Origin of the sequence: Maribacter algarum (ex Zhang et al. 2020) (assembly GCF_005885635.1) — a bacterium.
Lineage (GTDB): Bacteria > Bacteroidota > Bacteroidia > Flavobacteriales > Flavobacteriaceae > Maribacter_C > Maribacter_C algarum.
This window is the reverse complement of sequence record NZ_VATY01000001.1, coordinates 1-57,671: the sequence shown is the minus strand read 5'-3', so window position 1 is coordinate 57,671 and position 57,671 is coordinate 1. Positions and strand designations below refer to the sequence as shown.

Here is a 57,671-nt window from a genome sequence, read left to right as displayed (position 1 = left end):
TAATCCACAATGATTTCAAGTATGACAATGTCGTTTTCAAAGATGCTACATGGAAGGAAATTGCAGCCATACTAGATTGGGAAATGTGTACCCTAGGTGACCCTCTAATGGATTTGGGAACATCTTTAGGCTATTGGACGGTTGCAGCAGATCCAGATTTTATGAAGCAAGGTTTGCCATCGCCAACTGTTATGCCGGGAAATCCTTCTCGAACGGACGTGGTTCAGCAATACGCCCTTAAAAGTGGGCGCAATATTGACAACTTGGTTTTTTATTACGCCTACGGATTGTTCAAAATCGCCGTGATTGCCCAGCAGATTTATTACCGATACAAACACGGTCATACCAGCGACCCAAAATTCGCTTACTTGAATAAAGCCGCCGAACTATGTTGTAACACGGCATGGATGGCGATTCAGAAAAACAAGATTGATAATTTAATGTAGTGTATGGAAATGAAAACGTACGTAGGAATTAATAGCGAACAATTAAAGGCCTTTACTCAATTGCCAAAAGACACGCCCGTGATGATGTTGAATTTATTGAAGTTTAAGGCACATGTTCCCGAAACGGGATTGACCGGAGCGGAAACATATAAAAACTATATGATAGCCGGGACTCCCTTTTTCGAAAGAACAAACGCTGAGGTACTGTATTTTGGAAAACCCCAAACCATGCTTATCGGCCCCGAGGATGAAACCCTGTGGGATAAAATCATAATGGTTAAATACAATACCATTGCTGATTTTCTAGGGATGGTACAAGCAGAAGGGTACCCATTAGATTTAAGAGCACAAGCCTTAGAAGATTCAAGACTGATACATTGCGGGTAAAGGTACGAGGTAGAAGGTAAGAAGTATGCTGTTACAATACTGTCACTTCGAGCGGAGTCGAGAATCCAGGAACACTACGGATAATATAAAATACTATAGTCAATGAACCTAAAAGAAAAAGTAGTCATCATAACAGGAGCGGGCAGCGGAATTGGTGCAGCCTCAGCTAAGCTTTTTGGAACGCACGGAGCAACAGTAGTTACATCGGACATCAATTTAGAAAACGCCCAAAAAGTAGCCGAAGAAATCAAAGCAGCGGGCGGTTCGGCATCGGCCATTAAAACCAATGTCACAAAGTTTGAAGAGGTCGAAAGTTTAATCGCTGAAACTGTCAAAGTACATGAAAGACTTGATGTAATCGTAAATAATGCGGGAATTGGTGGAGCAAATCAAAAGAAAACAGCAGAGCACACACACGAAGATTGGCATAATGTAATTGCCGTAAATCAAACCGGCGTTTTCTATTGTATGCAAGTTGCCTTGCAACAAATGATGAAGCAAGGGCATGGAAATATTGTAAACATAGCCTCTTTGGCAGGATTGAAGGCATCAGGGAATAACCTGTCCTATAGCGCTAGTAAATTTGCCGTAGTGGGAATGACAAAATCTGCAGCGCTGGAATACGGACATAAAAATATTCGAATCAATGCCGTTTGTCCGGGATATACTCATTCAGCACTTTTAGACCAATTGCTTTCAACGAGAGATGATATGGGGGATATCTTAAAGAGACATATTCCAATGAGAAGATTCGGCGAAGCAAATGAGATTGCGGAAGGCGTATGTTGGTTAGCTTCCGATAATTCAAAATTTATAACCGGACAAACACTTACCTTAGACGGAGGTACTTCCTTATAGCATATGAACACATTAGAAGTTACTTACAAAGAGGAATATGCCATTGTTCAAATGAACCGTGGCAAGGTCAATGCCATCAATTTTGAGATGGTGCAAGACCTAAGGGATATATTTGGCAAATTGGAAGCGAATCCCGAAGTAAAAGGAGTTATTCTGACGGGGCAACCCCATTACTTTTCTGCGGGGCTCGATTTGATAGAATTGTTTCAATACGACCGACCACAAATAAAGGATTTCTTTGTGTCTTTCGGGGCCTTATATTTGGAATTGGTACAATTCAAAAAGCCTTTTATTTCGGCAATTACGGGGCATTCCCCAGCAGGCGGATGTGTTTTGGCGGTAACCAGTGATAATCGCTATATGGCGGAAGGTGATAAATATGTGATTGGATTAAATGAAGTTGCCGTGAACATCCAAATCAGTCAAAACCTGACAGAGGTCTACGCCTTTTGGATGGGTGATGGATTAGCAAGCAGATATATTATGGAGGGAAAACTTCTTTCCGGAAAAGAAGCTTTGGACGCTGGCTTGGTGGATGAATTGGTCCCTTTGGAAAATGTTTTGGAACGAGCTGAAAAACAGATGCAACACTATATGAAAGCGGACCAGCAAATTTTAGTAAATACTAAAGCAAAGATTAGAAAGCATCTTTTAGACAAACTGGATTTGCAAGCGGAAAATTCTTTGGCTGAAGCGAATGAACTTTGGTGGAAACCAGAGATACGGGCCAAGATGGGAGCTTATGTGGAGAGTTTTTCGAGTAAGAAGAAATAACCCCTCTGTCACATCGAGTGGAGTCGAGATGCATTTCATCTTGAAACTCGTTCTCGACTCCGCTCGAACTGACAGCTAGTCAGAAGTAAAAATAGAACGATAATTAAACAGATTCCCGCCTTCGTGGGGATGACAATAAAAGATAATTATTCATGAACAAACAACTATTATTTGTAAAACGACCAAAAGGCGAAGCCGATGCTTCTACTTGGTCATTAGAGACGAATCCTATTCCTGAGATCAGTGAAGGGGAAATTCTGGTAAAACAACATTATGTATCCCTAGACCCTGCCATGCGGGGTTGGATGAATGAGGGGAAATCTTATATCGCCCCAATGGAAATCGGTTCGGTAATGCGCGCGGGTTCGGTAGGTGAGGTAATTGCCTCAAAAAATGAAAGATTTAAAGTCGGGGAATATGTTTCCGGTCATGGTGGAGTACAGCAATATGCCGCGACCGATGGGAAAGGTTTTTATCAGGTGGACCCAAAATTAGCGCCACTACCAACCTATATTGGAGCATTGGGCATGCCCGGAATGACTGCTTTCTTTGGAATCCAAGAAGTCGGAAAAATCAAGGAAGGTGATGTTGTGGTGGTATCTGGAGCGGCAGGTGCCGTTGGTAGTATCGTTGGGCAAATAGCCAAAATAAAGGGTTGCCATGTAGTCGGAATCGCCGGAGGCGCTGAAAAGTGCACATATGTGGTAGATGAGCTCGGTTTTGATGCTTGCATTGATTATAAAAATGAGGATGTCAAAGCACGATTAAAAGAAACTTGTCCCAAAGGTTTGGATGTGTATTTCGATAATGTAGGGGGTGAGATTTTAGATATTGTACTTGGACGATTGCGCATGCGTGCACGAATTGTTATTTGTGGTGCGATTTCCCAGTACAACAATAAAGAAGCGGTTAAGGGACCAAGCAATTACCTTTCCCTACTAGTAAATCGGGCGAGTATGACCGGAATGGTTGTTTTCGATTGGGCAGATAGATATCAAGAAGGTGCCTTGCAAATGGGGCAATGGATGGCCCAAGGTAAATTGAAAACAAGAGAAGATGTTTACGAGGGAATCGAGAATTTTCCGGAAACCTATAATCGACTGTTTTCGGGAGAAAAGAACGGGAAATTGGTGCTGAAAGTGATAGAGAAATAGAGAAGCATGAAGCTCGAAGTGCTTTGTTTTTCTAGTAGTACTGTCACTTCGAGCGGAGTCGAGAACTTAGGAACACATTTGTTGAATTTTTGAGAATCTCAAAATAATAGAAATAGATAAAAGCCTAAAGAAAGAATGTCTATTTACCAAAAAATCGGTGAGGTCGGTTCAAAGTTCATTGGAAAGCCAACACTTTTTAAATACGGATTCAATCTATCCCCCATGTATCGTAGAAGTACGGGAAGGATAATTGCAGTTTCCGAAGATTTATTACAGGTGCGTATCAAGCTTCCTTTGAGTTATAAAAATCGGAACTACGTAAATTCTATTTTCGGTGGAAGCATGTTTTCTGCGGTAGACCCAATACCCATGGTGCAACTCATGAATCTTTTGGATTCAAATTATGTGGTTTGGGATAAATCCGCAGAAATATATTTTAAACGTCCTGCGAAAGAACACCTATTTGCAGATTTTAGTTATACTGAAAATGAGATAGTAGATATCAAACAGAAAGTAGCTCAAGACCAAGAAACGGAAATAATAAAGACGACACAACTTACGAACAAAGACGGATCTGTAGTATTTTGTGAGGTGAAGAAATTGATTTATATAGCTGACAAGTCCTATTTTAAGAATAAGCGAAAAGTTAAAAAATGAAAGCAATACGATGTAAAGCCTATGGTCCACCAGCATCCCTGGTATTTGAAGAAGTGGAGAATTTAACACCTAAGGCAAAAGAAGTTCTTGTAGAAGTAAAAGCATGCGGACTCAACTTTCCAGATACCCTGATAATTCAAGGTTTGTATCAGTTTAAACCTGATTTACCCTTTACTCCTGGAAGTGATGTAGCTGGTATTGTAAAGGAACTAGGAGAGGGCGTCTCCCATTTGAAAGTAGGGCAAGAAGTTTTTGGCTTTGTACCGCATGGAGCGTTGGCTGAAGAAGTTTTGGTGCCATCGAATGCATGTTTTCCAAAACCCCCTCAAATGGATTTCCCAACAGCCGCATCTTTTCTAATGGCTTATGGAACTTCGTATCACGCTTTGAAAGATAGAGGTCGATTGGCTGAAGGAGAAACGCTTTTGGTTTTAGGCGCTTCTGGTGGCGTAGGACTAGCAGCTGTAGAATTAGGAAAGCTGATGGGCGCCAAAGTAATTGCCGCCGCATCGACTGATGACAAGTTAGCATTATGTAAGGAGTACGGAGCAGATGAAACAATCAACTATGCCACTCAAGATTTAAAAAGTACGATAAAGGAATTGACCGAAGGAAAAGGTGTCGATGTTGTTTACGACCCTGTTGGAGGAGCCTATTCCGATGCAGCTTTAAGAGGTGTAGCTAGAAATGGTCGATTTTTAGTGGTTGGGTTTGCGGCCGGGGATATTCCTAAAATTCCTTTGAATCTTCCACTTTTGAAAGAAGCATCTATAGTAGGTGTTTTTTGGGGTGCTTTTGCGATGAAAAATCCCAAAGCGAATATGGAGAATACCATGACGCTCATGAAATGGCATGCAGAAGGAAAATTAAAGCCGCACATTCACGCGATTTATGATTTAGCAGACACCTCAAAAGCGTTGGAAGAAATGACCAATAGAAAAGTAAAAGGGAAATTGATAGTAAAGGTATAATGAAAAAGGTACGAGATGCAGTTTTAGTAACTGCTGTAACATCGAGCGGAATCGAGATGCTTTCTTGCTAAAAAGGCCGTTCTCGACTCCGCTCGAACTGACAGTACGCAAAATGAAAAATATAGTAATATAGATTCCCAACTACCCGGGAATAAAAATAAAGTAATATGCGTTTAGAAAACAAAATAGCAGTAGTAACAGGAGGTTCCAGAGGAATAGGTCAAGCGGTGTCTGAATTATTTGCCAAAGAAGGAGCCACGGTAATTATAGTAGATCTGTTACCTCAAGGACAAGATGTCGCGGATGGAATCAATTCGAGTGGAGGAAAAGCAGAATTTCATTCGGTTTCTGTAACGGATAAATCGGCTATCGAAAATCTCTTCGCTGAAATAAATGAGAAACATGGAAAACTCGATATCCTAATTAATAATGCAGGAATTACCAGGGATAGGACCCTCGAAAAAATGAGCGAAGATGAATGGGATGCTGTTATCGATGTGAACCTGAAGGGAGTGTTTTTATGCACCCAAGCTGCTGCTCCCTATATGAAGGCGAACAAATACGGTCGAATCGTAAGTGCTGCTTCTAATGTAGGTTTACGTGGTAATTTTGGACAAACGAATTATGCTGCTACCAAAGCAGGAGTAATCGCCATGTCCAAAACATGGACTATGGAACTAGGCAAACATGGTATTACCGCAAATGCGATAGCTCCGGGCTTTACTATGACTGATATGGTGGATAAGATTCCTAAGGAACATTTTGCAGCTATAGAAGCAAGTATCCCTCTAAGAACGGTAGCACAGCCTATTGACATCGCTTATGGTTATTTATATCTAGCTTCGGATGAAGCAAGATTCGTTTCAGGAATATGTTTAACGATTGACGGAGGAACTTCAAGATAAAATTATGGCAAAGCTAACACTAAAAAATTTTGACGCCTTTCGCGAACTGGAAGGGAAACAGCTTCCCAGCGGTGATTGGATGACCGTTACCCAAGAAATGATAAACGATTTTGCAAAAGCCACTGGCGACTTTCAATGGATACATGTAGATATTGAAAAGGCGACAAAATACTCTCCGTTTAAAAAACCTGTGGCCCATGGTTTTATGTCTGTATCCTTGCTTTCAAAAATGTTGGAAGAACTAATTCAAGTGAAATCTGCTCAAATGGGCGTGAATTATGGTTTGAACAAGGTTCGTTTTCCGAGTCCGGTTGTGGTTGACAGTCGCCTTCGACTAGTTGGAGGAATCTCAAAAATAGAAGATTATGGAGATACAGGATTAAAAATCACATGGAACTGTACCGTTGAAATCGAAGGTTCCGAAAAACCAGCTTGTGCAGCTGAGTTTTTAAGTCTAATGTTCGAATGAGTCCGTTTAGTTGTTTTATGCCCACGATTAATTGTTGAAGTAATTATTTTAAGGTTTTCCTTAACTTAGATACAGGATTAGATTCGAACAAATGATATTAGCGTCAAAAAGAATTACTAGTGGTAGCAATCAGTATTTATTGCTAATAGGTATAGTCCTTCTGTCCGTAGTTGTTACTAGGGATATCATACATTCTTCAATCAAGGACTATAGTTTTTATCTTTCTGAATCACTACTTTTCAGTACATTCTGGTTACTATTTATTCCATTGACAGTAGTCTGTAAAAGAGAAGCTAAAAAGAGGTTTAATATAACACTACCGGTCATTTTAAGTATACTGCAGCTTACTGCTTTTTCTCTTTTTGTTTTTTCCGTATCAACACTCTTTTTTGAGGATTCCTTTGAGTTTTATCGAACGCTTATAAATACTACTTCCAAATATGGCCTCGTTTGCGTCTTGTTTTATGGTTTCTGCAATTTTCTTTTCGTAAATGATAAATCCATTTTGGAGAAAGGTACATACCAAAAAACCAAGCGTAAAATTAAAGTCAACAAGAAGGGCAAAGCAATTCTGTTGGATTGTGATGAAATTATTTATGTAAAATCCGATAAGCCGTATATAGCACTAATAACCAAGGATAGAACGTATTTGCATAAATGCTCGCTTAAGACCTTCTTAAGGGAATATGCTACCAAGAATTTTTTGCAAGTTCATAAGAGTGTCATTGTGAATACAGAGGACGTAGTATCCTATACTTCACGAAAAAATGGAGACTACGACCTTTATTTGACAAACGAACATTTGGTAAGAGTCAGCAGGAATTACAGCCGAAATTTCAAATCCTTTTTCGAAAACATCAGGTTAGAATAAAATCTACTCAGCTTAGCATACTTTATTTGATGATTTGGTATTGCTGGAATAGTTTGGTTCAAAACTATTTCGAACATGAAAATCATTTCAATATTATTTCTGGTAGCCTTTTTTGTTTCAAGTTGCTCTGGGCAAGTTCGTGAAAGGGGCAAGACTAAAAAAATAGTAGGCGGACCCTGTGAGGATTGCGAGGCGGCCTTAGATTATCAGAAATTGGACCTACAACTTAGTACTATCGATACTGTGGAAGGTTATCAGTCTTTCGAAAAGAAAATCGAAATAACGGGAACGGTATTCAAGTCAGATGGCAAAACTCCAGCTAAAAATGTCATACTTTATTTCTACCAGACGAATAGGAATGGTATTTATGAACCGAGCGAGAATCCCGTAGGATGGGAGCGAAGACATGGTAAATATAGGGGTTGGGTTAAAACCGAATCGGATGGTAAGTTTTCATATTATAGTTTCAGACCTGCTGCATACCCTGATGGAAGAGACCCCCAACATATTCATTTGTACATAGTAGAACCATACAAGAAGCCATACTATTTGGATAATTATCTTTTCGACGACGACCCGATGTTGATACAAAAAGAAAGAGATGGATTGCAAAATCGGGGCGGTTCGGGTATTGTGGTATTAAAAGTAGGCCATGGTATTTTGACCGCCAAAAGGGACATCATTCTAGGGTTGAACATTCCTAATTATGAATAATTTCTTTACATATATCACCCTTTCGATTCTTTTCTGTTCCTGTATGGGTAAGCATGGTTCAAATGCCCAAAAGGTGAAAATTACCGATGCAGAAAGACAAACGGTTAATCAACTAGGTGACACGGTTCAAATTGACCTTGAAAAATCAAAGGTTCATTGGAAAGGAACCAAAATGCGAGGAGCGACTAAGCATGAAGGAGAAGTCGAACTAAAAAGCGGTTACTTTATTTCCAACAGAGGGGAACTAATGGGAGGAAGTTTTATCGTAGATATGCTTACCATAGGAGTGACCGACATTCCAAAGAGTGATTCAATTCCCATCAGAAATATCAATGAACATCTCAAAAGTGCTGACTTCTTTGAAGTTGAAAAGTTTCCTGTTTCGGAATTTCATATCACGAGGGTAAGACCCGTAGCAGGAGACAGTTTAGCCATTTCAGGTAATTTAGTTATTAAGAATAGTACCAAGCATATTGTTTTTGGGGCAAGGTATAGCGACCATTTATTTTCGTCGACATTTACAATTGACCGCTTTAATTGGAATATTGGCGATTATGGAAGTTGGGTGGAAAAAAAATTCTAGATAAAAACATTGAGATGAGAATAGTCCTTAAAATAAGATAGCTCTTTTTAAGATTGGGAATAGGAGTAGACAGTTAAGGCTTTAATTTCACCATTGCGTTGCGCTTTAATATACTAGGTTTCCTTTAAGAAACCTCTGGTATTTTTTGTACATTAAAAGCCGAATCAAAATACCATACCAATGACTAGACTTTTTGACCTGCTGTATTACCAACTCGAAAACCATCCTTTAGAAAAATCCCTTAGTAGTCGAGATGCATCTGGCAATTGGCAAAATTATAGTTCAAAGCAAGTTTTAGATGCTGCTGAGCAGGCCGCTTCAGGTCTAATCGGATTAGGTTTGCAACCCGGTGATAAGGTCGCTATGGTCATTTACAAAAATAGACCTGAGTGGGTCATTATGGATTTTGCCATTCAAATGGCTGGTCTCATAAGCATTCCTTTATATGCTACCATCAGTATTGGTGAATACGAGTATATCTTGAATGAAGCTGAGGTAAAGGCAGCTTTCTGCGGAGGAGGGGATTTATATAAAAAACTTAGTGGAGCGCAACCCAATGTATCTGGTTTAAAACATATTTACAGTTTTGATAAACATGATGATAGACCCTTTTGGAAGGATATCTTCAGTACGGACCATAAAGAACAAGTTGAACAAGTAAAAAAGAGAATTAAGGGTGAAGATTTATTGACCATTATATATACCTCTGGTACCACCGGAAACCCTAAAGGTGTCATGCTCACTCATGACAATGTTATGCATGTGGTTAAGAAAACATCTATTTTAATGGCGGCGGATACTGGGGATAATGTGCTCAGTTTTCTACCACTATGCCACATATTTGAACGAGCTGTTTCCATGGTATATTATTACAAAGGATGTGGAACTTATTTTGCAGGGACAGATAATCTCAGTGGTCCTGATGGGGATTTGGCGGCCGTAAAGCCAACTACGTTTAGTACGGTGCCGCGACTTCTTGAAAAAATATACGAGGCTATTTATAACAAAGGCTTGACTTTAGATGGAGCAAAAAGAAAACTCTTTGTCTGGGCCTTGAACCTTACGGATGACTACGAAATCAATCAAAAACTATCTTTTGGAAAAAAACTAAAATGGAAGATTGCAGATAAGTTGATTTTCAGTAAGTGGCGAGAAGCCCTGGGAGGTCAAGTAAAAGGCGTTGTAACGGGATCGGCTCCTTGTCCGGTGAAAGTCATGCGCGTTTTCTGCGCGGCTGGTATTCCCATACGTGAGGGTTACGGACTTACGGAAACCTCACCTACCTTGACCGTAAATACGATGGATTCGGATGGTGTTATGTTAGGGACCGTGGGACCAGCCATCGAAGGTGTTGAAATTTTAATCGACCAAGAAGGTGGAGATTATAAGGAAGACGAAGGCGAGGTTTTGGCTCATGGCCCCAATGTGATGCTTGGTTATTATAAGAAGCCCGAAATAAATGCACAGGTGTTTACCGAAATAGAAGGGAAGAAATGGTTCAGGACCGGAGATATTGGCAAGTTAGTTAGTGGACCCAATGGGAGGGAGTTTTTAAAGATAACGGATAGAAAAAAAGAACTATTGAAAACTTCTGGGGGCAAGTATGTTGCACCTGCACCCATCGAAAACAGAATTAAAGAAGAGTTCTTGGTTGAGCAAATGATGGTCATTGGCGATAAGCAAAAGTTTGTGTCGGCTTTGATTGTTCCAGCGGAAGAAGCGTTGAAGAGCTATTGTGCAAAAAAAGAAATCCCTTGGACTAGTTTAAAAGAAATCATTACGCATAAAAAAGTACTTAAACGGTATCAAAAAATTATCAATAAGTACAATCCGGAATTCAGTCATGTGGAACAAATCAAAAAATTCCGATTATTGGCCCAAGAATGGCTACCCGTTCATGAAGATGGAGCCGAATCAGAATTGACTCCGAAACTATCCTTAAAAAGAAGGGTAATCCGTGAGAAGTTCAAAAAAGAAATTGAAAGTATTTATATAGATTGATTGCTAAATCATATTGAATCAGTCCTTTTCATTGTAAGCTTGTACTGGGTGTTCAGTGTGCTACTACCCAAAAATATTTATTGAAACATGATTATGTATGTTAACGAACTAACTAATATAAACTACCTATGCACTTTTAACAGGTGCTTTTAATTTAAATGAACAAAGCAGAAAAAATTCTTAAGAACTTAGATTTAATAGAATATTTGGTTGAAAATTTCAAAACGTATTACACAAAAGATATTAGTGTAGAAAAAATAATAACGTTTTTATATCAATTTAAAGGAGCAGAAGAAGTCGGATTTGTTTTAAAATTATTGTCTACAATAAGATTTTTGTCTCAAGAAAAAATACTTCATCTATTGCTTACTATTGTTTCTGAATGTAAGGAAGAGATTGACAATAAAAACTCAAAATTTCTTATTTCATCTTTGGGTCAGGGCCAAGATAGTGCCTCAATATTTACATATGATCTTGGAAAGGAACTATTTGATAGTGAACAAGATAGTTTGGACTCCTTATGCACTGTGACAAATTTGGGGATTTATTTACAACAAAAAAAACCATCATTTCTAATTTTTTTTGATGATAATATTACATCTGGAATTCAGTTAAAGCAATTTTTTACTGAATTATTAGAGGAAACAGATAAACCTGAAATTATTAGGTTTCCCTTATCGGAAGTTCAGATTGACCAACTTAAAAAATGTAAAATATTCTTATGTTTTGCTATACAACTTGCTCAAGAATGTGAAGATATTATTTGTGAAATCGAAAATAAATATCAATTGAATATTGAATTAAAGGCAGGTGTCAAAGATTTTACGAATTATCTGGATTATAGCTCTCCAATTGTGACCTCCATAGAGGAGTCAAAAAAAATAAAAAAAATGGTATCGCGTATCTCCAGAAGCTTGTATATGGATAAAAAATGGGGAAAACACAAGGTTTATGAAAGGTTGTATGGTTTTGGGAATTTGGGCAAATTAACCGTTTTTGAGCATAATATCCCCAAATCATTAATACCAATATTTTGGAAAACTGGGATTTACAAAGATAAAAGATGGCTTCCTTTGTTTCCTGAAAGGAGTGAGTATAAAAAATTGGATGATTTTCATTTTGATCAAATTAGAAAAAGTATAGATTCTCTGAAAAAAGAATTGATTGATAATAATCCAAGCCTAAGCAGGAAGGAAGAACTAATAAAAGAAAAAATAGATGATACGGATTTTTGGTCAATTCAAGAGAGTGGTAATTCTATTATATTAAAATCCAACAACTTATGTTGTGCTATTTTACAAATGAGACCTTTGACAGAAATCGAAAGGTCCAGCTCAAACGAGTACCAGATTACTTCTATTTCTGACCTGAAAAAGGGTGTTTATAACTTTAAGAAAAATGTAAATTCGAAGTTTCAAAGTATTTTGGATTTGGAAAGAAGAAATAGATTCTCTCAATATATGTATTTCCTAAAAGGAGAAGGAATAGTTTCACATAGCATAAGTTCTAAGTTTATTGATGATTCTGATTTGAGAGGAGATTATACACTATTTATTTTTTACACCGTTAATGAGCGTGATGAAATGACACCATTGTATAGCGCGCGTTCTTTTGCTGATGAAATTGATATATCAAACGAAATTTCTGTGACTGAAAGAATAAAAAAACCTGAGTCTTTTGAAGAAAGTCTACTCACTAAACAAATGCAGAACGTTTCTAATTTAAAAGATGGGTTAGATATGGAAAATACGTTTGTAATGGACCGTCTTGCGGGTAGAAGCTCATACGGCTTTAACTACATAAAATACCTTATTTTTAGGTTGGTCTATTCTTATAACCTAAAAAGTGGTCGAACGACTATTGTGGGGCTAGCTCGAAAAAGCCCATATGAAAGATTGTTATGTCAATATTTGAATCTTGGGTTTGTTTTAAAAGGTTTAACTTATTACAATATTGGAACTACCGAAAAAATACCGCATTGGGTAATTTACTCAGACTTAAATAGTATCGGAGAACGAAGTCGTCAACAACGAAGTAACAATATTGTAATAGAGCCAAGGAGAATAAGATAATGATCTTTAAAAATCAAGAGTAATTATCTGCATATTATTTAAATTCTATCTTAGTTTTAAACCCGCTTCTGCCATGGTAATTAAAAGTGCCATTTTAATGGCCTTTGTACCATCAGTATTCATCCACCATTCCCCCAAGGAATGAGCACCACCGCCTTTTCCACCACGACCTAAAGTTACTGCGGGAATTCCTAGGGCAATAGGAATGTTTCCGTTCGTCGAACCTCTTGTCAATCTAGGTTGCTCATCAAAAAAGGTAGTAGCAGCGATAGCACGTTGTACTAAGGTAGTGCTTATGGGCAATTCTCCCGAAGGACGGTCGCCTATTTTTATGAGTTCGAGTTCAATTTTATCATTGATTCCGGTTTTGTTGTATTCAGCTACTGCAGCATTCATAGAAGCCTTAAAAATACTATCAATCATTACTAGCCTCGAAGCATCCACCGAACGCATATCAACTTCCATCCACGATTCAAAGGGAATCGAATTAACAGAAGTTCCACCGCCTATTCTACCAATATTAAAGCTTGTTTTGGGTCCTTCATCCGTATACTTTTTAGCTTCCTTTGTGAAGTGGGTAATCGCGTACCCTAAAGCATGATGTGGATTGGCTAATCCGAATGCGCCCCAAGAGTGCCCTCCTTTTCCTTTGAAGACTGCTTTATAACGGGTAGAACCCAATCCGGCGTTATTTACCCTTCCTGCCGAACCACCATCGATGGCCACCCAAGAATCTATTTTTGGGGCTCCTTCACGAAAAAAATGTTTTACGCCGCGTAAATCTCCCAAGCCTTCTTCCCCGACCGAACCGACAAACCAGATGTCAGCTTTTGGTTTGATTTCAGCCTGTTTCATGGCCTTTGCGATAGCCAAAAGCATTGCCAACCCCCTTGTGTCATCTCCAATTCCTGGCGCGTACAACGTATCTCCTTTTTGTTGTACTGTGACGTCTGTTCCCTCTGGGAAAACGGTATCCAGATGGGCGTCAAGGACTACTACGCGATTTCCCTCTGTTCCTTTTTTGAGTCCGATAACATTACCTACTTCATCTATCCAAGATTTATCTATTCCTGCTTTATCGAGCATCGCTTTAAAGGCAACTGCCCTTTTGGTTTCTTTAAAAGGTGGAGCCTCGATTTCAGTAAGCGCAATCAGGTCCTCTGTGGTTTGCTCATCAATTTCATCAAGTATCTTAAAGGCATTCTTGATTTGTTTTTGAGAGCTAAGCTTCTTGATTTCCTTTACATAGGATTTATCCGCTTGAGGTACCTCTTGAGCGGTAATTACTGAAAAGGAAAATACCATGGCTATCAAGGTTGGTAAATGGTATACGTAGTTCAATTTCATAGTATTAGGTCTTTGGTTTCGAGACAGAAGTTTCAAGGGGAAAAGATAACGAAATTGTCGGAAGTATGAATTTGGGTAATGGAAAAATAAAACTCTCACGTCTAGTGTAGGCTAGAATAAAAGGAGTTTAAAATAATACAGTTTAATCTTCGTTATAAGTAAGTAAAATCTTACAATTATATTTTGTAAGTCCTGAATCTTTAAGACCCTACTTATGAAGACTACCAGAAAACTGGTTGGTTTGGCTATGGTGTATACCATAATGCTCTCCATAAATTCCTGTGATTATTATGAACCACCTGAATTGCCCATTGAGCAAGAAAACACTTCTGAATTCTCTGATAATTCCTCGGAACCCAAAACATCAAATCAAGAAGACAAAATCACACTGTACCAAGTCGAAGGTGAAGATATTATAAAGATTCAAGACTATGAAGTTGAAGGGGAATTAATTGAATTCCAAAATGATATAGCCAAACATCAAGAACTTTGGGAGCTAGTAAAAAAGATAATTCCGCCAGATTATCGTTCTAAGATGAGTCAGTTTTTGATTTACCATGGTGAAAAAACGAAAACCTCGGGTTTTGTAGATCCAACCATCAATAACTTATCAAAATGGCAATTCGCAATAGCCATCGACTATGCTTACGAGAAGGGTTTCGATTTTGAAGATGACCTTGTTTTCACCATCATTCATGAGTTCGGACATATTTTGACTTTAAATAATGAACAACTTACAGCCGGCGTTATCCCGAATAATTGTACAAATTACTATGTCAATAAAGGTTGTTCAAAAGCTAACTCCTATATCAGTACATTTTACAATAGTTTTTGGCTAGATATTGAAGAGGAGTTTAATGCTCTTGAAGAAACGATAGCTGCCAAATCTTCTTTCTACACAAAGTATAGTGACCGTTTTATTTCTGAATATGCCGCCACAAGTCCCAGAGAAGATATTGCCGAGGTTTTTGCCACCTTCGTCGTTCAGTCTGATGTTGAAACTCGAAATTCGGTTGTTGGACAAAAAATCCAACTCATGTATGAGTTTCCGGAATTGACAGAGTTACGGAAACGAATTAGGGAAAATAATATCCTACCCTAGCTCAATGCAACAAACAGAAATCCTCAGTATGTCAGAAGTTTATTTAGGTCTTTGAGAAGTGAGGATTTTCTTTAAATTTTAAACTTATAACTTAGGGAACACTAAACCATTGAAAATGAATTACTTCCTCCTTAGATTATTGTATTTGCTCTAAACAAATGACGTTTTATCGATCATACACAACAAAACACAGGCTTCACACAACATTCTTTATTTAAGACCAAATGTTTAGGGTTATTTTGTCGTTTAAATAGCTAAAGTACTCACAACCAGCCAAATGACTAAAATCAACCTATTGTCCCTAGGTTTCTTTTTATGTGTTATTGCCAATTGCAGAGCACAAGAACTTCTAAGATCTACACTTAGCACCTCGGGGTTTTCAAAACAATTATCCGAAAAGGATGGAGCCTTTCTTGTACAACAAAGTATAGGCCAATCAAGTGTTATCGGGACTTCTCAAGTAAACGGCGTTGAGGTAAGACAAGGCTTTATTCAGTCTGGTCTTAAGGTCAGCAAACTTATCGTTACAGAATCAGACTTAGATGCTGTTATTTATCCAAACCCAATTCATAGTGAGTTGAATGTCAAATTTAATGAAGACATTGATGACAACATTTTCATATCAATATATGATATGATGGGCAGGTTGGTATTCATTGATGAACAAAAACCACAGCAAGAAATCACACTAGATTTAAATGCGCTTTCAAGTTCGACCTACGCAATGCGAATCGTGACGGGTAGCAAACAATTCAAAGTAAATATTATAAAGCGATAAACATGAATAAATTTTTACTCATCATATTTCTACTTGTAACAATACCCGCAGTTGGTCAAGAGGTATATCTCGAATCAGGAAAGACCTTTGCTTCCTTTGATTTTACCGACTCCCAGGGTAATCAGTTGGAGAACCTTCAACCCAATGCCAACCATTACATTGCATTTGGCTATCGAAACGGAATCTTATTTGATAATCTATATGCATCAACAGGGATTTCACTTTCCGGCTACGGCGCCATTGGAAGTGACGACGGACTCGGAAATTTCATGCAATGGGATGTTAATTACATCGACTTCAACGGTTCGCTGGACTATGAGATAATCAAGGCTGGAGATTTTGCATTTTATGTAAAAGGCCAGTTGACCTTAGCCTTTATGGTACAGGGTAATCAGACCATCAATAATCAGGTCATCAACTTGAGAGATGTCGATGAGTTTAATAAAACTGTGTTAGATACACGTTTTGGTGGTGGATTCTCATATTTAATATATCGATATCTAAGCTTTTACGTGCAATACATGTATGGAAAAACCTGGTCTCCAAATGTTGTGACATCATTTGGAGGAAACCTTGAAGACCTTCGTATTTCGAGTCACAATATAGGCCTAGGCCTTCGAATCGTAATAGAATAATCGCCACAAAATAACCACCAACTACCCACTAAAATGAACAACCATAATACCTTTAAAGTCAATCGAAGGGCCATAGCGTTGCTACTGGTCTTTTTCTGCTTTGCATTTGCTGCAGCCCAAACCGATGGAATCAGTTATCAAGCGGTGATTATCGGGCCATCGGTACATGAGATTCCCGGACGTGATGTTCCAGGTGATATCTTGGCACGTTCTGAGGTACCCATGCGCTTTACCATAACGGATGATTCTGGTGTGATGGACTATCAAGAAGTACATCTTGCTTCAACAGATGCCTATGGAATGGTTCACCTGATTATCGGAAAGGGTACTCCACAAGTGGGTATCTATACCGAAATTGTGTGGGACGGTGACCCAAAACAACTTGGAGTTGAGGTGGATTTAGGAGATGGTTATATTGATATGGGAGGACAAGAGTTGATGTTTACTCCTCATGCCTATCACAGGGATATTATAGCTACGGGTGATTTAACGGTAGAAGGACGAACAGATTTAAACGGAGATTTAGAAGTCGATGGCCACACCTTATTAAATAATACACTAACCGTCGCCAATGGTAGTGAAACACGCTTGACGGGTAGTTTAACCGTTGATGGTACCACCACTATGAACGACGCACTAGCTGTTACCAACGGAAGCGCCACTGAGCTTTCGGGTACATTGAATGTAGTTGGGACCACTGACTTAAACGATGATTTGAATGTGGCTAATGAAAGTGCTACAGAACTTACCGGTACTTTAACTGTTGCGGGAGCTACCCAAATGGATAGTACTCTTACCGTAAACAACTTAGCGACCATCGACGATATATCAACCCAAATGATTACCGTGCAAAGTGATCAGCCTGGCCACGTGGCTACATTTGAAAATCTAAATGGAGCAGATGGTGATGGTTTATTAATAAAATTGGGTAGAACGCACGGAGCATGGGACGGAAGTGCATATCTATATGCCGAAAACCCCGCATTATCAGTTTTAGATGGGCCAACAAGTACCGTTAGAGGTTGGCTGGACGGAACAAAAGGCTTTTCACCAGAGGAAATGCTTGGCTTAATGGGTCCCGAAATGATTGCTGAGGCAATGGTCGCGATAACCAATGAGCTGTTCGAGGCGATGAACGATGGATTGGGTTTACCAAAAAAGTTTCCTGCATTGACCATACCAAGAACAAATTTATTCCCGAGAACCACCATTTTTCCTGGAGTCGGTTTGGGTCCTTTAGGATCTATACCGCGAATTACTATTCCTGAAATAACCGTGCCTGAAACCGATATCAACCCAGAATTTACCATATTACCGGAAATACCCAAGATACCTATAGGAAACGGTTTCGATTTTTCAGTTCCAAACCTAAGTGCCACCTCGGTTACCAATTCGTTGACCGAAGAAAATGAATACGTTACTTTCCAAGATATGGATGGGAGGGTAACAGGTTCAATACGGGCACAATCGGTACAAAATTTTAGGGATAATACGATTTTAGATAACGTTTATCTTCTAAATGTAGTTTCTGGTTTTATAGGTATCGATTTATTGGATGGTTTCACTTCAGGAACGGTCGAAATCTCAAACTGGGTCGATTTACACAATCATATTGGCGTAGAATATGCTTCGGGTCATGGCGATTATGCTGAATGGTTGGAGCGTTCTGATATCAGTGAATACCTTACCGCAGGTGATATTGTAGCGGTAAAAGGAGGAAAAATCACACGCGATTTAACCGAGGTAGAACAGATAATGGTCGTATCCCATAAACCAATTATTTTAGGAAATATGCCAGAAGAAGTTGAAGAATATAAAGGGAATAATGTAGCCTTTATGGGGCAAGTTCCTGTCAAGGTAATGGGCGCTGTGCGCAGTGGCGATTATATCGTTGCTAATTCTGAAATCAAAGGATATGGAAAAGCCGTACATCCTGAAAACATGACTTCGAAAGACCATATGCTTGCGGTAGGGAGATCTTGGGAAGAGAAACCAATCGAAGGTCCAAAAATGGTCAACACGGTTGTTGGCGTTCACAATGGTGATTGGGCAAAAATCATGATGAAATTGGAGCGAAAACAACGAACATATGAAGCGAAATTCAATACAATTGAGGCTAGGGTTCGTCAACTGAGTAAAAAAGCAGATAATCTTTCAGTGTTAAACGAAGAAGAGTAGACCTATGGTAAGAATTATATCGATAATCACCTTTTTCTTTTGCGTAACACTAGGTTTAGCACAGACCGATGGTATGAGTTATCAGGCCGTGGTTATTGGCCCGGCGATATCTGAAATTCCGGGTGTAGATCTTAGCGATAACGTGCTTCAGAATGCTAACATTACTGTCCAATTTACCATATCTGACGAAACAGAAACCATTGAGTATCAAGAAGTTCATGAAACGATGACCGATGCCGAAGGTATGTTCCATTTGATGATTGGAAAAGGAAATCCGTTATCAGGGGTATACACCGAGATTTTATGGTATGGAGAACCCAAGAATTTAAAGGTTGAAATCGACATAGGGGAAGGTATGGTAGACTTTGAAGAAAAGCCCATATTGTTTACCCCACATGCCTATCATAGAGATGTATTGGCCACGGGAGATATGAGTGTAGATGGCGCAACTAATTTTCAAAATGATTTTGAATTGGATGGCACCTTGTTATTGAACAATTCCCTTGAGGTAGCCAACGAAGCAGCAACAAAATTTACCGGGACCCTCGAACTGGATGGCGACGCCAGTCTGAACAACGATGTTCTGGTCGCAAACGGAAGCCGCACTGAACTGAGTGGTACGCTTCAAGTTGATGGTGCAACCAACCTGAATGAGGCACTAACCGTAGCCAATACGAGTGCTACCGACCTTGGCGGAAATTTGAACGTAAATGAAAGTGTCCTAATAGATAATACATTGCAAGTAAATGGTAGCGCCATTCTAGACAGTGTCCGCACCCATACCTTGGCTATTCAAAGTAACCAAGATGAATTCATAGCCGTCATGGAAAACTTGAACGGTGAAGATGGTGATGGACTTGTTATTAAATTAGGAAAAACCCACGGAGCATGGAATGGTAGTGATTATCTAAACCTCGATAACCCGGTAACCACCTTGTTGGATGGCCCTACTGGTCAGGTAAGGTCTTGGCTCGATGGTGGAACATTTGAAATACAAGATTTAATGAACGTAGTGCCTGCTGAATTAATTGCAGAGTCAATGATAAGCTTGACAAATTTGCTAATCGATAACCTTAATAGAGAGGTCTTGCATCTACCTATAACATCTGCACAAATACAATCACCACGTGTAAATCTTTTGGATCCCATTACTTTCTTTCCAGGTTTAAGTGGTTGTACGCCACAAGCTTGTTTTAGAATTTGTTTTTTTGGCGGTTGTAGTAGCTGGTGTGTACCACCTTGGCGCGTTTGTGCCGATGTGCCAAGCCTTTCAATACCAGAAATTTATATACCAGAGATCACTTTTGTTCCTGCTGATACCGAATTGGTTCCAGCAATACCTTTTATTCCTTCTGTTACAGGTGATAGTATTGCCTTTCCTGTTTTTCGGGCTAATTCCGTGGTAAATTCATTGACCGAGGAAAATCAATACATGACCTTTGAAGATAAAGATGGTCGACAAACCGGTGCGATTAAGGCACAATCTGTGGTTGATTTTAGAAACAATACCCTATTGGATAATCTCTATGTTCTTAATGTGACGGCTAGTTTTATAGGCATCGACAAATTAGATGCTTTTGTGTCTGGTGTGGTGGAGATTTCAAATTTGATAGATGAATACAATCATATAGGAGTGGAGTATTCTTCTGGAAACGGAGATTATGCCGAATGGTTAGAACGTGAAGATATTACCGAATACCTTACCGCAGGTGATATTGTTGCGGTCAGAGCCGGTAGAATAAGTAAAAACCTTGAAGGTGCCGAGCAACTGATGGTGGTTTCCCACAAACCCATCGTAATGGGGAATGCTCCACAGGAGCGAAACGCTTACTTGGGAAATACTGTCGCGTTTATAGGCCAAGTACCGGCCAAGGTTGTTGGCCCCGTTCGCAGTGGAGACTATATCGTTGCAGATACGGTTATCAAGGGCTATGGTAAAGCGGTACACCCTGAAAATATGCGTACGCAAGACTATCAATTGGCCGTGGGTCGTTCATGGGAGAATCGACCAAAAGAAGGACCAAAAATGGTGAATACCGTCGTAGGACTCCAAAATGGAGACTGGATGAGGTCTACCAAAAAATTGAAAAAGCAACAGCAACAATTAGATAAGCAGGTAGACGAACTTGAGAAGTTACTTGATGAAATCGCTGTGAAAATAGAATTACAAACTCAAAAAAGAAGTAATTATGTTAAAGGTAAGTAAGTACTGCTCATACGTGGTAGCATTCACTATGCTACTCGTGTTACAGGTACCAGCTCAGCAACAAGAAGGAACGGTAACCTTAAGTCAGGCTGAGGCTTTAAAAATGTACGATAAGGAACAAAAAATGAAAGTGTGGCTTAAAAATTTGGTGGAACCCGGAGTTGTCGTTACCGATGAAAAAATGATTTTTAGTGAGGAAGCTCAGAAATTAATACGTGATAGCGCTTATCGATCAGCTGTTTACAAAGATGTTTATACTTTTATTGATGTCAAAGAGAGTCTGAGTACCTTAGATTTACAGAAGGCCTATTGGCAAATGATACATATGTACCCAGAAAATAAGGAGACCATTCTTCGTTACATTTATGCGTATGACAAGCTTGTGCCGACCGATGAAATAGTTACGGCTGCTTTTTATACCTACGCTTTTTTTGACCCGAACATTACAAGCATCATTGATGGAAAGCCCAATGTTTATAGACCCGATATCTTTGAAGACTACCTAAGACGTACAAAGGAAATTGTAGGGTATATTAAATACTTCAGAGAAGAAAACAAGAAAACGAAATAACCGACCAATGCTTTATTAAAAAAAGAGGCCAGAATTTATTTTCTGGTCTTTTTTTTGGCTACGGCTCCGTATATGAAAAGTTGCGCTGAAAATAAGCTGTTACTTTTCTGATTAACACAAGCCGAATTTTTAAATTTTACTATTTGTTTTTTTATCGGAAATCGTCAAATTTAAAAATTTGGCGACTTTCCAAAAATGTCCAAACCATCGTGTTAGCAACAACTTGCGCTATTTTTTATATAGATTGTTATGTGCTTTACTTATTGTTTTTAAAAGGGTTTTTTCCTATTAAAAATTTCGGAATCTTACCCTTTTCAAGCCTTGGCTCCACATTTTCCCAAGAGTTTTCGTCTAATCCTTTTGCGAATCCTTTTCCAGTTGCAATAACAATATGATGTTTCTTTATCTTTTCTGAGAAATCCTCTGCAAATGGAAGAAGATGTTGGTTTATGAATGTATCCAAAAAGTCCTTATGAATTAAATCAATTGCATAGAGTTTTTTTCGTTCACTTGAGTCTTCATTCTCAAATGATTCGTGCCTAAATACTCTCACCCAAGGTATGAGCTCTTGGTCGTGCCCATTTTCATTTACTGTTATTCCAATCATAGGAGCATCTAAAACTCCAATACCAAAAGTAATATGAGCATCAAAATATAGTGCAGTCTCTTTTGGTTTTTCAGTTTCCTTGTAATCGTGTAATGAAGAAATGATGGGAAGTACAATGTTTTGATAACCATCTGTACCTGACAAAACAATATTTTTACCTTTTCGAACGCATTTTGAAAATGTAACACAAGTTGGAGCAGCACTGAAAAATTCGTGTTTGTCTATATCTAGTAATTGTTTTAGTGAATAAGAAAAAGTAGAGCCTGTATCATCTGTGCTTAATGTAACTCCTTTATTAAATAATCCACCAATAACAGGATAGTCTTGAGTTTTGGTTTGTTGATTGGATAGAAAAAAGACATAAGGTAACTCTGATTGTTTACATTCAATTAATAAGTTAAGCTGAGGCCTTACTCTTGGTTGTCCTTTTTCAAAATCCCAAAGGAGTAATTCAGCTAATATATCAATGGCTCTTATTTCTTTAGTCTTCAAATCTAAAAAACTCCATTCTTCCTTAATCATAAATTGATTTCTTAGCTTGTCAGATATCACAGTTTGTAAAGGATAGCCAGATTTCGAAACAGCATATTCTATATCAGACTCAGAAATTCCCGAATTCAATTTATTGGAACTTGGATTATTAGACGATTGTTTCATATTTAGGTATTGCACATAACAAATGGATATAGTTATTAACTATATCTCACTTATAAGAACTAAGATAGTAAATACGAAGTAAGGTATTCCTAATGAAGGTAATAGGAATATTGGAAAGATAAATTGAAAAGCTGATTTTTAACTCCCTCGGTACCCACTACCAAAGCGATAACTCAATACCAAGCCATGTACGTTACGAATAGGAGAATTGGCAATGGCCATATTGTATTGGTACAATAACCTAAAATGATTGATAAGATAAATACCTGCAAAGGCATTCACAGATGAGGTAGTACGATATCCGCCACCCAGCTCAAATTGGTTCATAAAGCTAACCGATAGATTCAAATCGGCTTGAAGGGGAGCACCATTCTCATATTTGAGGAGCAGGTTGGGTTTTATCATGATTTGGTTGAAAACATCCATAAATATGCGGTAACCAAAATAGCCATAATAGAACTGCGACAATTGCAAATCATCACGTGATGCCAGTTTATCTCCCAATAGATTGGGAATTGATAGGCCCGCATAGAAATTTTCATGATTGTATAGAACGCCCATACCTACAGTAGGGATATTGGCATTGATATTTTGGGCAAAGGTGGCGTCGTCTGTTATGCCTAAGTCCAATAAGTTTTCTTGAAACTGTTTTACACCAGCGTTAATACCAAATGAAAGTACACCTGGTTCGAAAATTTGCCAATCATAGTGTTTCCGTCGCACATCAAAGCGAATCTTGTAGGAATAGGCGGCAAAGAAATTCGAATTGGTCGTCACCCCAATCTGATCACGAACAAAACCTGCACCAAAGCCCATATTTCCATCGCTCATAGGAGAGTTAAAACTCAAGGCAAAATTAGTGGGACTCCCCTCAACCGTTCTGGCAATACCGGAATAGGAGGTAGTCACCTCAGAGGTAGGTAACATACCAGCGTAGGCCGAATTAATGATAAATGGATTGTAATTGTACTCTGAAAATGCAGCGGTTTGCTGTGCAAAGCTGAGGGTACATGCGAATACGAATAACAAAGTATTCAATACAATACGAGTATTTTTTGGTATGGTCATATTAACGCTTTAATACTAGGTAACCGGTTAGTTTGTCTATTCTGGTTTCTCCTTCAGGAATTTGAATATGGAAAAAATAAGTGTCTGCAGGAAGTTTGTTGGCACCAATTCCGGTCAATTGATTGGCTTCTCCCCAAAAAACGTTTCCGTTATTATCATAACCTTCCATTTTGAAAACGAGGTTACCCCAGCTATTATAAATGAATACGGTATTGTCCGGATGATCTTCAATGCCATCAATTAGCCAAACCTCGTTGACACCATCACCATTTAGCGAGAGTCCGAATTTGGTTTCATCGATATCAATAATCACTTCCTCAGCTATGATAAAGCTTTGTTCGCTGCATCCCGAAGCATTGCCCTGGGCATTGTACGGGGTAATGGAAACATAAATCGTGCTACCATAATTGAATTCTTCTGCCAAATCCAAGCCTAAGTTGTCTCCAGCATCAAAACTATCTAAAATGTCGCCAGCTCCTGGTGATGTTCCAACAGATACCAGATAACCCTCGGCATGTTCTACCGCATTCCATCCTATTGCTGAATTTAGAGGCACTTCTATGGCTCCATCCTCAGGAATGTTCAAAGTGGCACATTCCGGAATCGGGGCAATCGCCTGATTAGTAGTAAAACTGAATTCTGTACAACCGGCAGAACTACCTTCTCCATTATACGCCGTAATATTTACAAATATCTCTGAATTGAAAGGGAGGTCTTCAGGCAAATCATAACTGGTTAGGATACTCAGATCTTGATTATTCAGGATGTCTGTTCCACCAGAAGTTGTTCCCACTGAAACACGATAACCATCTGCATTTAAAGATGCATTCCAAGTGAGGTCAGTAGCAACATCTACATTAATGGCACCTTGGGCGGGAGCGAACAAACTGGCACATTCCAGATCGGGGTTCACGGCCAAGGTGGTGAAAAATTCTTCGGTACACGTTATGGCATCCCCTAAGCTGTTATAAGGCGTAATCGTTACGAAAATGGGACTATTCTCGGGTAAATCCGAACCTGGGTCAAATACCGTGGTATTGCCCACATCAAGATTATCAATAATATCCGAGGTGCCAGAAACCGTTCCTATCGAAATACGGTATCCTGCTGCTGTAGGAGCTTGTGCCCACTCTATATTTGTTGTTAACGGAACATCAGTTGCAGATTGTACCGGACTGGTCAAAGTTGTACATGGAGGTACAGAGGCGAGACCTTCGGTGGTAAATCGAATTCTTTCGCAAATCGGAGCTTCTCCAGTAGGGTTGTATGGAACGACCTTAGCAAAAATCACTGTCCCCTGTGGTAAATCTGTTGGTAAATCATATATGGTTACGTTGCCTACATCAAGCGTATCTAAAATATTTGTTCCCTCAGATGTTGTACCTACAGAAAGTTTATAACCTGTGGCGGTAGGAGCAGGGTTCCACTCCAAATCAATATTCACTGGTACATTCGTGGCATTGTCAATAGGATTAATAAATGTGGTACAAGACGGAACTTCAGGTAAGGCCTCAGTTGTAAAACTTTCTTCCATACATCCTATGGCATCACCCATGGAATTATAAGCCGTAATCCTAACATAAATAGGACGGTCATCTGGCCAATAATTTGAATAGCTATAGGTGGTGACATTACCAACATCCTCGTTATTTACAACTTCAAATCCACCAGAACTAGTTCCTACCGAAAGGCGGTAACCTTGTGCACCAGCTGGAGCATTCCATATCAAATCTGCTTCAACGGAAACATCGATTGCGTTATTCGCTGGACTTATCAAAGTGGCACATGATGGTAAGGTCGTCAGTACCTCGGTACTAAACATTTGTTCAGCGCAAGGTCCTATATTCATTAGGTCAGTATTATCGATGCTGGTACCTTGTTCGTTATATGCTATCACCGAGACATAAATGTCGGATGCCTCAGGCAGGTTTGATGGGAAATCGTAAGATGAGACATTTCCAACATCCAAATAACTAACAATATCTGTCCCTTCCGTTGCTGTGCCAACGGATAGGAAATATCCCGTGGCATTGGCAATGGAGTTCCAACGTATACCTGTGGTAATAGGAATATTGGTAGCGCCATCACTAGGTAAAAAGATAGAAGTACAAGCAGGGGTGATTGCGGTGTTGTTATTTTCGATAACAAAGGATTCGGCAACACAACCTACAGCGTCACCAATGCTATTGTACGGTACAATCGTAGCGAATACCGTTGTGGCCAAGGCAAAGTCAATGGGAAAATCATAGCTTGTTACATTGCCAACATCTAAATTGTCGACAACATCATTACCGCCAGAGGTCGTACCAACTGTAATTCGATATCCATCGGCTCCATTGGCTTCTACCCACATCAGATTCGTATCGACTGGAATCTCAATTTCTCCTCCCAAGCTTTCTATTAAAGTTGTACAAGAAGGAACAACAGAGGTCGTACCAGTGGTAAAAGATTCTTCGGTACAGGAGGTAAAATCCCCGTCGTCAAAGTAAGGTGTTATGGTAACATGAATATCAGAATTTGCGGGTAGGTCGCTCGCAAAGTTATATACATGGGTAAAACCAACGTCAAGACTATTTACAATGTCGCTGGCACCTGAGCTTGTTCCTACACTTATTTTATAACCACATGCTCCTATGGCTCGACCCCATTCAATTCCTGTATTTACAGGTATGTTTGTATTTCCGTTTAGGGGTGCAAGAAGTGAAACACATTCTTTAGTGGTATTTATGGCTAGCGTTACGTCATTCCTTTCAATAACTAAGTTTTTATTTCCCGTGCCTGGAGGATTGGCATTTTCGAACGCGAAAAACTCACTTGTTATTTCAACATGATAGTCCCCTGAATCACAATCTTTTAGATTATTAATAGTCAGTTCTGAATGGTCAGGTGCGTTGACCAATTCTACACCGTCTTTAAACCATTTATAGTGCAATGATGTACCAATGGTATCAACAGCAATAGTAACACTTTCTCCCGCGTTACGATTAATTGTTTCGATCGGTCCAACCTTTGCTTGAGGTGCATAGGTATATGTTCGCACAATGGGAGTGCCAGGGGCGGCTAAAGCATTTGTTAAATTCACAAAGTTCTCATGCCAATTTTCGAAATCTTCGAACTTCAATTCATTATTATGAATCATCACATCAACATTGAATGAACTTGGATCGCCCGGATTCTTGGGTTTCAAGATAACATCAAATAAGTTGGGCAGATTGCCTGATATCTGATTGTCGCTTACGTCTAAAATTCCGGTTGATAATTGTTTTGATGGTACAGCAAGGGAGTCAGACCACATGGCGTGAAACTGGTTTAATACGGATGCGTCTGTAAGCTCATTTCGATTTAAAATCAAGTTATGCAACTCGGTACTATTCGAAATATCTAAGTTGGCTAATTGATTGTTTTGGGCATTTACCGTAGTCAAGGTCGTAGTAATCGGCAGATCAAGTGATGTCAGTTGGTTGTTTTGAGCGTTTAAACTTATCAATGCTGTAGCATTGGTTGTATTTAAGGCAGTCAAGACATTGTCACCAAGGTTCAGATCTGCCAGTGCTGCATTATTAGTAATATCGATAGTACTCATGTTATTAAAGGTCAAATCTAAGGTCTGCAAGTTGGTGTTTGCAGTTAGGTCGACCTCAAAAGCACCTGCAAGTTGATTATTGCGAATCGTAAGGTTTTGGAGTCCTGTGAGTGTGCCAAGATTGAATATACTTGGTAATTTATGTTGGTCTATAAAAAAGGTGTGCAAAGTAGTTGAAGTCGGCAAGTTTAGGTTTGATAGTTCAGAATACCCATCAATACTTACGGATTCAAGCAATGTATTTTGTGATAAATCCAAGGTATTCAACGGAGGCGTACCAACTCCTGAAGAACTAATATTTACATTACGAAGACTGGTGTTTTGGGTAATATCCAGACTTGCTAGAGCGTCGTTATTGTTAAAAGAAAAATTTTCGAGCAAGGTCAATGTAGAAAGGGGAGCTGTTGTAAAGTTATTGTTACCCAAATCCAAATCAACCAAATTGACGAATGCTTCCAGCCCTGTAAAATCCGTAATGTCAGTACGTGCGATGGTTAAGGTTGCTATAGCAGCAGCATCCGCATCTAGGATACTATTATCAGGTACGGCATTGGTGTCGATACCTAAGTCGATTAGCTGTTGTTCAAAATTAGGGTCGAGTATTGGAGTAGTTTGAGCTGCTATTGAGGTAACGAATAGCACCAACAAGAAGGGTAGTAGCTTTTTATTCATTTGGTTTTGGTTGGTATGCCTTTTAAAACATAGGGTTTATCGATAACGAACACTATGTTAACTTATTATATAAAGTGTTGATTTTGTGGCGAATGACAAAAAATTGTAGGTCATCATTGATAACCTATTTCTAAGCTGAAGCGTTACATCTACAGATGGGTCATTAAACACTATGGGAAATACTCTATTCGCATCAAACATTAAGAAGAAGAAATCGCCCTTCCGCTTAAATTCAAGTAAAGTCAATATAGAAATTGGGCCGTATCTGAAGGGATGAGGATGGCCCTTGATAGTATTGATTAAGAGATATACGGTTTAATGGGTTAGAAGTAGGCAATTAAAGCTTTATTGAATCGACAATGGCGATTTGAGAATGTATATTTTTAGGGTCTAATCCTTTGATATATAAATACTTCGGAATTAGCTCGAAGGATATTCACTTGAATTAAGTACTTTTGAAGAGGTGGAATGGATTAACTGATTTTCCGCTAATAACCAAAAACAAACCGTTAGCAACTTCAAAAAATGAAAAATCAACTATTACTGCTACCCTTAATCTTTTTCTTATTACTATCAAATGTTTATGGTCAAGAATATTTCGAGGGAGAAATCAAGTACGAAATTGACTATCAACCAGTAAATTCGAATATTCCAAAGAGCTTTTTAGAAAATGAAATTGGAAGCTCTTTCACAGCTTACATAAAGGAAGATAAATATGCGATGAAATATCATGCAACCGGACAAAAAGGATGGATGAAAATTATAGTTCGCTTAGATCAGGGGTATACTTATACCGAGTTCGAAAAGTCTAACACCATTATCAAAACCAAATTTGGAACTGAAAAAGAAAGTCTAATAGAATTTAAGCGAAATACAGAAGATAAAAAGGAAATACTCGGAGAGCTCTGTGAATCAATAACTATCAATTATGAAACCAAAAATCCGGAAGCAACGTACAAAATCGTTAAAGGAAAGTATTATTTCAATCCGGAATATAAAATAAACCCGGCGCTATATAAAAACTACACAGATGGATTTTGGAATCAATTTTTTCAGGAAGCTGAATCAGTAAGTGTACGGAATGAAATAGAATACCTGACACTATTCAAAGCAATTCAAGAAGCAAAATCTATTGAGAGAAAAGAAATTTCTTCTTCTATTTTTGAGCCGAATGAATCAAAACTAATAATTGAAGAATAATGGCTTTGCTAATGTATATTCTATATAAATGAGTGATTTAAATTTCAATCCATTTACAAAAGTTGACAGCTGTTGACATTATTTAAAACAAAAAATCCACCCCATATAGGGGTGGATTTTTTGTTTTAAGTGACCTCGACAGGGTCACAACTTATGATTTATTACGTTGATATTCAAAAAGTTATAATTGTGTCTTCATAAATACTCACCTAATCACTCACTCGACTATTGTTTAATATTTAAAGAACACAATTGACCCTAAAAGTAATTAAAAAATACTTTGATAGCCTTATTATTTTAGTGAAGGTTACAAAGTGTTATTTACATTTTAAAAAGCCAAGTTAAACGTCAGATGAAATAAGTTAAGTTCAATTAATGGAAGTAGGTTTATTTATAAATGTAGTGCCAAAAAACGTTCGTTTCATAGAACTATCGAAATCAACCTTTACACTAAATTTTATATCCTTCGTATCTCGCTGGAGATATTTAAAAATAAACTCGAAGTACTGCATTTGGAGTTATCCCTAACGAATTTTGTTCAACTTGCTCGGCCGCCCCTAGAGTATTTACCCTATAAAAAGTATTAATGTTGTTTTCCTTGTCCAAAAGATTCCAAACCGATACACCAAGGTTTACCTTACTGGTTCCTTTCAGTTTAAACTGGTAAATGGCAGATAAATCAACACGCATGTAGTCATCAAGCCTTTCTTCGTTTACGGGTCCGTAGTTGATAGTGCCATCTTCCAATACTTCATTGCCTGCGACAGGTCTTGTCACGGGTTTACCGGAACGCCAATTCAAACCAGAGGAAAATAAGAAATGTGGTGTTGTATAGGTCACTCCAAAGGAGGCACTTTGTACCACTTCCAGATTATTCGAAAAGTTAGTGTCAGCTAAAGTCTCGAACGTATAATCGCTTGAAAGATGGGAATAGCTCAACCAGGTATTCAAATTTTTGAATTGTTTTCTGATCAATAGATCCGCACCCATAGCATCATAACTACCGCTGGCCTTAACAAATTGGTATTGGTTCTGAAAACCTTGGCTTGAAGTGGTTATTCCATTCACGTTTTTGTAATACCCGACCAGATTTACTAGCCAACCTTTGTCGCTATAGCTAAGTCCGGTTGAGATTTGCTTGCCTATGATCACAGGAATATCTCCATCGTTCGATAAGCGCCATCGGCGCTTTTCTATTCCCAAAAAGTCGTTCTGAAAATTAATGATCTGTGAGGTGTTCTGATGTTTGAACTCCCCTAGGATTTCCAGATTGAACCAATTTAAAAACCGTTGGTTAAAACTAAAACGTGGCTCCAATAGTTGTTTTTTGAACTTGTCCAGATAGTTATACCGTACTCCGACATTGAAGGTGGTCATTCGGTCATTCGAAACATAACCCAGTTGCGAAAATCCGGCATGTGTTCGCAGTACTTCGCCCTCTAACCTTATGAAACGAGGATCATCGATATCATCCAAGTTGGTCACTTTTGTTTCTACATATTGGTAGCCTCCCTTTATTCGCCATTGTTCAGAAAGTTGGTACGACCCTTCTAATTTTGCACCTGTTTCCGAGACCGAATTTTTTTGTAAAAATCGTTGATTATCCAAAATATTGGCGTTGATGGCCTTTAAGGTATAATCAGTTTCATAAATATGTAAATTAGTGCTTAAACGGTCATTCCATGAGCGATGGTATTGCAATCCTCCCGCTATACTGTTTTGGGCGACACTGCTCCTTCGAGATTCCTCCACGCCGTTTAAGGTCGCATTTTCGTTGAAGACCAATTCATTATTGGCATTGATGAAGTTCAGTTGAATATCGTCCTTCTCGGAAAGCTTGTACAACCACCTTAGCGAATGGTCGTAAAAATCGGATTCAAAATCGGAATTGATTACGTCTGCCGTATTGGATTCCACCTCTGTGTCCTGAGAAATTCGCTCAAAATAGGCCGTGTAGGTCGGCGATTCTACAAAATTACTGATGCCCTTTCTAGCGGCGACCTGTACGGAGGATTTTTTACCCAACGGAACATCGACAAAGGCATTGGCGTCCAAAAAATTAAGGGCAGCGTTCCCCTGAAACTTAGAAGTAATCTCCTTATCAGTTTCCATGGATATTGTACCAGAAACACCATCGGTGTAGCTAACCGGTGTCCCATTTTTACGTAGGCCTACTTTTTGCGTTATCTGAGGATTGTACATGGAGATAAGGCCAAAAAAATGTCCCGATTGATACATTTTTATCCCATCCCACAGAATCAGGTTCTGATCGTTGGTACCACCCCTGATATTGATGTCGGATACCGTTTCGTTAATGCTTTGAATGCCTGGAAAGGCCTGAATGGATTGCAATACATCGGTCTCTATCAGCCCAGGTAATATACTGAACCTATCAAAATCTATCTTGAACGAACCGTCATTCAACTTATGGATTCCCCGAATCAAAAAATCAGATAGCACAACCTCGGCCAATTGCAACTCATCTGGTACTAAGTAGATAGTTCCACAAGCAGTTTCCTTGAAAAATTGATAGCTCCTATCCAAGGTTTTATAGCCTATATGACGAATGCTTAGGAGGTCGTTTTTGGTATCTGGTTTTAGCTCAAAATATCCGTTCTCATCGGTAATCGTAGAACTTTTAGTTCCCTGAACCGTAGCATTCACAATGGGTTCTTGTGTATCCTTGTCCTTTAAGTATCCGCAGAGTTGTAATTCCGCTTTTTTGACGGAAACGAATTTATCGTCAAGAACAGAAAAAATCAGCTTAGTACTTTCCCTTAGATTACGAAGTGACTCGTCAAAGCTCAGTTCTTTTGAAGGTGGTATAACTTGCATGTTATCAACGGTTTCAGAGGCATAATTGAATTGATAGCCGAAACGTGTTTCAAGTTCCTTCAAAACCTCGATCAGGGACTTGGTCTGCGTATCCTGCCCTAAAACTTTGGTAGAATTACAGAGTAGTAAAAGAAGGACTATATATGATAAAATACGGTTCACTTATAGAACGCCTGATTTGGCCTAGTACTTTAATGGTTTAAACGTGTTTTTGCTCTTTCTAGGTCAAGTTAAGCGTATTTTTTTAGGGCAAAAAATCATGGCGAATAACATAATAAGATGTACCAGAAGAAAATTTCAACTTTGGAAAAGACTAAATCAAGCTTCCTCATTTTTTGATGGTATACATAATGACCCGTTTTCCAGACGCTATTCGATACCCCAAATTCAAAGGTTCACTGACCGATTTCAAAGCATTATTCAAGTTATCGTGTACAAAACCTCCCGTGAAAAGCAGCTCTTCACTTATGTTTTCTATTTGGACCGTTATATCGTATTGGCGCTCCAATTCGGCAACGACCTCCGAAAAAGGCACGCGTTCGAAGCTACTGACGTTCTTGGTCCATTGGGGATTTTGATAGGTGGTTTTTCCAAGGGAAACGGTACCGTTTGAAAAACGAAAGCGATTTCCTGCGATAAGTTGTTCCGTGGCGTTCGGGGAGGTAACCTTCACAATGCCCTCAAAACATTCAACCTCAAAATAGCTCCCCCGCTGCTTGACATTAAATTGGGTTCCCACTACACTAACCGTTCCTACGGAAGTAATTACATCGAATTTAGCACCTTTGGCAACCTTAAAATAGGCCTCTCCCTGTAGCGCAACTTCACGCTTATCGCTCCACTTACTTTTAGAATAACTTAGTTCGGAAAGGGCATTTATCACAACGGTAGAGGCATCCGGAAGTTCTATGGTAGTCTTTTCGCCTGCAAGGGTATTAATCTCTACATCCCCATTAAAAAGAAAGAAATAGGAAAGTGCCAGACCGACGACAAAGACACTTGCGATTCGCAGGAATGGCTTAAGCCAAGTTAGTTTTCTCACGGGCACGGTATCTTTTTCAAGTCGCGCACTAAAGGTCTCAAAATCGTCCACAGTTGAGAATCCGGAGGCTTTGAAATACTTGGCATTCTCAATGATACCGGTAAGTTCAGGGTAATCGTCAAGTTCTTTGATAGCCTTCATTTCTTGCTCTGAAAGCTCATCTGTCAACCATTTTTGTATCAAATATTCCTTATCCATCGATTCGGCTTCTGATTATATAACAACCAAGGTCTGTTTTTTCCTGATTATTTTAATTTAAAATTTTCCAATTCTTTTTTTAGGATGCCAAAAGCCGTATAAATACGGTACTCGACCACCTTACGGGTGACTCCCAACATTTCCGCAATTTCCTCATGTTTTTTGCCTTCTGCTTTATTTAGCATAAAAGCCACGCGCTGCTCCTCGGAAAGTTTTTCCAAGGCTTTTTGGTATTTCTGAAAATACTCCTCCTTTTCCATTAGGAATTCGGGAGTTTCGTTAGTATGTTCAACTGGTTGTAATTTTTGATACCGTAAGACCACTTTTTGGTGCTTGACCTCGTTCAGCATCATATTATTGGCTACCGTGTACAGATAAGATTTGGCTTTACCTAAAGTGACCTTTTTGCAATTTTCCCAAAGTTTGATAAATGCTTCCTGTGCCTTATCGTTCGGGTTCAATCGCTCCCCATATTTATAATAGAGATAGTCATGTAGACTTTTGGCGTATTTGTTATAAACGCCTGAAAAGACGTGTTTTTGACAAATATCTTCATGTAGTTCCTTTGACAAGCCTTTGAATTTTGTGTGGCTAAATGTAGAAATAAAATATTTTAAAATTATTCAGGAGTTTTCAGGAGTAGGTTGTTTTAGTAGCAGAACCCGTTAACCGAAATAGTTTTTTATCATGCAAAAGTCCATTAAAATACTAGCTTTCTTATTATCGATTGTCTTGCTAAACCTGAGCTGTAGACAAGAGGAATTCGAATATTTTCCTCCCATTGATGAGCCGAACCTGGCAAATTCTATGGTCGCCGATCTGCTGGAAAGAACTGCTCTGAACGATGGCTCAATCGATAACATAATCGATAGATCAAATTGTTTTACCGTAAAATTACCCGTTGTTGTCACGGCAAACGGAATAGACGTTTTGGTGGATACCGAAGATGACTATGCCAACATTGAGGCGATTTTTGATACCTCTGACGATGATACGGATGTGCTAGAAATCCAATTTCCCATTACGATTGTTTTGAGCGACTTTAGCGAAGTCGGGATTGCGGACCACACGGAATTCGATTCTTTTTCATCAGGTTGTAACGGAGAGAACGTGCCTGATGATGACATAGAATGTTTGGATATTCAATATCCGATAACGGCATCTATTTTCAATCAGACCACAGAGGCATTTGACAATCTATCCATTATCAGCGATGCTCAACTCTATAATTTTATTGATGACTTAGAGAGTGATGATGTCGTGAACATTGCCTTTCCGATAAATGTTGTCCTTGCCGATGGTACCGAGACCAGTATCGGAAATCTTATTGCCTTGGAACAGGTAATTGATGAAGCCAAAGACAATTGCGACGAAGACGATGATTACGACTTTAACGATGACGACTGCGATAACTGCACCACGAACCAGCTTGGAGATCTATTGACGGGATGCTCCAATTGGATGGTCGATAAACTGGAACGCAACGACCAAGACCTAGAAGATAACTACACAGCATATAGTTTCAACTTTTTAACAGACGGAACATTATCAGCTGAGACCAATACAAATTCCTTTTCTGGTACGTGGGAAAGTGCCGGAACTGGCAATAATATTGCCTTTACCATCAACATCCCGAACCTGAGCGACTTCAATGCCAATTGGAACCTACATGAGATAGAGCAAAATGGGGGGGAGAACAAAGTAGACCTTCGAATCGGGGACGACCGTTTACGGTTCGAGAGTAATTGTACCGATAATGGGGACAACGAAAATGGAAATAACGGAACACTTGCAACTATTTTGACTGATGGTCTTTGGGTGGTCGGTTCTTACAAAGAGGACGCAGATGACCAAACAAGTAATTATAACGGTTACACCTTCAACTTTAACAGTGATGGTACTGCGGTCGCTGATAATGGTACTGTTACCAATGGAACATGGGCAGCACAAAATTCGGATAGTGAACTCGTCTTAAATTTCGGAAACACGGCACCTTTGGATGAGTTCGACGATACCTGGGACGTTATTTCCGCTACGGATACCCGAGTAGAATTACGAGATGTCAGTGGTGGTAATGGGGGAACGGATACATTGATTCTTAATAAACAATAATACAATAACCTTTAAAACAATTGCTATGAAAAAGAACATTTTAATTTATGGATTAGGTATGGTGACGTTATTCTTTAGCGCATGTACCATAGATGCGGATGACGGCAACAATTTTGCAAATCTACAGGCGGATATCGAGACGATTACCAACAATGTTTCTACAGGGTCTTGGGTCATTACCAATTTCATCGATTCAGGAAAAAATGAAACCGGTGATTTCACAGGTTATGGTTTCTCCTTCAATGCAGACGGAAGCTTGGTGGCCGATAATGCAACTAATAATGCAACTGGGACATGGTCGATTACCATTGATGATGACTCCAATGACGATTCAAACGATGATAGCTCCAGCAGTAGTTTGAACGATGACAACTCTGACGACGACTGCAACAATTGCAGCGTATCCCAATTGACCGATGTATTGACTGCCTGTTCGGGCTGGTATGTGGACAAGCTTGAGCTGAACGATAATGACTTGGAAGATAATCTGAACGGTTACACTTTTGACTTCTCGGCTGATGGCACCATGAACGTATCCTGGAACAATAATGAATATTCGGGTACTTGGGAAGCATCCGGGAGCGGGAATAATATTCAAGTTGAGATAACGATCACCGACATAGGTGATTTGGAAGCCACTTGGACGCTTCATGAGATTGAATTGGAAAATGGCGAGTCAAAGGTAGATTTACGAATTGGTGGTGATGACCGTTTACGTTTTAAAAACGATTGTACGATTGGAAATTTTTCGGGAGGTTCTTCCTTTGGTGATATTGATTTCAATATTTTCTTCGCTTCCCCAGCGGACTTTGCAGAACTTTCGGAAGATTGGGATATCATTTCGCATTCGGCATCGAAAATTGAACTCAAACATGTAAGTGGAGGTGATGGAGGAATCGATCTCCTGACCTTTGAAAAGAACTAGACCTACCTAGTAGCTAAGCAAGACTCAAGAAAATGGCCAGTTTTCTGTGTTTTGGTGTTTGCAGCCTTTCCTATTGAAGTTCCCTATATGAAAAAGAAAGGTTTTTTATGAACTGCCCCAATTGGTCTTGGGGCAGTTTTAATTCTATCTATAGCAAAGTCATCATATATAACGATTAGTTGAAAGAACCAATCTAGAAAATTGTTTTAGTCCCAAAAAACGTTCTTTTTTCAAGACCCTATTTTTAAAAATAAATCAGCTATTTAAACTAAGTCATTCCGCCAACAAATGGTTGATTATAAAAACGCTTACCTGTTGCCTTATACATTGCATTTGCTAAAGCGGCAAAAACAGGCGGGAAAGTCGGCTCTCCCAACCCAGTAGGGTCAATATCATTTTTTACGAAGTGTACTTCAATTTCTTTTGGCGATTCACGCATCCGAATCATACGGTAATCGTCAAAATTGCTTTTCTGAGGAATCCCATCTTTAAAAGTCAATTCTCCATATAAAGCATTTCCTATACCATCAACAATTCCACCTTCACACAGGTTGCTTGCAGCATCCGGATTGATAACAATACCACAATCAATAGCACAGGTCACTTTCTGAATTTTTGGTTGGTCATTTTCCCAAGTCATATCCACCACTTGAGCGGCATATGAATTATGACAAAAATAGGCTGCTACCCCTTGTTTGCTATTCGAATCCCTATTATTCCAATTTGACTTTTCTTTGACCAATTTTAAGACGCCAGCATAACGTTCGGCATCATAATCATTCTTTTCTCCTACCGGGTTTTTTGCCGCGCGGTCTAAAAGCTCCAGTCTAAAATCGATGGGGTCTTTTCCAGCGGCTTCCGCAATTTCGTCTAGAAAAGACTGTTCAGCACTTGCCATAAAATTGGAGCGTGGTGCTCGAAAGGAACCTATGGTAATATTCGTAGGTATCGTCCAACTATCTGCTTGGTAATTGTCAATTGCTCCGGCAGGAAAACGGTTTGCATACAAAGGGCTTTCAGGAATTCCACCTGCATTGATATGCAGTCCTGTCAAATTATTGTTCGAATCTAAAGCAGCTTTATAGGTAACCTGATATGCTGGTCGATAAATACCTCCTGTCATATCATCTTCACGAGTGTAAACCAGCTTTACTGGGGCTTTCATTTTTTGGGAAATAATGGCGGCCTCCAGAGCCCAATGGGCATAGGAGCGTCTGCCATAACCACCACCAAGTCGGGTTAATTCGATATCTATTTTTTCTACCGGAATACCTAATCTGGTTGCGATGGCTTGTTCTGTTAATTCAGCTTTTTGAAGCGGGCCAGATAGTTGGGCACTATCACTTTTTACATCTGCGAAAAAGTTCATCGGCTCCATACAATTATGGGCTAAAAAAGGAGCGGTATAAGTGCGTTCAATTATTTTAGAAGCACTACGAAACGCTTTTTCTGGGTTTCCATCTTTACGAACTACTCTAGCTTTTTTGGTAGCCATTTCGGCCATCTTTGTACTATGGTCTGCGCTACTTTCTAATCCTGACGGAATGGTTAGTGTTTGTTGAGGTCCGCGGTAGGGTTGCCTTTCTTCGGTATAGGTTTCAAAAGGTTCCCATTCAACAGCGATGGCTTTTTTTGCATTCATAACTTCCCAAGTAGAATCTCCTACGATAGTTACAACCTCGAGAAAAGTACAGGTATCAAAGTGTTGCCTTGTATAAGTGTCATCAAGCACTTTTGTTGAAAAAACAGCTTGAATTCCCGGCATGGTCTTGACTACTGAATCATCAAATGATTTGAGTTTCATACCAAACGCAGGCGGGTGTAAAATCATCGCAGTTAGCATACCTTCACTTTGCGTGTCAATACCAAACAAAGGTTTTCCGGTTACGATTTTGAGTCCGTCTACGTTTTTCTTGGAAGTACCAATGATTTTAAAATCCGAAGTTGCTTTTAATGCCACTTCATCTGGAACAGAAACTTTTGCCGCAGCGGATGCTATCGCGCCGTAAGAAATCGATTTATCACTTGCTGTATGTTTTATTTTTCCTGATTCGGTACTAATTTCTTTTAGGGGTACTTGCCAAGCTTCAGCAGCTGCAGCTATGAGCATGTGTCGTGCTGAAGCACCTGCCATACGAAGGCCTTCCCAACTGGTTCGGATGGCTTGACTACCGCCGATAAATTGACGACTGTATAAATCGGTATTTAAAGGGGCTTGCTCTACAATGACCTCATTCCAATCAATGTCTAATTCTTCAGCAACAATCATCGGCATAGCGGTCTTTACATTTTGACCACCTTCCGGATTTGGAGACATGATAGTTACTTGACCATTATCTGAAATCTTTAAATATCCGTTGATTTCAAACCATTCCTTGGGTAAATTTCTAACTTCTTCTGGCGTCATTTTACATGATGCCAGCCAATTAAACCCGAGTATCAATCCGCCCCCAGCTAATGCTGAACTTTTTATAAAAGAACGTCTGCCTATAGCTGTTTTTACAAGAGTCATGCTCGAATTTGTTTTATCAATTATCCAACTATTTGTTTTTCAGTTACAAAAGGCTGTTGGTAATGCCGTTGCCCTGTTGCTTTGTACAATGCATTGGCAACCGCACCAAAAATTGGCGGAAATGGTGGTTCTCCCATACCGGTTGGTGGGATTTCATTTTCCACAAAATGTACTTCTATTTCTTTAGGAGCGTCGTTAATACGAATCATCTGATATTCATGAAAATTCGTTTTCTGCGGCATCCCATCTATAAAAGGTAGTTCTCCAAAAAAGGCATTTCCAATACCATCTGTAATTGCTCCTTCGGCCATATTTATTGCTGCATCCGGATTCACGACAATGCCGCAATCGATAGCACAAACAACTTTTTCCACTACAGGTTTTCCGTCATCCATTCGAATATCTAAAACATGTGCAGCATAAGAATTATGACAAAAATAAGCTGATATTCCTCGGTTTATATTCGTTGGAGTGGCACTCCAATCTGATTTTTCACGAAGCAATTCTAAAACTCCTGCATAGCGTTCTGCATCGTAATCATTTCTTTCTCCCACAGGATTTTCCTTCGCACGATTTAGCAAATCCAAACGAAATTGAATCGGGTCTTTGCCTGAAGCTTCAGCAATTTCATCTAAAAAGGATTGCTCGGCGCCTGCCATAAAATTAGAACGTGGCGCGCGAAAAGCTCCTATGGTAATATTGGAATCAATAGCCCACTCTTCCGCCATATAATTGTCGATAGCTCCCGCTGGAAAACGATTTGCGAATAAAGGACTCTCAGGAACACCACCAGCTTTTACATGCAAGGCCGTTAAATTATTATTTTCATCTAGAGCAGCACGATAGGTGGCATGATAACTAGGACGATAAATTCCATTAGTCATATCATCTTCACGAGTGTATACCAATTTTACCGGGGCTTTTACTTTTTGCGAAATCATAGCTGCTTCAACCACATAATGCGCATACGCTTTCCGACCAAAACCACCGCCCATGCGAGGCATTTCCATGGCAATGTTTTCTGCAGAAATGCCCAAACTTGAAGCCAGCGTTGGTAGTATTAAACTCGGAATCTGAACAGGTGCTGCAATTTGCGCTTTATCTCCTTCTACATGTGCAAAAGCATTTAGAGGCTCCATACAATTGTGCGCTAGAAAAGGAGCTGAATACGAACGCTCTATAATTTTTGCGGCATTTTTAAACGCTGCTTTTGGGTTACCGTCTGTTCGGACAATCTTTCCAGGCTTTGCAGCAAGTTCTGCCATTTTCGCCTCGTGACTGTTGGAAGATTCGAGTCCGGAAGGAACGTTTCTAGTTTGCTTTCCCCTAAAACCATTGATGGTCTCTGTGTACGAATCAAATGGTTGCCATTCTACGTTTAATTTCTTTTTGGCTTGTAATACCTCCCAAGTAGAATTTCCTACGACCGCAACTATTTCTGGGAATGCGTTGACATCAAAACCACCTTTCTCGTAATCATCTTTAAAACTTTTAATAGCGACTACATCTTTAATACCAGACATGGCTTTGGCAGCTTCAGCATCCATAGATTTTAATGTCATTCCGAATGCTGGTGGATGTACAATCATAGCAATCAACATACCTTCTTTTTGGTAATCCATTCCAAACATCGGTTCTCCGGTAATTATACTTTTAGCATCAACATTTTTGTGGGAGGTACCAATAATTTTAAAATCCTTGACATCCTTTAAAGTAATATCTTCAGGGATGGTAATTTGAGCTGCAGCGGAAGCCATTTCTCCGTAGCCAGCAGATTTTTCAGTTGCTTTATGATACAACATTCCATCTTCAGTAGTAATTTCATTTGCAGGAACTTGCCATGCTTGGGCAGCTGCTGCAATCAAAACATGACGTGCAGATGCACCTGCCATTCGCAGCGGTTCCCATCGGGTCATAATACCACGACTACCACCTGTAAATTGCATACCGTATTTTTCAGCATGGTAAGGCGCTTGTTCCACGATAACATTTTTCCAATCAACACCCAACTCCTCAGCGACAATCATGGGCATTGAAGTTCGAATGTTTTGACCAAATTCAGGATTCGGTGTGGTAATCGTAACCACACCATTATCTCCTATTTTTAAATATGAATTCATTTCAAACCATTCCTTCGGCATGGCCAAAATTTCTTCTTCTGTTTTGTTTTTGCAAGAGGCTAGCCAATTAAAGCCTAGCACTAATCCGCCACTTGCTAAAGTGGATGTTCGAATGAATGAGCGTCTACCTATTTTTGTTTTTATGAGTGTCATAGTATCAGGTTTTTAGGAATGCTCAGTACTTAAGCGTTGATTGAATTTGCAGCAATTTTAACCGCTTTTTTGATACGGGTATACGTTCCACAACGACAGATGTTTCCATTCATGGCCGTCTCGATTTCTTCATCTGAAGGATTCGGATTTTTTTCTAACAAAGCGGAAGCTGTCATAATTTGTCCTGCTTGACAATAGCCGCATTGCGGAACATCAACTTCTAACCATGCTTGTTGAACCGGGTGGTCTCCTTTTTCAGATAAGCCTTCAATGGTTGTAATTTCTTTGTCACCAACTGAAGATATTGGTAGTTGACAAGAACGTACTGCATTGCCATCTAAATGTACGGTGCATGCCCCACATTGGGCAATACCACATCCATACTTAGTACCGACTAATTTGATGTGGTCTCTTAAAACCCATAACATAGGTGTTGTAGGGTCAACATCTAGTTCTCGTTCTTTTCCGTTGATATTCAGATTAAATTTCGCCATGATTATTGTATAAGTATATGAATGCTATGAAGTTAGGAAATTTTAAAACACGAATTTCCCTCTAGTTATTAAACTTTAGTGTGCAATCTCATGCGTGTCTCTTACTTTGCTAAAAGTCAGGTCTAATAATTTCCAATCTTCTCCTTCTTTATGGTAAAACTCGGTCACGGTAAATTCATTAGCCACATCATTACCACGAACATGAGCAGTTAGTGTAATTCGATTCCAAAGTAACACGGTGTCATCGGCAATAACTTCAACGACCACATCATGAACATCAGCTTTTTTATACCAAATGCTTCCTGATTTGATGATTTCCAATTCTCGGTCTTTTTTCCAAGAGCCACTCATGTGCACAAATCTTGATTTGTCATGAAACAAGGTGCTGAGTTTATCAACATCCTTATCAGCCATCCATTCCCATTTTGCTTTAGAAAGCTTCGTAATTTCTTGTTTAAGTGTGTTGTCTTGTGCGAAGGAATTCGCACTAAATGCGATTAATAATAATGCGATGTATATTGTTCTCATGGTTTTGCTTTTAGATATATGAAGTTAAATTAAACTATTTTGTTTTGCCGTTCCCATTCAAGAGTTTTCTTTTGATTCAAAAATAGAGGTTAATAGGGCAGTTAGCCATACCTAAATTACGGTTGCTCATACCATTTTTACGGATATTGATATGTAACCTTGAAACCTTGGTAATCAATATCCTATCTTTAGTTCAAACTTAGTGAGGTAATGAGAAATATTTGTACCATCAATGCTGTAGGAGACTACTTGAAAATGCGAAAGCAGGAGGTGCTTCACCCTTTGGTAGGTGTCGTTGATTTTGAGAAGGTTGATGAATCAGCAAAAACCATTTCTGACTATGACGCGCTACAATTTAATTGTTATGCCATTTTCTTGAAAGATGCCAAAGGATGTAAATTGAAATACGGCGGCAAATCATACGATTATGATGATGGAACCTTAGTATTTGTCAGTCCTGAACAAGTTGTTGGTTTGACCTACAATGAACCTAATTTTAAACCTAAGGGATATGCGCTCTTGTTTCATCCGGACTTATTGATAGGAACAGATTTACTCAGAAAGATGAAGCGCTATAGTTTTTTCTCATATGCCACACATGAGGCGTTGCACTTATCAGCAAAAGAACGCAGGGTAATTATAAGTCTGTTAGAAAAAATTCAGTTTGAACTAGAACAGAATATCGATAAGCATAGCAGAAAGTTGATTCTTGCCAATATTGAACTGTTTTTAGATTATTCCTTGCGATTTTATGACCGTCAGTTCTTGACCCGTGAGACTGCGCATCAACATTCATTAGAGAAATTTGATGCATTGCTGAATACTTATTTTCTATCGGACAAGCCTAAAACTCTTGGAACACCTACCGTTGGATACTTTGCAAATGAATTGCATTTATCGTCTAATTACTTTGGCGACCTCGTCAAAAAAGAAACAGGAAAATCGGCTCAAGACTATATTCAAAGTAAGCTTATCGAGGTGGCAAAAGAAAAAGTTTTTGACCTTAATAAATCGGTTAGTGAGATAGCCTACGAGCTTGGATTTAAATATCCACAGCATTTTAGTCGTTTGTTTAAGAAAAAAGTTGGGTATTCGCCACAGGAGTTTCGTATGTTGAATTGAATCTGTTATTACTATCTCATATTCTGATTGCGATAACTTGGGTGCTGAAAAAAGGCGAAATTGAAGGGACAAAAACAAGACTAAAATGAGTTCTCAAAAAACGCTCTTTTTTTAAGACTATCTTCTAACTAAGGCGATTCGCTTAGCTAAAGTTCCCATTTTGAGGCCTAGCTCTATTCTAGAAAGTTTGATTGACCACCAATTTAGAATTGGTTTTATATGTGATTAATGAAAAAACAGAATTTTTTTCCAAAAAATAATCTCAATCCAAATTTTTAGTACATTTATTCTATAATGAGTCCGTTAAAAAGACGCATTGCCATAACCATAATGAAATCTTTTTTCATGTTCGGGCTTAGGAGAATAAAGAAGTCTACTCCAAAAGCTGCCTTAGGGATGAGGAGCCGAATACTCAGGCTGACTTCTAAAATATATACTACTAAACTGCGGCTCGAGCAAATTCTTTTTGAACCCTCGACCACTTTTATTTTCCGTATCTGATTTTTTAGAAATGCATCTGACTTTGCCCCAAAGGGCAAAACCTATATTTTCTAATCTTTCATATACATAGAATGAAGACAAAATACGTCGACCTTATCGACCAGACCTTTGATTTTCCGCAGGAAGAGTTTACCATGAAAAATAACGAACTAAATTTCCATGGGATAGACTTAATGGCCCTTATAAAACAATATGGTGCTCCCCTTAAGTTTACTTACTTACCTAAAATATCTGATAATATAAATAGAGCTAAGACTTGGTTCGCAAACGCTATAAGAGCGAATAACTACTCTGGTTCCTATAACTATTGTTATTGCACAAAGAGTTCACATTTTAGGCATGTACTTGATGAAGCCATAAAGAATGATATTCATATAGAAACATCATCAGCCTTCGATATTGATATCATAGAAAATCTGAAAGCTCAAGGTAAATTAAATGATGATGTTTATGTAATCAGTAATGGATTTAAACGTGACCAGTATGTTCAGAACATTGCCAGATTAATCAACAATGGGCATAAAAACTGTATCACCATTATTGACAATTATGAGGAAATCAACCTACTTAGTGAAGCTATAGAGGGCACTTATAACATTGGTATTCGTATTGCCTCTGAAGAAGAACCAAAGTTTGAGTTCTATACCTCTCGATTAGGTATTGGATATAAAAATATTGTCCCTTTTTATAGAAAAGAGATTAAGGAGAATCCCAAGGTCACTTTGAAGATGCTTCACTTTTTTATCAATACTGGTATAAGGGACAATGCTTACTATTGGAATGAGTTGCTGAAATGTATGCAAGTCTATGTGGACTTAAAAAAAATATGTCCCAGTCTTGATAGCCTAAATATTGGAGGTGGCTTTCCTATTAAAAACTCCTTGGCCTTTGATTATGATTATGCCTACATGGTAGATGAAATCATACGGCAAATCAAACAGACCTGCGATGCGGCCGGCGTTGCCGCTCCCAATATTTTTACGGAATTCGGAAGCTTTACAGTAGGAGAGAGTGGCGGAATCATTTATGAAGTTTTGTACCAGAAACAACAAAACGACCGTGAAAAATGGAATATGATAAATTCCTCTTTCATTACGACAATGCCAGATACTTGGGCTATTAATAAGCGTTTTGTAATGCTGGCAATCAATGGTTGGGATAAAGAGTACGAACGTGTACTACTTGGTGGGCTCACTTGCGATAGTGATGACTACTATAATAGTGAGCAACATATGAACGCCATTTACCTCCCAAAATTCAACAAACAGAAACCACTATATATCGGTTTTTTCAATACCGGTGCATATCAAGAAAGTATAGGCGGTTATGGAGGTTTACAGCATTGTTTAATTCCGGCGCCAAAACATATTATACTTAATCGTAATGAAGAAGGTGAATTGAACTGTTCACTATTTTCAGAGCAGCAAACCTCTGAAGAAATGCTGTCTATTCTTGGATATGATTATAACATCAACAAGGCTATTGCGAACGTCACATCCAATAGCGAAGAAATTTCAAACGTAATAAAAGCATCTTATTAATTCTATTCAAAGTAGTATGAAAACCAATACGAATTACGCAGATATTCCAGATAATTATGCGGCATTGGACAGTTCAAAAATAGTTCTGATTCCTGTACCCTATGACGGAACAAGCACTTGGGGCAAAGGAGCCGATAAAGGACCAAAAGCCTTTTTAGAAGCTTCAGAAAATATGGAACTATACGACATCGAAACCGATTCGGAAGTTTACAAATATGGTATTTATCTCGCAGATCCTGTTACGGTCAATGCAACACCTGAAGCCATGGTAGACGCTGTTCACCAAGAAACCAAAAGATTTATAAAAAAGAACAAGTTCGTTACCGTTTTCGGAGGGGAACATTCCATATCTATCGGAACCATTAGGGCATTCAATGAAATGTTTCCCAGCTTAACGGTACTGCATATTGATGCGCATGCAGATTTGCGCAAAAGTTATGAGGGCAGTTCTTGCAATCATGCCTGTGCAGTATACGAAGCAAGCCAGAACACCAATCTAATTCAAGTGGGCATTCGTTCTATGGATGTAAAGGAGAAATCAATCATGAATTTGGACAAAACCTATTTTGCCCATGACATGGCCATCAATGATTCTTGGATGGATTCTTCCATCGACCAAATGACGGATAATGTATTCATCACCTTCGATTTGGATGCTTTCGACCCTTCAATTCTGCCAAGTACAGGAACGCCGGAACCGGGAGGACTGCTTTGGTACGAAACCCTAGACTTTCTAAAGCAAGTATTCGCAGAAAAAAATGTCGTAGGTTTTGATATCGTTGAGTTATGTCCTAATGAAATCGATAAATCATCCGATTTCCTTGCCGCCAAATTATACTATAAGATGTTGAGTTATAAGTTTCATAACGAAGGGTCTACAATTAATTATGAGGACACGTATGAAGACTCAAACCGTTTAGGGAACTATATAAAATTTAAAGATGAGGACTAAAGGTGCCATTTCCAATTTCATAGAAAAGTACTATTTGCATTTCAATGCGGCTACCCTTGTAGATGCGGCAAAAGCATATGAAGAACAATTGAGCCAAGGTTCAAAAATGCTAGTGTCGTTAGCAGGTGCTATGAGTACCGCAGAATTAGGTAAAATTTTTGCCGAAATGATTCGAAAAGACAAAGTACAGATCATTTCGTGTACCGGTGCAAATTTGGAAGAAGATATCATGAATCTTGTGGCACATAGTCACTATGAACGAGTGCCCTACTATCGTGATTTGACACCTGATGATGAATGGGGATTACTGGAACGCGGATTAAATCGCGTTACAGACACCTGTATTCCAGAAGAAGAGGCATTCCGAAGAATTCAAGAACACATAGTAGCCATTTGGAAGGATGCCGAAGAGAAAGGAGAACGCTACTTTCCACACGAGTTCATGTACAAATTATTATTATCCGGAGTACTGGAAAAACATTACGAAATAGATGTCAAAGACTCTTGGATGTTCGCTGCAGCAGAAGCGAACCTACCTATAATAGTCCCCGGATGGGAAGACAGCACCATGGGTAACATATTTGCAAGTTATGTGATGAAAGGAGAACTCAAGGCAAGTACCATGAAATCGGGTATTGAGTATATGACTTACCTCGCAGATTGGTATACCAAAAATTCAGAAAATGGCATCGGCTTCTTTCAGATAGGAGGCGGTATTGCCGGTGATTTCCCTATTTGCGTGGTACCCATGCTGTATCAAGATATGGAACTTACAGACACTCCTTTCTGGAGTTATTTCTGCCAAATTAGCGATTCAACCACAAGCTATGGTTCTTATAGCGGGGCAGTACCTAACGAAAAAATCACTTGGGGCAAATTGGATATTAGTACGCCCAAGTTTATTATTGAGAGCGATGCCACCATCGTAGCACCATTACTATTTGCTTACGTTTTAGATATGTAATTATGAAAAGTACAAACCATCAAAACCTGAAAAGAGTCATTGTTGATTTTAAAAAACTGAGCAATGCCATTTTGGACTTATTAGTAATGAAATATCCTGACGGATTCGGTGATAATGATATCATTTCATTCAAGAACCAGCATAATGAGACCATTGAATGTGTCGAGGTACGAACTGAGGATACCATTTACTTAGTAAAAGTAAGTAAACGTCTTGTCGGTGCTATGGAAGATATTAATGGTGATGATGAAGTCCATGATGAAGAAATGGATATTGAACCAATCGAAGATTAGCATAGTTATAAATGAAAGTGATTCATAAAACACGATTGTTAGCCGTTAACGGAAAGCAACTCCTAGTAATAGAAAAAATAGGTAAAAAAAAGAAATTCACACTACCTGGTGGTATTCAAAAGAAAAAGGAAACTCTGATTGAAAGTCTTGTACGAGAAACGGCTGAAGAGATTGGATTAATAGTAAACCCAAAACATGCCATTCATATGACATCCACATCTCTAAAAGGTAAAGCGGCTATCACAAAGCATCATTATGTATTACCTATGAAGAATAATGATTTTTGCGTTATTGAAACTGAAAAGTTTAAAGATGTGTATTGGACCCATTGGAAAGAAGCGCTGGACTACTTAGATAAGGAAGATAGGAATGCTGTAAAAAAATACTTCAAACACCTAAAAAAGAAAACTAAAACCATCGTATAATGCAAGCACAATTTCATTTGGCATTACCTTGTGAGAATATAGAGACCACAAGAAACTTTTATGTAGATATTCTAGGAGCTTCGAAAGGCAGGCAAGCAGATAAATGGTCTGATATTAACCTCTACAACCACCAATTAACATTCACCGAAGCTGGTGATTTCAACTTTGACTTTAAGAATTACAAGCTCGGTGATTCCATATTACCATCCTTTCACTTTGGAGTTATCATACCGGTTGAAGAATGGGGTAAACTCTATAGCAAATTGTTTCAATCGAATCAAGAAGTGACTACAGAAGCTACCTTTATGGAAGATAAGATTGGTGAGCACCTTTCTTTTTTTATTGCTGACCCGAACGGATATATGATTGAGTTTAAAAGTTTTAAGAATGACCATGAAGTTTTCTCATCATAGAGCAAAAAGATAGGCTTTCAAAAAGTTATTTTAAACTCCTTGACTAATATTAGCAATGAATCATATATACTCTAAGCAACATGGTTTTTTTACGGTTTGTTGAATTCGCAAAAGTGCCACAAAACACCCGAAGGGTCATGCATAAATAGCTCCCTGCCCCAATCAAAAGTTTTGATCTCGGTAAATCGAACGTATTTGTACTTATTATGTAAACCACGCTCGAGCAAATCTTTTTCGCATACCTCAATGTCGTCTACTTCCAGAAAGATCATAGAATTTTGAACCCATTTCTTCACATAATAATCTTGTAGGTAGAAACCCAATTGGTCATTTACTTTGAACAAGCACATTTTAGGGTCTAGCTCTACTTCTTCAAAATCAAGGGAACGGTAGAATTCCCGAGATTCCTTATAATTTTTAGCCCCTATAAAAGTCCGTATTGTTTTTGGATTGTATTCCACTTATCAGCAACAATTTTTGTTTTCTTGAATTGGTGGACAAGCGACAGTCCCATAGGAGCAATATACACAACAATCACCTTCTTTTGGTTTCAATAGGGTCTTACAATTTTTGCATTCATAAAAGAATTGGCAGGCCGTTGTAGGCATCTCCTCCTTGGATTCATGGTCACATTTAGGGCAGATAATTGTTGATTCCAATTTTATCTCCATCACTTCACTATTTTGTATCCCGTGCTTAATATGGCAGTTTCTATCTTTTGAAGATCGACCTTGGTTTCATCGTATTTTACTATTGTATTTGCCGATTCATAATCTGCATTCACTTTAATTATACCATCTAGTTTGTTGACTTCACTTTCAATATGTGCTTCACAACCCGAGCAGGTCATTCCTTCAATATCCACCCTGATTTCCTTTACATTTGATTGCTCCACGTATACAATTTCTTTACTTGTGTCAGGAGTGGGATAAAAAACATGGGAGTAGCGGGGAAAGGCCAACATTGCTCCGGCTAATAGCGTAACCAAGAACAAAAAACCTTTGGAGTTGATAAACTTCGGTTTTTCATCTTCGCATTCACAATCAATCTCGGCTTTTGTTTTAGGCTTTAGTTTTAAGTACCAGGCACAAGCTAATACCAAAACAGTAAGACCAATTAAATATGGTCTAAAAGGTTCTATCCACGAAAAAGTAGATGCAATTCCACTTGTTCCAGCCAACAGTGCCAATACCGGGGTGATACAACATAGTGAGGCCGTAATCGCTGCAAGAATGGAAGTCCCGATTAATTTTTTCTTGTTGTTCATAATCCTATACCATAACGTTTTTATCCTTTACCAGTTCAAAAAGGGGATTTAATATAAACGATTTGCCCTTATTTAGTGCATAGAAAATTGTTTGGGCTTCCTTAGTCGCGTATATAAGGTCTCTATCCTTTAGTTTTCTCAAATGTTGGGAGATTGCCGAAACATTCATTTGCAAAATATCACTTAGGTCACAAACGCAAAGTCTTCCCTCTCTTTGAAGCAAAAAGAGGATTTGAAGCCTGACCTTGTTTCCTGCCAAGTTCAGCACCTCAGAGACGACTCTTAATGAGCTATCCGATTCTCTAATTGTAGCCCTACAATCCATTATCTGTTTAGCATCTGCTTCTAACCGTATGCATATTTGTTTACCCATGATTCAAAGATATGTATTTTAGCATTTGCTTAAATACAAAAATGGATTAAATTATTTAACTTGTTAAATGACAATTTTATCAGGCCATATTTTGACTTTCTAACAAAACTATAACGACTCTTAACATTAGACGTCTATTGTTAAGAGTCTCACTTTTTTGAAATGTAGAGTAGGGGAGTCAAAGGCAATCTTGAGACCTAGCCCAATGCATAATATAAAAAGTATATTTAAACGGCCCTTTGACCTATATTAAATATGACCATTCAGTGAATTTTCTAAAAATTTGGCGATGGGAACGTTAAAAAGAACTTTTAAAAGTCCTCCTGAAGAGTATAATTATTGACACCTTTTATAGACTTTGGACAATTTTTTAAAGTTCAATTATTGGTGGGATTAAAATTCTTATTCATGTTATCATATCAAGAATTTTATAAAAAGATTATTCCTGAATGATTAAGAGAATTGAGACTGTTTTAAATATGAATTCAAGATAATGCCTCTTAAAAATTACTTTGCTTTTGAATCACTTTTGATATCGTAACGCTTAAACTAACAATTATATGTGTAGCAATGATTTACCTGTAACAAAACTAATCTGGTACTCCTAACTTAAAAAAAGACCAAAACCAGTTTGATTTTTTTAAATGAATCGAGCATTTTCAGCTTAATTCCCGTTCAGCAAATCCCCTGGTACAGCCTCGAAACTTACATTGTCAAATCGTAGGGTATCTGGAAGGGTTTGAAAATCGTTGCCGTTTTCTTCGATGACCAGTGTAGCTTGAAACCTTCCTTTAACAATGGTTTCAGTGATTTCGTCAAATTGAACCCAATTTGGTTCCCCTTCAACAATTTCCCATTTTCCAATAGGAGAATCTTCCTCTATTTGCCGAAATCGTATATTGGTTGGCTCCCTAAATGATTGAGTCTTCGTAAAATTTTGCCTATCTAAATTTGGTTCGCCAGTAATGCCCATACTGGCCGTCGACAGACAATTTTGGTCTTGTACAAAACTGGTAACTGAAAGGGCTCCATTTTCCAAATACTCGAATAATGTCCATCTAGCTTGGTAAAGGGTCTCACTGTTAATGAGAGTTTCCGTCTTGCCTAATTGTTCCATACAATCCTTCGTACCGTCGTCATCTTTATTGCAAGAAACTGAAAAAACAACAGTGCATAAGACAATACATTTGACCTTGAGATATCTAAACATATGTTATAATTATCATTTTTATCAATTCATTAAAATAAGAGTATGGGGGTGTCAAAAACACCCCCATACTTTGAAGATAAACATATTATCTGGAAATAAGGATTCGTTTCTCCAGTAGGATTCCGTCACTAGAATGAACCTTAAGCTCGTAAATTCCTTGTGGTATGTTTGAAATATCGAACAATAATGGGTTTTCCCCTGCTCTAATTTTTCCTTTGAACAACCTCTTTTCATAAGAGAAAGGTGCTATACCGTACAATTTAACCTCCGTTTCTTGTTCAATATCCGAAGAAACCAATACGTTCAGTTCGGATGACGCGGGAACTGGATATACTACTGAACGTGAACTAGTGTCCTCCAACTCGGGCAGCTCTGCTTTTGCATAAAAGGGGCCACCGCCATTTGGGTCATTTATATATACCGTTCTTGTCCTAGTCACAGTTTGTCCGTCACATGTAACCCTTAACCTATAATATACTTGATTTCCATTTACAGGTAACGCATAGGTAGAATAGGTGCTTGATGTACTAACTTGAAAATAATTGAATCCATTTTCACTGCGTTCCCATCGGTACGTTCTTGAACCCGAACAATTTTGGACACTTGATGACATAGTATACTGGCTACCAACATTCACAGTTGAAGGTCCCCCTATGCCAACGATTAATGGAGCGAAATCATCATATTCGGACACAACCGACCGCGCATTAAGTAATTGGCGATAGTTATTTCTGTTAGAAGTACCTGTAGGTCCCCTAGATTTACTTTCCTCGGTTACATCGGGATTTGAGAAATACAGTCGTGGAAGACCTCCAGTACCTCCATTAGCAACAACACTTTTGCGATACAATTTTTGACAAAAAAAGCAATTTCTTTTATACCATTGATGCCCTTTAGCCGTTACACTTAGATTTGCTGGTATCTGATTATCAACATTTACCGTATTTCCAAAAACATCGTATTCTATATCATGTCTACATCCCATCATGTGACCAGTTTCGTGAGCATAAACCTTCGTGCTTGCATCAGCTTCTACCATAGCCACATAGCCTGTATCCTCGTTGCCATAGTCTAAAAGTGGGGCAATGCCCAATAAGCCACCTCCCAAATAATTTCTGTTAACAAGGATGACCACTAAATCCGCACCAGCTTGATTTCGCAAGTTTATTATTGTCTGATTAGTTTGTAAATCCTCCAAATCATCCTGGGGATCAATTGTTGCTCCGGGAATATTAACATTCTGAATCCCTGCAGATTGAAAGGTAAGTTGACTACTATATATTCTCGAATTTCTCAAAGACTGATTAAGTTCTGATAAACCAGTTGTTGCAAATTGATTTGGATTGGACACATTGCTAGCCGCATTAGTGAACAAGGTAAGTACTCTAACCACACAAGCACCACCACTCGAACTTCTTGCGGCAAGAAGGTTATCAGCAGTTTTGTTAAGGCTTTCTATGGAAGACTTGGATTTCTCCCCTTTATCCGTAGACGTCATACAGGCCTCATTGGCCACCAGCTTATCTGTATCAAGCTCCATCAAGAACTCCCCCTCGCCATCCACATATTCGATTTTGAAAGACCTATCACCAATGGTCATGCTGCCAAAATTTTTCCCATCTTCATGTATAAGTGTCAAATCCCCCTGTAAATCCTTTTTGTACAATAATTCTGCATTATAGGTATAATTACCATCATCATCTACTTCAATATGTTTAGGTACCGCAAGTATTTTCCCAGTAGCTCTCTTTTTCCCCTTTGGAATTGAGAACTGAAAATATGCAGGGCTTTTTTCGTTCATTATATTCCCTTCGGCCATTTTCTTTAAATTCGGGAATTTGACTTTTCTAATCTCAAAGAACATTGGGTTGTCCGCACGTTTTGACATTTTACTCGAAACAGCGGTAGCTGATTTTCGGGAACTAGATACGTCTTGTCCTATAACCTCAAAAAGCTGGGGTATAGGGTTTTCGCTCTGAGCTATTGCCATTAAGGGCAAAATGAGCAATATGAAAGATAAAAGTAGTTTTGTTTTCATTATAAATGGGTTTAAATTAATAATTGAATTCACCATTAAATATAAATCAAACAGTACTTTTTTACAGCTATAAAAACTTTATAAATATGGAGGTTTTTCTTCAATTAGTAGGATTAAACCTACTTTTTGGAATATTATTTGTTTCATTTATAACAACTTCATTTATTTAGTCATTATAGCCTCTTAATCAAATGAACAAATTATTGGATAGGAATTAGAATAGCCTTGTGAGAAGAAACTAAAAACAGAGGTTTTTAAAATCAAAAAAGGCGTGTTTTGAGTTCGACTCCCACGGTATATTTAATTATTGTTTGGTACAATAAAATGATCCTTTATTTGAACTTTAATCTATACTAGGTTCTGTTCAATATAGACAATAGAGAAACCAAAATCAATAGGAATCCATTAACTAGAAGCTGAGTATGCAGCTGAAAGAAAACACCCGTGTTTTGTTCTTTTTTAGACGGGTCGTTTTCAAATTTTCGAGATAACCTTAATCCTAAAACGCACAAAATAATTCCAAAAATCAATAAGCCGATTTCAAGCATTTCTATTTATCCTTTAATTGAACTTTGACATTTCATGATAAGCAGCAATAACAAACAAAATCAATAAAATAGGGAAGGTTAAAACTAAAATAAAACATAGCCATTTTAAACCCTTATTTTTTGTTCGCCTCGCTAGTTTAAAAAGCTCTATCGGATTTACGACTGGCGCAAATAAAACACTACCCTCTTCTCCATTATTCTTCAAAATTATATACATCACTAGAAGAATAGCATTTAATATGATCGCCAGATTAACAGCTGGATTTGGAAGGCTTTGCATTTATTTTAATTATTCTTTTAAAACACTATTAGACTCTGCAAAAAAAAAGGTGTTTACAGGGATTTTACTCAATTACTCCAATTTTGGAAATAAGCATTATAGTACATTAATACGATTATTGACCGTAATTACAAGCAACCATTTCAATTTTTACATCTCTTATATATAATACTGAAAACCTAAGTTATGAAACAACTTTTAAAACCTTTAGTTCTCTGTTTTATATTACTGTGGAGTTGCACCGAAAACGAAGAACCACAAGTAGATGAGATTCCGGCAAGCATAGAGTCTATTATTAATAATGGAATAATAATAGATTCAATTGCTCTTGATTATGCAGCAATGTATACAAGTAGCGATGGTTTCCCTATTATCCAACCTGCCCAGGTAGAAAAATTCGTTGATGAAAAGGAAATTTTAGTATACTTCAATTTTATGTCTAGTAGTAGAGACTCTATAATTCAGTATTATGCAAACAAAAATAAAGAAAACGCCGAACAAGGGTTCATAGTAGATTATACTCTAAAATATGACGACAAATTAGAAAGTATTTCTGTAGAGCTTAAAAAGAATAATGACGAATTTATAGCGTTTGAAGATACCTCTGAAAACATAACGCTAATTCCAACCCCAGAAATTAATAGTCAAGATACTTTTGCAAAGTATGAGTTTTCAATAAATGAATTTACTATGAGGTATGCTAATAGTTCATTTCCTGAATTCTACGTATTGTCATTTGATAATAAAGAACTGCTATCCAATACCTATGTTTTCAGAATTACTTTTAAATTCAACAATCAAAAAGAATTTATCTTGAATACTAACCAAATAATATTTTAGATTACATAGCTTCTATGTATACCCTATTTCCAAAAGCTTATTAAATAAGTATATTTAATAAACTATAGACAATAAGGTCTCCTTTTAAAAGCCATAATACTCCCGATAGCTATCAGGACTCTAAAGTTCAAGTAAATGATGCCTTTGTGCAAACTCTTTACAAATTGCACCTTCTGTAAAGAGTTTAATTAAATACCTCTTTTGTCTATACTCAGAAAATATTTGAAGTGAGACAACCTTTTATCGTCATGTTTATCGATTACGGCCTTGAAGGTATCTCCTTTTTTTAATTTTTTGAAAACATCCTGAAAGTAGGTTTTGGAAACAATCAATGTGGTAGAGATACATTTTACATAAAAAGCATCCGTGGGCCAACCATTTTTTTCAGCTGCCTGTGGTGGCAGATTATCTCCAATTCTAAGTTCTCTAATTATGGTTACATCGTTGATGGGGGACATCATCATATCACTATCATTAATTTGGTCTTGCAATAAATTGTAGGATATAACGCACCTAAATTTATCTTATTTTTGATAAACATACGATTTCGATGAACTACTGAAGTTTTAACATTTTCGGAGGAGTAAGATGATAATTAAGGCATTGAATGTTTAATAATAAGTTGTGTCATAAGTATTTTCGACTATAGTTCAGAAAAAGGATGTTAAAATTAATGAAGTTCTGTTATTCTCTGTTTGTAGTAGCATTATCATTCGGCCTGCTAACACTATTAGGATTATGCTTTGCCCATGGTTTTGATAATTTAATTTCTAACTGGATTTCATTTAGCATTTTATTCGGTGGTTTAGTTTTTGGTGTAATCATAACAGGTCGAATTTTAAAAAGACTAGAAAATAAAGTTTAAATAAAGGATGGGAAATCAAACCAAAATATATGATTTGGCACCTGAAGAAATAGACGAGTCAATTATCTTGAAAATCATTTTTGATGAAGTTGAAAAACGAGAGTTCGTTATAACGCCTTTAAGTGTTATGGGAATAACCGGATTTCCAATTAGCGAACACAAAGAAATTTTGGGTAACAAGCAAAAAATCGAAAAAATTAAAAAAATATTATCAGACTTATCAACTAAGGGCATATTAGAAAAAAGGAAATCTAAACAAGATTTTCGTGGTATTAAAGAGATAGGATATAACTTAGTAAAGTTCAAATAAAGGATAGTAATATGTTTAAAAACTTTATATCGATTGCATGCTTATTGGTAATATATTCCTGTTCAAATAATGAGCGTATTTTTGGAAAATATGAAGCAAAAAACTTCACTCGAACTATAGACACCTTAATCCTCAAAGAGGATTATTCTTATGAGCATTTAGTCTATGAAATAAAGAAAGGAGAGTCAGTTAAAGTAGACATAGGAAATTGGGAAATAAAAGGAGACAAACTATATTTAATTCACTTCATGACTAACCATGATGAAATTGAATTAGAAAATGGGGACGAATATTTATTTTTAGATGAATATCTAACCATCGAGGGTTTATTTGAGAAGAAATTCGTGATTTGGAAAGACATGAATTTCTATTATCAAAAAATCTAAACCAAAGTTCAAATAAAGGATTCTTAAAAATGAAATTTATCGATGAAAAAGAAAAGCTACTACTTAAAATGGATTCAGCTATTGAAAGCCATCCAAATAATGGGGTATTGGAATCTTTAAAAAGAATTTTAAGTTCGTATAATTCTGCCTCTCAATTAAATGGAGTTTTAAGTAGAACTGTTGTTGATAATCTGGATTACAAAATTCAAATTGGAGAAGATTTAATCAAATTCGAAGAATGGTTTCAACATAACCAATAGTTTAAATAAAGGCTTATATATTTCCAAAATACGACAATATTAATGGATAATAAATCTGTAGTTTTAGGTATTATCGCTTTGATATTTGGGCTTTATTTACTTTCAAATACTCTAAAGGGCCTCTATGAATTTGAGATTAATTATCGAACACTGAGAGGATTTTTTTTGTCTATTGGAGGAATTTTAGCAGGAATTTATTTGATAGCAAATGAATTGGCAAAAATCTATTGAAAATCCTCCCAGCTTAAAAGCCTAAATAAGTTCTTATAAAGTTTAAGTTAAGGATGATATGTGTTATTATAAAAAAAGTGAAGTGATTCTCTTTTTCAATAAAGTTTAATATTTATACCCCAAATCTTACCATAACTTGACCGCGCCGGAACCTGTTTCGATTTTATAGTGTCCAGGTAGGTAAACGTCAATTAAAATCGAAATAGGGCGCAGTTACGATGTCTCATTTTAATCTCTTAATGCATCTAATCATTTGATTTGTTTTTTGAATATTCCATTCGAAATCTTTTTTCAATGGATAAAACCGTAATGGCGCCTAATTCCCTTCTTGTACAATAAGTAATTTGAAGTTGAGCGGCAATTCAAGATGTGTCATTGTCATGACAATCTTGCTTTTTCTCCCGAAGGTCCTTTAGATTAAAGGCCCTTGGTCGCAAAAGTTAAAGACATATGTTGATAATGATTCA

The 57,671-nt window shown here is 38.1% G+C and carries 53 protein-coding genes (1 of these 53 running past the window's edge); 34 read left to right on the top strand and 19 right to left on the bottom strand.

Translation table 11 applies throughout. The features are described from left to right. The 14 genes from FEE95_RS00270 to FEE95_RS00205 form a co-directional block, all read left to right on the top strand. Window positions 1-446: the end of a phosphotransferase family protein gene (locus FEE95_RS00270; RefSeq protein ID WP_138655834.1), read on the top strand. It extends 622 nt beyond the left edge of the window; only the last 446 of its 1,068 coding nucleotides appear in the window; its start codon lies beyond the left edge, outside the window; it ends in the stop codon at window positions 444-446. A gap of 9 nt (window positions 447-455) precedes the next feature. Next, window positions 456-833, top strand: coding sequence for a DUF1330 domain-containing protein (locus tag FEE95_RS00265; RefSeq protein WP_138655833.1), 378 nt, complete (start codon window positions 456-458; stop codon window positions 831-833). Between the two features lie 102 nt (window positions 834-935). Next, window positions 936-1,691: an SDR family NAD(P)-dependent oxidoreductase gene (locus FEE95_RS00260; protein ID WP_138655832.1), complete on the top strand. Its 756-nt coding sequence runs from the start codon at window positions 936-938 to the stop codon at window positions 1,689-1,691. A 3-nt stretch (window positions 1,692-1,694) separates the two neighbouring features. Further along, a complete protein-coding gene (locus FEE95_RS00255) occupies window positions 1,695-2,465 on the top strand; it encodes an enoyl-CoA hydratase/isomerase family protein (protein ID WP_138655831.1) in 771 nt (256 codons plus the stop codon). Window positions 2,466-2,617: 152 nt separating this feature from the next. Further along, window positions 2,618-3,619: an NADP-dependent oxidoreductase gene (locus tag FEE95_RS00250; RefSeq protein WP_138655830.1), complete on the top strand. Its 1,002-nt coding sequence runs from the start codon at window positions 2,618-2,620 to the stop codon at window positions 3,617-3,619. A gap of 135 nt (window positions 3,620-3,754) precedes the next feature. Then, the gene (locus FEE95_RS00245; RefSeq protein WP_138655829.1) at window positions 3,755-4,276 is read left to right on the top strand and encodes a PaaI family thioesterase; all 522 of its coding nucleotides are present in this window, start codon (window positions 3,755-3,757) and stop codon (window positions 4,274-4,276) included. Next, a complete protein-coding gene (locus tag FEE95_RS00240; RefSeq protein WP_138655828.1) occupies window positions 4,273-5,247 on the top strand; it encodes an NADPH:quinone oxidoreductase family protein in 975 nt (324 codons plus the stop codon). The genes FEE95_RS00245 and FEE95_RS00240 overlap by 4 nt, the downstream gene beginning before the upstream one ends. A 167-nt stretch (window positions 5,248-5,414) precedes the next feature. Further along, window positions 5,415-6,152, top strand: a complete 738-nt coding sequence (locus FEE95_RS00235; protein WP_138655827.1) for an SDR family NAD(P)-dependent oxidoreductase — start codon at window positions 5,415-5,417, stop codon at window positions 6,150-6,152. 4 nt (window positions 6,153-6,156) lie between these two features. Beyond that, the gene (locus FEE95_RS00230) at window positions 6,157-6,621 is read left to right on the top strand and encodes a MaoC family dehydratase (RefSeq protein ID WP_138655826.1); all 465 of its coding nucleotides are present in this window, start codon (window positions 6,157-6,159) and stop codon (window positions 6,619-6,621) included. 91 nt (window positions 6,622-6,712) lie between these two features. Beyond that, window positions 6,713-7,492 (top strand): LytTR family DNA-binding domain-containing protein, encoded by a 780-nt coding sequence (locus FEE95_RS00225; RefSeq protein ID WP_138655825.1) that lies wholly within the window; start codon window positions 6,713-6,715, stop codon window positions 7,490-7,492. A 75-nt stretch (window positions 7,493-7,567) separates the two neighbouring features. After that, a complete protein-coding gene (locus tag FEE95_RS00220; protein WP_138655824.1) occupies window positions 7,568-8,206 on the top strand; it encodes a peptidase associated/transthyretin-like domain-containing protein in 639 nt (212 codons plus the stop codon). Then, a complete protein-coding gene (locus tag FEE95_RS00215; protein WP_138655823.1) occupies window positions 8,199-8,789 on the top strand; it encodes a YceI family protein in 591 nt (196 codons plus the stop codon). The genes FEE95_RS00220 and FEE95_RS00215 overlap by 8 nt, the downstream gene beginning before the upstream one ends. Before the next feature lie 180 nt (window positions 8,790-8,969). Further along, window positions 8,970-10,790 (top strand): AMP-dependent synthetase/ligase, encoded by a 1,821-nt coding sequence (locus FEE95_RS00210; RefSeq protein WP_138655822.1) that lies wholly within the window; start codon window positions 8,970-8,972, stop codon window positions 10,788-10,790. 158 nt (window positions 10,791-10,948) lie between these two features. Beyond that, entirely contained in the window at window positions 10,949-12,862 is a 1,914-nt protein-coding gene (locus FEE95_RS00205) for a phosphoribosyltransferase-like protein (RefSeq protein WP_138655821.1), read from the top strand. Window positions 12,863-12,907: 45 nt separating this feature from the next. On the opposite strand, the gene FEE95_RS00200 is transcribed toward FEE95_RS00205, so the two are convergent. Then, entirely contained in the window at window positions 12,908-14,209 is a 1,302-nt protein-coding gene (locus tag FEE95_RS00200) for a M20/M25/M40 family metallo-hydrolase (RefSeq protein ID WP_138655820.1), read from the bottom strand. A 214-nt stretch (window positions 14,210-14,423) separates the two neighbouring features. Between FEE95_RS00200 and FEE95_RS00195 the strand changes: the two genes are divergently transcribed. From FEE95_RS00195 to FEE95_RS00170, 6 genes are all read left to right on the top strand, one after another. Further along, window positions 14,424-15,311, top strand: a complete 888-nt coding sequence (locus FEE95_RS00195; protein ID WP_138655819.1) for a zinc-binding metallopeptidase — start codon at window positions 14,424-14,426, stop codon at window positions 15,309-15,311. Between the two features lie 277 nt (window positions 15,312-15,588). Beyond that, a complete protein-coding gene (locus FEE95_RS00190; RefSeq protein ID WP_138655818.1) occupies window positions 15,589-16,089 on the top strand; it encodes a T9SS type A sorting domain-containing protein in 501 nt (166 codons plus the stop codon). Window positions 16,090-16,091: 2 nt separating this feature from the next. Further along, window positions 16,092-16,724 carry a hypothetical protein gene (locus tag FEE95_RS00185; protein WP_138655817.1) on the top strand — a complete coding sequence of 211 codons (633 nt, stop codon included), beginning with the start codon at window positions 16,092-16,094 and terminating at the stop codon, window positions 16,722-16,724. 33 nt (window positions 16,725-16,757) lie between these two features. After that, window positions 16,758-18,902: a hypothetical protein gene (locus FEE95_RS00180; protein ID WP_138655816.1), complete on the top strand. Its 2,145-nt coding sequence runs from the start codon at window positions 16,758-16,760 to the stop codon at window positions 18,900-18,902. Between the two features lie 4 nt (window positions 18,903-18,906). Further along, window positions 18,907-21,108 carry a hypothetical protein gene (locus FEE95_RS00175; RefSeq protein WP_138655815.1) on the top strand — a complete coding sequence of 734 codons (2,202 nt, stop codon included), beginning with the start codon at window positions 18,907-18,909 and terminating at the stop codon, window positions 21,106-21,108. Beyond that, complete coding sequence (locus tag FEE95_RS00170) at window positions 21,092-21,679, top strand: hypothetical protein (protein ID WP_138655814.1); 588 nt, start codon at window positions 21,092-21,094, stop codon at window positions 21,677-21,679. The genes FEE95_RS00175 and FEE95_RS00170 overlap by 17 nt, the downstream gene beginning before the upstream one ends. Window positions 21,680-21,935: 256 nt before the next feature. On the opposite strand, the gene FEE95_RS00165 is transcribed toward FEE95_RS00170, so the two are convergent. The 3 genes from FEE95_RS00165 to FEE95_RS00155 all read right to left on the bottom strand — a co-directional run bounded on the left by FEE95_RS00165 (window position 21,936) and on the right by FEE95_RS00155 (window position 28,266). Further along, on the bottom strand, window positions 21,936-22,907 hold the full coding sequence (locus FEE95_RS00165; protein ID WP_171036945.1) for a hypothetical protein: 972 nt from the start codon (window positions 22,905-22,907) through the stop codon (window positions 21,936-21,938). A gap of 174 nt (window positions 22,908-23,081) precedes the next feature. Beyond that, window positions 23,082-24,011 (bottom strand): PorP/SprF family type IX secretion system membrane protein, encoded by a 930-nt coding sequence (locus FEE95_RS00160; protein ID WP_138655812.1) that lies wholly within the window; start codon window positions 24,009-24,011, stop codon window positions 23,082-23,084. Between the two features lies 1 nt (window position 24,012). Continuing rightward, window positions 24,013-28,266 (bottom strand): T9SS type B sorting domain-containing protein, encoded by a 4,254-nt coding sequence (locus FEE95_RS00155; RefSeq protein WP_138655811.1) that lies wholly within the window; start codon window positions 28,264-28,266, stop codon window positions 24,013-24,015. Window positions 28,267-28,791: 525 nt separating this feature from the next. Between FEE95_RS00155 and FEE95_RS00150 the strand changes: the two genes are divergently transcribed. Continuing rightward, on the top strand, window positions 28,792-29,466 hold the full coding sequence (locus tag FEE95_RS00150) for a hypothetical protein (protein ID WP_138655810.1): 675 nt from the start codon (window positions 28,792-28,794) through the stop codon (window positions 29,464-29,466). Between the two features lie 486 nt (window positions 29,467-29,952). On the opposite strand, the gene FEE95_RS00145 is transcribed toward FEE95_RS00150, so the two are convergent. The 3 genes from FEE95_RS00145 to FEE95_RS00135 all read right to left on the bottom strand — a co-directional run bounded on the left by FEE95_RS00145 (window position 29,953) and on the right by FEE95_RS00135 (window position 34,113). After that, on the bottom strand, window positions 29,953-32,463 hold the full coding sequence (locus FEE95_RS00145; protein ID WP_138655809.1) for a TonB-dependent receptor: 2,511 nt from the start codon (window positions 32,461-32,463) through the stop codon (window positions 29,953-29,955). A gap of 166 nt (window positions 32,464-32,629) precedes the next feature. Then, entirely contained in the window at window positions 32,630-33,541 is a 912-nt protein-coding gene (locus tag FEE95_RS00140) for a FecR family protein (protein ID WP_138655808.1), read from the bottom strand. A 47-nt stretch (window positions 33,542-33,588) separates the two neighbouring features. Beyond that, window positions 33,589-34,113: an RNA polymerase sigma factor gene (locus tag FEE95_RS00135; RefSeq protein WP_138655807.1), complete on the bottom strand. Its 525-nt coding sequence runs from the start codon at window positions 34,111-34,113 to the stop codon at window positions 33,589-33,591. Window positions 34,114-34,228: 115 nt separating this feature from the next. Between FEE95_RS00135 and FEE95_RS00130 the strand changes: the two genes are divergently transcribed. Together FEE95_RS00130 and FEE95_RS00125 are read left to right on the top strand one after the other, a co-directional pair. Further along, window positions 34,229-35,653 carry a hypothetical protein gene (locus FEE95_RS00130; RefSeq protein ID WP_212748407.1) on the top strand — a complete coding sequence of 475 codons (1,425 nt, stop codon included), beginning with the start codon at window positions 34,229-34,231 and terminating at the stop codon, window positions 35,651-35,653. A 25-nt stretch (window positions 35,654-35,678) separates the two neighbouring features. Next, complete coding sequence (locus tag FEE95_RS00125) at window positions 35,679-36,578, top strand: hypothetical protein (protein WP_138655806.1); 900 nt, start codon at window positions 35,679-35,681, stop codon at window positions 36,576-36,578. Window positions 36,579-36,846: 268 nt separating this feature from the next. Here the strand turns inward: FEE95_RS00125 and FEE95_RS00120 are convergent, their stop codons facing one another. The 4 genes from FEE95_RS00120 to FEE95_RS00105 all read right to left on the bottom strand — a co-directional run bounded on the left by FEE95_RS00120 (window position 36,847) and on the right by FEE95_RS00105 (window position 42,385). Next, window positions 36,847-39,090 (bottom strand): xanthine dehydrogenase family protein molybdopterin-binding subunit, encoded by a 2,244-nt coding sequence (locus tag FEE95_RS00120; protein WP_138655805.1) that lies wholly within the window; start codon window positions 39,088-39,090, stop codon window positions 36,847-36,849. Between the two features lie 20 nt (window positions 39,091-39,110). Continuing rightward, window positions 39,111-41,363 (bottom strand): xanthine dehydrogenase family protein molybdopterin-binding subunit, encoded by a 2,253-nt coding sequence (locus tag FEE95_RS00115; RefSeq protein WP_138655804.1) that lies wholly within the window; start codon window positions 41,361-41,363, stop codon window positions 39,111-39,113. 29 nt (window positions 41,364-41,392) lie between these two features. Next, window positions 41,393-41,857 carry a (2Fe-2S)-binding protein gene (locus tag FEE95_RS00110; RefSeq protein ID WP_138655803.1) on the bottom strand — a complete coding sequence of 155 codons (465 nt, stop codon included), beginning with the start codon at window positions 41,855-41,857 and terminating at the stop codon, window positions 41,393-41,395. A gap of 75 nt (window positions 41,858-41,932) precedes the next feature. Then, on the bottom strand, window positions 41,933-42,385 hold the full coding sequence (locus tag FEE95_RS00105) for a nuclear transport factor 2 family protein (protein ID WP_138655802.1): 453 nt from the start codon (window positions 42,383-42,385) through the stop codon (window positions 41,933-41,935). A gap of 210 nt (window positions 42,386-42,595) precedes the next feature. On the opposite strand from FEE95_RS00105, the gene FEE95_RS00100 reads away from it, so the two are divergent. The 7 genes from FEE95_RS00100 (at window position 42,596) to FEE95_RS00070 (ending at window position 48,596) form a co-directional block, all read left to right on the top strand. After that, the gene (locus tag FEE95_RS00100) at window positions 42,596-43,507 is read left to right on the top strand and encodes a helix-turn-helix domain-containing protein (protein WP_138655801.1); all 912 of its coding nucleotides are present in this window, start codon (window positions 42,596-42,598) and stop codon (window positions 43,505-43,507) included. Window positions 43,508-44,079: 572 nt separating this feature from the next. Continuing rightward, complete coding sequence (locus FEE95_RS00095; protein WP_138655800.1) at window positions 44,080-45,549, top strand: type III PLP-dependent enzyme domain-containing protein; 1,470 nt, start codon at window positions 44,080-44,082, stop codon at window positions 45,547-45,549. Between the two features lie 16 nt (window positions 45,550-45,565). Further along, window positions 45,566-46,501 carry an agmatinase gene (gene speB / locus FEE95_RS00090; RefSeq protein WP_138655799.1) on the top strand — a complete coding sequence of 312 codons (936 nt, stop codon included), beginning with the start codon at window positions 45,566-45,568 and terminating at the stop codon, window positions 46,499-46,501. Then, window positions 46,491-47,465 carry a deoxyhypusine synthase family protein gene (locus FEE95_RS00085; RefSeq protein WP_138655798.1) on the top strand — a complete coding sequence of 325 codons (975 nt, stop codon included), beginning with the start codon at window positions 46,491-46,493 and terminating at the stop codon, window positions 47,463-47,465. Before speB ends, FEE95_RS00085 begins: the two co-directional genes overlap by 11 nt. A 26-nt stretch (window positions 47,466-47,491) precedes the next feature. Further along, window positions 47,492-47,758 carry a hypothetical protein gene (locus FEE95_RS00080; RefSeq protein ID WP_138657518.1) on the top strand — a complete coding sequence of 89 codons (267 nt, stop codon included), beginning with the start codon at window positions 47,492-47,494 and terminating at the stop codon, window positions 47,756-47,758. An 11-nt stretch (window positions 47,759-47,769) separates the two neighbouring features. Continuing rightward, window positions 47,770-48,183 (top strand): NUDIX domain-containing protein, encoded by a 414-nt coding sequence (locus FEE95_RS00075; protein ID WP_138655797.1) that lies wholly within the window; start codon window positions 47,770-47,772, stop codon window positions 48,181-48,183. Beyond that, entirely contained in the window at window positions 48,183-48,596 is a 414-nt protein-coding gene (locus tag FEE95_RS00070) for a VOC family protein (RefSeq protein WP_138655796.1), read from the top strand. The genes FEE95_RS00075 and FEE95_RS00070 overlap by 1 nt, the downstream gene beginning before the upstream one ends. 89 nt (window positions 48,597-48,685) lie before the next feature. Here FEE95_RS00070 and FEE95_RS00065 read toward each other — a convergent pair whose 3' ends face one another. The 7 genes from FEE95_RS00065 to FEE95_RS00035 form a co-directional block, all read right to left on the bottom strand. Next, entirely contained in the window at window positions 48,686-49,057 is a 372-nt protein-coding gene (locus tag FEE95_RS00065; protein WP_138655795.1) for a VOC family protein, read from the bottom strand. A gap of 3 nt (window positions 49,058-49,060) precedes the next feature. After that, a complete protein-coding gene (locus FEE95_RS22270) occupies window positions 49,061-49,267 on the bottom strand; it encodes a GDCCVxC domain-containing (seleno)protein (protein ID WP_138655794.1) in 207 nt (68 codons plus the stop codon). Next, window positions 49,267-49,863, bottom strand: coding sequence for a mercuric transport protein MerTP (gene merTP, locus FEE95_RS00055; RefSeq protein WP_138655793.1), 597 nt, complete (start codon window positions 49,861-49,863; stop codon window positions 49,267-49,269). Before merTP ends, FEE95_RS22270 begins: the two co-directional genes overlap by 1 nt. Before the next feature lie 4 nt (window positions 49,864-49,867). Continuing rightward, complete coding sequence (locus tag FEE95_RS00050; RefSeq protein WP_138655792.1) at window positions 49,868-50,236, bottom strand: ArsR/SmtB family transcription factor; 369 nt, start codon at window positions 50,234-50,236, stop codon at window positions 49,868-49,870. A 664-nt stretch (window positions 50,237-50,900) separates the two neighbouring features. Then, window positions 50,901-51,446 carry a hypothetical protein gene (locus FEE95_RS00045; protein ID WP_138655791.1) on the bottom strand — a complete coding sequence of 182 codons (546 nt, stop codon included), beginning with the start codon at window positions 51,444-51,446 and terminating at the stop codon, window positions 50,901-50,903. 85 nt (window positions 51,447-51,531) lie between these two features. After that, the gene (locus FEE95_RS00040; protein ID WP_171036944.1) at window positions 51,532-53,484 is read right to left on the bottom strand and encodes a M12 family metallo-peptidase; all 1,953 of its coding nucleotides are present in this window, start codon (window positions 53,482-53,484) and stop codon (window positions 51,532-51,534) included. Window positions 53,485-54,045: 561 nt separating this feature from the next. Further along, a complete protein-coding gene (locus FEE95_RS00035) occupies window positions 54,046-54,312 on the bottom strand; it encodes a hypothetical protein (RefSeq protein WP_138655789.1) in 267 nt (88 codons plus the stop codon). 186 nt (window positions 54,313-54,498) lie between these two features. Between FEE95_RS00035 and FEE95_RS00030 the strand changes: the two genes are divergently transcribed. Further along, window positions 54,499-55,152 (top strand): hypothetical protein, encoded by a 654-nt coding sequence (locus tag FEE95_RS00030; protein ID WP_138655788.1) that lies wholly within the window; start codon window positions 54,499-54,501, stop codon window positions 55,150-55,152. Window positions 55,153-55,340: 188 nt separating this feature from the next. Here FEE95_RS00030 and FEE95_RS00025 read toward each other — a convergent pair whose 3' ends face one another. Beyond that, window positions 55,341-55,643 carry a hypothetical protein gene (locus FEE95_RS00025; RefSeq protein WP_138655787.1) on the bottom strand — a complete coding sequence of 101 codons (303 nt, stop codon included), beginning with the start codon at window positions 55,641-55,643 and terminating at the stop codon, window positions 55,341-55,343. Window positions 55,644-56,024: 381 nt separating this feature from the next. On the opposite strand from FEE95_RS00025, the gene FEE95_RS00020 reads away from it, so the two are divergent. The 3 genes from FEE95_RS00020 to FEE95_RS00010 are packed head-to-tail and all read left to right on the top strand — an operon-like array spanning window position 56,025 to window position 56,973. Then, entirely contained in the window at window positions 56,025-56,327 is a 303-nt protein-coding gene (locus FEE95_RS00020) for a hypothetical protein (RefSeq protein ID WP_138655786.1), read from the top strand. Between the two features lie 44 nt (window positions 56,328-56,371). Further along, entirely contained in the window at window positions 56,372-56,713 is a 342-nt protein-coding gene (locus tag FEE95_RS00015) for a hypothetical protein (RefSeq protein WP_171036943.1), read from the top strand. A 29-nt stretch (window positions 56,714-56,742) separates the two neighbouring features. Further along, window positions 56,743-56,973 (top strand): hypothetical protein, encoded by a 231-nt coding sequence (locus FEE95_RS00010; protein WP_138655784.1) that lies wholly within the window; start codon window positions 56,743-56,745, stop codon window positions 56,971-56,973. Window positions 56,974-57,671: the final 698 nt, after the last annotated feature.

Coding starts and splice junctions, on each gene's coding strand:
- FEE95_RS00120 (WP_138655805.1), bottom strand. CDS start 39,090: ATGACTCTTGTAAAAACAGCTATAGGCAGACGTTCTTTTATAAAAAGT.
- FEE95_RS00240 (WP_138655828.1), top strand. CDS start 4,273: ATGAAAGCAATACGATGTAAAGCCTATGGTCCACCAGCATCCCTGGTA.
- FEE95_RS00180 (WP_138655816.1), top strand. CDS start 16,758: ATGAACAACCATAATACCTTTAAAGTCAATCGAAGGGCCATAGCGTTG.
- FEE95_RS00225 (WP_138655825.1), top strand. CDS start 6,713: ATGATATTAGCGTCAAAAAGAATTACTAGTGGTAGCAATCAGTATTTA.
- FEE95_RS00190 (WP_138655818.1), top strand. CDS start 15,589: ATGACTAAAATCAACCTATTGTCCCTAGGTTTCTTTTTATGTGTTATT.
- FEE95_RS00020 (WP_138655786.1), top strand. CDS start 56,025: ATGGGAAATCAAACCAAAATATATGATTTGGCACCTGAAGAAATAGAC.
- FEE95_RS00200 (WP_138655820.1), bottom strand. CDS start 14,209: ATGAAATTGAACTACGTATACCATTTACCAACCTTGATAGCCATGGTA.
- FEE95_RS00170 (WP_138655814.1), top strand. CDS start 21,092: ATGTTAAAGGTAAGTAAGTACTGCTCATACGTGGTAGCATTCACTATG.
- FEE95_RS00160 (WP_138655812.1), bottom strand. CDS start 24,011: ATGACCATACCAAAAAATACTCGTATTGTATTGAATACTTTGTTATTC.
- FEE95_RS00235 (WP_138655827.1), top strand. CDS start 5,415: ATGCGTTTAGAAAACAAAATAGCAGTAGTAACAGGAGGTTCCAGAGGA.
- merTP (WP_138655793.1), bottom strand. CDS start 49,863: ATGAACAACAAGAAAAAATTAATCGGGACTTCCATTCTTGCAGCGATT.
- FEE95_RS00115 (WP_138655804.1), bottom strand. CDS start 41,363: ATGACACTCATAAAAACAAAAATAGGTAGACGCTCATTCATTCGAACA.
- FEE95_RS00070 (WP_138655796.1), top strand. CDS start 48,183: ATGCAAGCACAATTTCATTTGGCATTACCTTGTGAGAATATAGAGACC.
- FEE95_RS00205 (WP_138655821.1), top strand. CDS start 10,949: ATGAACAAAGCAGAAAAAATTCTTAAGAACTTAGATTTAATAGAATAT.
- FEE95_RS00155 (WP_138655811.1), bottom strand. CDS start 28,266: ATGAATAAAAAGCTACTACCCTTCTTGTTGGTGCTATTCGTTACCTCA.
- FEE95_RS00045 (WP_138655791.1), bottom strand. CDS start 51,446: ATGTTTAGATATCTCAAGGTCAAATGTATTGTCTTATGCACTGTTGTT.
- FEE95_RS22270 (WP_138655794.1), bottom strand. CDS start 49,267: ATGGAGATAAAATTGGAATCAACAATTATCTGCCCTAAATGTGACCAT.
- FEE95_RS00230 (WP_138655826.1), top strand. CDS start 6,157: ATGGCAAAGCTAACACTAAAAAATTTTGACGCCTTTCGCGAACTGGAA.
- FEE95_RS00085 (WP_138655798.1), top strand. CDS start 46,491: ATGAGGACTAAAGGTGCCATTTCCAATTTCATAGAAAAGTACTATTTG.
- FEE95_RS00030 (WP_138655788.1), top strand. CDS start 54,499: ATGAAACAACTTTTAAAACCTTTAGTTCTCTGTTTTATATTACTGTGG.
- FEE95_RS00050 (WP_138655792.1), bottom strand. CDS start 50,236: ATGGGTAAACAAATATGCATACGGTTAGAAGCAGATGCTAAACAGATA.
- FEE95_RS00125 (WP_138655806.1), top strand. CDS start 35,679: ATGAAAAAGAACATTTTAATTTATGGATTAGGTATGGTGACGTTATTC.
- FEE95_RS00010 (WP_138655784.1), top strand. CDS start 56,743: ATGAAATTTATCGATGAAAAAGAAAAGCTACTACTTAAAATGGATTCA.
- speB (WP_138655799.1), top strand. CDS start 45,566: ATGAAAACCAATACGAATTACGCAGATATTCCAGATAATTATGCGGCA.
- FEE95_RS00140 (WP_138655808.1), bottom strand. CDS start 33,541: ATGGATAAGGAATATTTGATACAAAAATGGTTGACAGATGAGCTTTCA.
- FEE95_RS00095 (WP_138655800.1), top strand. CDS start 44,080: ATGAAGACAAAATACGTCGACCTTATCGACCAGACCTTTGATTTTCCG.
- FEE95_RS00040 (WP_171036944.1), bottom strand. CDS start 53,484: ATGAAAACAAAACTACTTTTATCTTTCATATTGCTCATTTTGCCCTTA.
- FEE95_RS00210 (WP_138655822.1), top strand. CDS start 8,970: ATGACTAGACTTTTTGACCTGCTGTATTACCAACTCGAAAACCATCCT.
- FEE95_RS00260 (WP_138655832.1), top strand. CDS start 936: ATGAACCTAAAAGAAAAAGTAGTCATCATAACAGGAGCGGGCAGCGGA.
- FEE95_RS00185 (WP_138655817.1), top strand. CDS start 16,092: ATGAATAAATTTTTACTCATCATATTTCTACTTGTAACAATACCCGCA.
- FEE95_RS00175 (WP_138655815.1), top strand. CDS start 18,907: ATGGTAAGAATTATATCGATAATCACCTTTTTCTTTTGCGTAACACTA.
- FEE95_RS00105 (WP_138655802.1), bottom strand. CDS start 42,385: ATGAGAACAATATACATCGCATTATTATTAATCGCATTTAGTGCGAAT.
- FEE95_RS00215 (WP_138655823.1), top strand. CDS start 8,199: ATGAATAATTTCTTTACATATATCACCCTTTCGATTCTTTTCTGTTCC.
- FEE95_RS00255 (WP_138655831.1), top strand. CDS start 1,695: ATGAACACATTAGAAGTTACTTACAAAGAGGAATATGCCATTGTTCAA.
- FEE95_RS00100 (WP_138655801.1), top strand. CDS start 42,596: ATGAGAAATATTTGTACCATCAATGCTGTAGGAGACTACTTGAAAATG.
- FEE95_RS00110 (WP_138655803.1), bottom strand. CDS start 41,857: ATGGCGAAATTTAATCTGAATATCAACGGAAAAGAACGAGAACTAGAT.
- FEE95_RS00195 (WP_138655819.1), top strand. CDS start 14,424: ATGAAGACTACCAGAAAACTGGTTGGTTTGGCTATGGTGTATACCATA.
- FEE95_RS00035 (WP_138655789.1), bottom strand. CDS start 54,312: ATGCAAAGCCTTCCAAATCCAGCTGTTAATCTGGCGATCATATTAAAT.
- FEE95_RS00245 (WP_138655829.1), top strand. CDS start 3,755: ATGTCTATTTACCAAAAAATCGGTGAGGTCGGTTCAAAGTTCATTGGA.
- FEE95_RS00150 (WP_138655810.1), top strand. CDS start 28,792: ATGAAAAATCAACTATTACTGCTACCCTTAATCTTTTTCTTATTACTA.
- FEE95_RS00220 (WP_138655824.1), top strand. CDS start 7,568: ATGAAAATCATTTCAATATTATTTCTGGTAGCCTTTTTTGTTTCAAGT.
- FEE95_RS00075 (WP_138655797.1), top strand. CDS start 47,770: ATGAAAGTGATTCATAAAACACGATTGTTAGCCGTTAACGGAAAGCAA.
- FEE95_RS00265 (WP_138655833.1), top strand. CDS start 456: ATGAAAACGTACGTAGGAATTAATAGCGAACAATTAAAGGCCTTTACT.
- FEE95_RS00130 (WP_212748407.1), top strand. CDS start 34,229: ATGCAAAAGTCCATTAAAATACTAGCTTTCTTATTATCGATTGTCTTG.
- FEE95_RS00250 (WP_138655830.1), top strand. CDS start 2,618: ATGAACAAACAACTATTATTTGTAAAACGACCAAAAGGCGAAGCCGAT.